The sequence below is a fragment of the Streptomyces sp. NPDC032472 genome (assembly GCF_040636955.1).
Taxonomy (GTDB): Bacteria; Actinomycetota; Actinomycetes; order Streptomycetales; family Streptomycetaceae; genus Streptomyces.
Window position 1 is genome coordinate 1 of sequence record NZ_JBEZVK010000048.1, and the last position, 51703, is coordinate 51703.

The following is a 51703-nucleotide window of genomic DNA, read 5'->3' on the forward strand; positions in this document are numbered from 1 at the left end:
CGGGCGACCTTGTCCGGATCCGCCTTCACAGACCCCGGCTCCCAGGTCTCGGGCAGGAACAGCCGCCAGTTGACCGCCGCCGAGGCGTGATCCGAGGCCAGGTGCAGCGACACGCCCACCTGGCAGTTGGTGACCTTGCCCGCGGTGCCGGTGTACTGCCGCGACACACACGCCGAGGCATTGCCGTCCTTGAGGAACCCGGTGTCATCGAAGACCAGCACGGTGGGCCGGACCGCCCCTTCCATCCTCCAGGCCAGCCGGGCCCGCACATGCGCCGGATCCCACGGGCTGGTGGTGATGAAATGGGCCAGCGCCTGCCTGTTCCCCTCCTCACCCAGCCGGGCAGCCATCGGCTCGACCGACTTACGCTGCCCGTCGGTCAGCAGCCCCCGCAGATAGACCTGCCCCCACCGACGCTGATCCCTCCGCGCGAACGGCTCGAAAACCTCCGCCGCGAACGCCTCCAACTCGGCCCGCACACATGCAATTTCCTCCGGCGTCACACGTCTTCAACGACACACCGAACCCACAGGACACGCACCAACAACACCAACCTGACCAAGCCCTACTAGCCTCCGCGCCGACCCGGCTCAGCGCAGTACGGCGCGCTCGTCGACCCGCCGGGTGGGGGCGCCCAGGAAGAGCCCGGCGCCGACCGGCCCGTAGGCGACGTTGAACGTGTCGAGGCGGTACGTCCACAGGTCGCCGTGCGTGCCGGCAAAGCGGTGGTTGATCTGCCAGCGCAGCCACTCGCCCCGGGCGAGCCGGACCGCCGGCGGCCGCCGCCACCGCTTCGGCATACCGAAGGGCGTGACGGCCGGAAGGACGCGCAGGAACCCGTCCGACTCGTCCAGCAGCACGGCCGCGTCGAAACCGCCCGCAGCCTCGGGCAGTCCGCGGCGCGTCGCGGACCGCGGCCGGAAGCCGTCCCGCTCGTCCATCAGGACTTCGTGGACGAACGGGGGCGGGACGTCCGGGAGGGGAAAGGACACGGGTGCGGCGTTCCGGCGGGCCGCCTCGCGGCCGCCGCGCGACTGTTTCGTCCACGACGTGCGGACCCTCTGCACCACTGCTTCCATGCCGCCGATCATGCCGCGCCTGGCGATCGGGCTCCACGGGATTGCGGTGCGGCGGCGCCGGGGCCCCGTCCGCCGCGGCGGCTGTTCGGTTCCGTTCGGGCAGGACGTAGGCTTTCGGACGCGATAGCCGCTGGTTGCAGCCTGCGCGGCCTGCCCTTTTCTGCCGAGGAGAGCCCGATGAGCCTGTACGACATCCCGCTGACCACCCTGTCCGACGAGCCCACGAGCCTCGCCGCCCACAAGGGCAAGGTGATCCTGCTGGTGAACACCGCCTCGCAGTGCGGGCTCACCCCGCAGTACTCCGGGCTGGCCCGGCTGCAGTTCGCGTACGAGGCGAAGGGCTTCACCGTCATCGGTGTGCCGTGCAACCAGTTCGGCGAGCAGGAGCCCGGCACCGCCGAGGACATCCAGACGTTCTGCGCGGCCGGCTTCGGCGTCACCTTCCCGATGCTGGAGAAGTCCGAGGTCAACGGCGAGAACCGACACCCGCTCTACGGCGAGCTGGTCAAGACCCCGGACGCGGACGGCGAGGCCGGCGACATCCAGTGGAACTTCGAGAAGTTCCTGATCTCCCCCGCCGGCGAGGTCGTCGCCCGCTTCCGTCCGCGCACCGAGCCCGAGTCCCCCGAGGTCATCGCCGCGATCGAGGCGCTCCTCCCCGCCTGACGGACACCCCGTACGCCGGGGCGGGCCGACCGTGTGGTCAGCCCGCCCCCGGCGGCCGTGGCCGGCGGCTCAGCCCAGATCGGCCTCGTCGTACTCCGCCCCCGAGCCCGCCGCGGTCAGCTCCCGCAGCTCCACCCGGCGGATCTTCCCGGACACCGTCTTCGGCAGGTCCGCGAACTCGATCCGCCGGATCCGCTTGTACGGCGACAGCACCGCCCGGGAGTGCGCGAACAGCGCCCGGGCCGTCTCCGGCCCTGGCTCCCAGCCCGCCGCGAGCGCCACGTACGCCTTCGGCACCGCCAGCCGCAGCGGATCCGGCGCGGGCACGACCGCGGCCTCGGCGACGGCCTCGTGCTCCAGCAGCGCGCTCTCCAGCTCGAACGGGCTGATCTTGTAGTCCGAGGCCTTGAACACGTCGTCGGCCCGCCCCACGTACGTGAGGTAGCCGTCGGCGTCGCGCGAGGCGATGTCCCCGGTGCGGTACAGCCCGTCGGCCATCGCCTCGGCGGTGCGCTCCTCGTCGTCCCGGTAGCCGGTCATCACTCCGGCGGGCCGCGGACCGAGGTCCACGCACACCTCGCCCTCGTCCGCGGAGACCTTGCCCGTGACCGGGTCGAGCAGCACGATCTCGTACCCGGGCGCGGGCCGCCCCATGGAGCCCGGCTTCACCACGGCCCCGGGGAAGTTCCCGACCTGCAGGGTGGTCTCGGTCTGGCCGAAGCCGTCGCGGATGGTGACCCCCCAGGCCTCGCGCACCTTCTCGATGACCTCCGGGTTGAGCGGCTCGCCGGCGGCGACGCACTCGCGCGGCGGGGCCTGGAGCTTGGCCAGGTCGGACTGGATCAGCATCCGCCACACGGTGGGCGGGGCACAGAACGTGGTCACGCCGTGCCGGTCCATCTCGGCCATCAGCCGCTCCGCGTCGAAGCGGGTGTAGTTGTACACGAAGACGGTGGCCCCGGCGTTCCACGGCGCGAAGAGGTTGGACCAGGCGTGCTTGGCCCAGCCGGGCGAGGCGATGTTGAGGTGGACGTCGCCGGGGCGCAGCCCGAGCCAGTACATGGTGGAGAGGTGCCCGATGGGGTACGAGGCGTGCGTGTGCTCGACGAGCTTGGGGCGGGCGGTGGTGCCGGAGGTGAAGTACAGCATCAGCGGGTCGGTGGCGAGGGTCTCGCCGTCCGGGGTGAAGGCCGGGTCGGCCTCGTACAGGTCGGCGAGCCGCCGCCAGCCGGTGGGTACGTCGGCCCCGGCGGCGATCCGCGTATAGGTGCCGGGCACCTCGGCGAACTTGGCGGTGTCCTCGGTCCGGGCGATGACGTGCCGGACCCGGCCCCGTTCGACGCGGTCGCGCAGGTCGGCGGGGCCGAGCAGCGGCGTGGCGGGGATGACCACGGCCCGCAGCTTGATCGCGGCGAGCATCACCTCCCACAGCTCGCGCTGGTTGCCGAGCATCACCAGGATCCGGTCGCCGGCCGCGACGCCCTGGGCGCGCAGCCAGTTGGCGGCCGACCCCGACCGGGCGGCGAGTTCGGCGAAGGAGACGCCCTCGCTGCTGCCGTCCTCCTCGACGATGCGCAGCGCCTCGGCGGTGTGGGAGGAGCGGTCGGCAAGGCGGTCGAACCAGTCGAGCGCCCAGTTGAAGCGCTCGGGGCGGGGCCAGGTGAAGCCGGCGCGGGCGGCGTCGTAGTCCCGGCCGTGCGCGAGCAGGAAGTCGCGGGCGTCCAGGAAGCTGTCGGTGGCGCTGTTCTCCGTCATGGGAGGCATCGTGCCGTGCGCCCCGTACGCCCCACCAGAGCGGCGTCAGCCGCGGATTGACCCGAAGCGCACGGAACCCCCGCCTTCGGCTGCCATCCCGGCGATCAACCGCTCCCCCTCCTCAACAACGAGCTCCTTCACGGCGTCCGCAGCGTGCCCGAACAGCTGAACGGTGAGCACCCCCTCCTCCCCCAACCGCCACAGCCCACCGAGGAACCCGTCCACGAGGAGGGTGCAGTACGCCTGGTTCCCGGCCCAGGCCCGCCCCTTGAGCGCGGCCGGGACGACGCGGGTCCGGTCGGCGTGGGACAGCAGGAGGTTGTCGAACTCGGGCAGAAAGCGGGGCGGTGCCGGCGTGTCCGCGTCGGGCCGGGGCGCGTCGGGCAGATCGAACAGCTCGACGCCGTTCTCGTCGCGGAAGACGGCCAGCTGCGGCCGCAGCCGCTCGAAGGCCTCCCGCAGCCTGGTGAGCCCGGCCCAGACCTGCATGTCCTTCACCGAGGCCGGCCCGAACGCCCCGAGATACCGCAGCACGAGCCCATCCAGCCGCGCCTCCGGCGACTGCTCATCCCCGACATGCCCCTCCACAACATCCGGAACCCACGCCTCCAGGGTGGTCAACCGCACCTGCCCGCTGCACCCCCACACCCCGCGCGGCGTCACCTGCACGAGCGGCAGCAGGCAGCGCGCGGCGACGGACAGGGCCTGCGGTTCGGCGCCCGGCCACTCCCGGTGCAGCTCCGCGCGGATCTCGGCCATGGTGCGCGGCTCCGCCTCGACGAACGCGCGGGCCCGCGCGGCGAGCCGCTCAAGCTCCACCCCCACGAGCCCCTTGCGGAAGTGCCCGATCTCCCGGTCCCGGGCCCCCTGGACGAGCGACCGGAGGATGAACGCGTCACGGGCGGTGTGGGTGTGCAGGGTGGAGCGCATGGTGACCATCCGGACCACCCGGCGCGACTCCATCAGCCCGGCCAGCTCGGCGGGCCGAAACCCGGCGAGCCGCGCGTGCAGCTGGAAGTACGGCGGCTTCACGTTCTGCGCCTGCAGCCCGAGCAACTGCTCAACGGCATCCGAGGCGGCCATCTCGGCCCGGCTCAGCAGCAGCTGCCGAGCAAGCGTGGCACGGTTCAGTGCACGAACGCCGAGCACGGGATGCGTCGCCGTCGAGATCCTGGAAGTCCTGGAAGCCATGAAAACAACGTAACCCCACTCAAGGACGCCAACCGGTCCGCAATTGCCGCTCATTCACAGGGAACCCTCACCAAGCTCCGCGAACGGTACGGCGACGCCTCCTACGCCCTGGCCCTCCTCTTCGGCAAGGGCTCCTTCCTGGCCCGCCGTGGCAACGATCTCCAGAACCCGCCGGCGAGCCACCGCATCGGCACCCGCTTCCGCTCCCTGGAGGCGTGGCTCGCGGACGCCGTACCCGGCGACTACTACGCGGACTTCCGCAGCGCGGTCTCGTCCGCCGACGGCGCGCCCCGGCTGCACACCCCGCACTCGTGGCACGCTCGACCTGCTCCCACCTGCTGCCCCTGGCGGAAGACTGGGGCCCTTTCACGGCCAAAGGTGGTCGAGCGCGGCGTTCAGAGCCCCCGCCTCGTGGTCGGGTTCGATCCGGACCGCGCCATCGAGCGAGGCCACACCCGACTGACCTACGCCTGCTCCTTGTACACGGCTTCGACGTTGTTGCCGTCCGGGTCGTCAACGAACGCGCAATAGGCGCGGTACTCGGGCCAGAGCCGGGGTTCGTGCCGGGACGTGCCACCAGCGGCCAGGGCGGCCTCATAGAAGGTGTCTACCGAGGCTCGGTCGCGTGCGGTGAACGCGATGTGTGCGCCCCGGGTCACCGTGGCGTCGCCCGCGGGGTACAGACCGAAGGAAGGAGTGTCCAGCTCCTCTTCCCAGAACTCCGCTCCGCCGTCAGCCGCTTCCCCAACGACACCGAGGGGCTTGAGCGCGGCAGTGTAGAAGCGGGTGCTGGCCTCCAGGTCAGAGGCGATGAAGGTGACGTGGTGGATGAAGGGCCATCGTTGTGTCATGACCGCGCAGTCTACGAGTGCCGACGCCGAAGCCTGGCACCGGGCTTGATGCAGCACCGCGTACGTCGACGCTGGCGGCGGCAAGGCTCATACGCTGCGTCCCGATGACTTCTCGGGCTGAGCAGCGCGCCGATGGCGACGGGGTCCGGCGGCCAGGCCGCGGCAGGCGGTGCCGAGGGGCGGTGCCGACCGGGCGTCGGCGTTCCGGGACCGGTGTGGGGTGACGAAACGGTCTCGGCTCGGGGAAAACCGGCCCCCGGCCGCGGCCGAGGGACTTCCCTGTTCCAGGCGGCCGGAACACGCCGCTCCGTGCGCTCGGCCTGGGCTGCGTCCCTTATCCGGCGCGTGGTCTCTCTCAGAAGGGTGTCCCATGGCCGAGCCGACCACAGTGAGCCTGACCAAAGCCTCGCCGACGGTCTCGCTGGACAAGCACGGAGTGACCTCAGGGCTGATCAGAGTCAATCTGAACTGGACGTCCCCGCGGGCCGCTGCCGAGCGGGCAGCCGACGAGGCCCGTGGCCTGTTCGGCCGGATACGCGCGTCACTGCGAGCGGCCACGGCCAGGACCGTGGATCTCGACCTGGGCTGCATGATCCGGTGCACCGACGGCACCAAGACCGTGGTCCAGGCCTTGGGGAACGCGTTCGGTGCGGTGAACCGCTTCCCCTACGTCGCCCTGGACTCGGACGACCGGACCGGGGCCCATGCAGCGGGCGAGAACCTCGTCATCAACCTGGACCACCAGGCCGAGTTCCAGAAGCTGCTGCTCTTCGTCTACATCTACGACGGTTCCGGCGACTTCCGCGGCCTCGACGCAGTGGTGACCCTGACCTCCGACCGCGGCGACCGCTTTCAGGTCGACCTCGACGGCTGCCCACCCCAGGCGCACGCCTGCGCCATAGCCCTGATCAAGCGGCAGAAGGGCGAACTCGTGATCGGACGCGAGGTGCGGTGGTTCACGCCGCAGGACGGCCCCGGCATCCAGGATGTGATCTCCCGAGCGTACCGACTCGGCATGAAATGGACCCCGGGCACGAAGTAGGCCCCTCCCTGAGGAAGGCCTGCACCCAGTTCCCCGCGCACGGGTGGCCGCTGGAGGGCTCCTGGTTCGTCGTGACCGACTGGGACCCCAGCGCCACCGAGGTCTTCGGCCCCGCCCGCCGTGTGGGGGCGGGCGGGGCCGGTGGGGTTAGGGCTTCGGGAGGGTGCAGCCGGGGAGGGTCAGGTCGATCTTGTTGCCTGTCGTGATGCAGGGGACGATCGTGTAGGTCTCCTGGGCGTAGTTGATGCCCTGGCGGACCGTCACCGTGCCGTTCTCGTCGACCTCGCACGGGTTGTTGTCCGTGCAGCGGCCGCCGTCCTCGTTGCCCGTGTTGTTGACCGCGACGACCTTGCCGGTCGTCGTGTCGATCACCGGGGAGCCGGAGGTTCCGCCGATGGTGTTGCAGGACGAGGTGTAGCGGACCGAGTCCTTCCAGGTCCAGGCGCCCTCCTTGAGGCGGTACGCGAACCCGTCGATGTTGCAGCTGTAGGTCCGCTTCCAGTACCCGGAGACCACCTTGATCGCGGTGCCCTGCACCGGGTGGGCGTCGTTCAGGGTGAGGGCGCCGATGCCGTACTGGCTCTGGATCTGGGCGTACGTCTTGGTGAGCTGGTAGATCGAGATGTCCGTGTCGGTCATCGTTGCGTACGCCACCTTGCTCGCCCGCAGCGTGCCCGCCCGCGAGCCCGAGGCGGTGAGCAGCGTGAAGGAGCGGCTGGACGGCTGGTCCTTGATGACCTCGCCCGCGGCCGGGAAGCCCGTCTCCAGGCAGTGCCCGTTGGACAGGACGAGGGCGGGGTCGTTGGGTTGGGAGTTCGGCGTGCGCACGACGGAGCCGGAGCAGTTGCTGAGCGCGACCGTCCCCGCGAAGTTCACGGCGACGGGCGCGGCTGCGCGGTCCTGGGTGGTCGAGGCCGCGGCCGGGGCTGCCGCTGCTCCTAAGAGGAGCAGCGAGAGCATCGCGCCGACGAGAGGCTTGTTCATTGTGGGGGTTCCCCTCTGATGACGAGACGACGAGACGACCGAAGATCCTCCGGTTGTCATGTGCATTGTTGGTAGTCGGTTCGTCAACCCGCAAGGGGTGGAGGGGATTTGGTAACAGCGATCAGGTGAGCAGGCGCTGTCGGAGGCGGGCCGTGGTCTGTGCGGTGATGCCTACGGTCTCGGTGAGGTACGCGGACACCGAGCCGTGGCGTGCGGCCAGGTCGGCGAGGGTGAGGGCCAGGACCGTGGCCGGGGCGCGGCCGTACGAGGGCCAGCGCATGGTGCGTCCCGGGTTGGCGGCGTGCCAGTCGGCCAGCAGGCGCTGCGTGGCCAGCTCCGTGAGCGCGAAGTCGGCCAGGATCTGCTCCTCCGACACCTCCAGGAGGGACAGGACCAGGGCGGCGATGAGGCCGGTGCGGTCCTTGCCCGAGGTGCAGTGGAAGACCGCGGGCCCCGGACCGGCGGCGATGAGCTCGATGACCTGCCGGATCTCCTCGACCCCGTCCTCGGCCACCTCCGCGAAGCGGTCGGCGAGGTAGCGCCAGGGGTCGATCTCGGGGTCGATGGCGGCCTGGTCGTACGGGCGGTGCTCGATGCTCAGGTTGGCGTACGTGAACCGGCCGGGCTCGGGGACCCGGCCCCTGGCCTCGATCTCCCAGGGGTAGCGCAGGTCGATGACGGTGCGTATGCCGAGGCCGAGGAAGCGCTCCCAGTCCCCGCCCCCATCCCCGCCCCCACCCTGACCCTGGAGCTTGCCCAGGGAGTCGGCCCGGTAGAGCCGGCCCCAGGCGACCGTGCGCCCGTCGGCCGTGCGGTAGCCGCCCAGGTCACGGAAGTTGTGCAGGCGTTGGAAGGGTATGTGGCGCTCAGGGGACAACGGGGGCTCCTTTGTGGGATCTTGAGGTCCCAGGATGCCCGTTGCCGTCCCGCGGGTGTTCAGAGTTTTCTGGCGAGGGTCAGGCCGTCCGCGAACGGGAGCAGCACCGACTCGACCCGGGAGTCGGCGCGGACGTGGGCGTTGAACTCCCGGACGGCCAGGGCGTTGCCCTGCGCGTCGGGCCGGGCCGCCGCGCCGCCGTACAGGACGTTGTCGGCGAGAAGCAGCCCGCCGGGCCGCAGGCGCGGGACCAGCTCGTCCCAGTAGGTGCGGTAGCCGCCCTTGTCGGCGTCGAGGAAGGCCAGGTCGATCTCCGGCTCCGGCGGGAGCGCGCGCAGCGTCTGCGCCGCCGGGCCGATCCGCAGGTCGATGCGGTCGGCGACCCCGGCGGCCTGCCACGCCTCCCGGGCGATGGCGGTCCACTCCTCGGAGACGTCGCAGGTCAGCACCTGCCCGCCCGCCGCGAGCCCTTCGGCGAGGGCGAGCGTGGAGTAGCCGGTGAAGGTGCCGACCTCCACGATCCGGCGGGCGCCGGCGATCCTGGCGAGCAGGGTGAGGAAGCGGCCCTGCTCGTGCGGGACCTGCATCACCGCGGGTGAGCCGAGCGCGCGGGTGCGGGCGATCAGCTGCTCCTGGACGGGCGTCGGCGGCGCGGTCTGGGCGAGGACGTACGCGTACACCTCGGGGGTGATCTCCACCGTCTTCATGCCCGGTCAACGACCCGGCCCGCGCGCGGAAACGGTACGGCGGCAGCCGCCCTGAACCCGGTGTCAGGCCGCCACCGGGTTCAGGGCGGCGTACGCGAGCGGCGCCGACGGGTCGACCGTCACCTCGATCGGGGCGGGCTCGGCGCCCGAGCGGACCAGCAGGTCGCCGATGGCGGCGATCATCGCCCCGTTGTCGGTGCACAGCGTCATCGGCGGCACCCGCAGCGCGATCCCCGCCGAGGCGCAGCGCCGCTGCGCGAGGTCGCGCACCCGGGAGTTGGCGGCGACGCCGCCGACCACCACGAGCGTCCTCGCCCCGTACTCCCGGCAGGCGGCGACCGCCTTGCGGGTCAGCACGTCGGCGACGGCCTCCTGGAGCGAGGCGGCGCCGTCGGCGACGGGCAGCGCCTCGCCGCGCCGCCGGTGCTCCTCCGCCCAGCGGGCGGCCGCCGTCTTCAGCCCCGAGAAGGAGAAGGCGTACGCATCCTGGCCGCCTGCGGCCCGCAGCGGGCGCGGGAAGGCGACCGCCGCCGGGTCGCCCCCGCGGGCGGCCCGGTCGATGGCGGGGCCGCCCGGGTACGGCAGGCCGAAGACCCGGGCCACCTTGTCGAAGCACTCCCCCGCCGCGTCGTCCAGGGTGTCCCCGAGGTGCAGGATCGGCTCGCGCACGAGGTCCCGTACGAGCAGCAGGGAGGTGTGCCCGCCGGAGACGATCAGCACCACGCACGGGTCGGGCAGCGGCCCGTGCTCCAGGGTGTCGGCCGCGACGTGGCCGGCCAGGTGGTGCACCCCGTACAGCGGCACGCCCAGGGCGTACGCGAGGGTCTTGGCCCCGGCCAGTCCGACCTGGAGTGCGCCGGAGAGGCCGGGGCCGGTGGTGACGGCGACCGCGTCGAGGTCGCCGGGGCGCAGGCCGGCCTCGTCCAGGGCCTGGCGGACGACGGGGTTGAAGGCGTGCAGGTGGGCGCGGGCCGCGATCTCCGGGACGACGCCGCCGAAGCGGGCGTGCTCGTCCATGCTCGACGCGACGACGTGCGCGAGGAGGCGTCCGCCCTGCACAATGCCGGCTCCGGTCTCGTCACAGGACGACTCGATTCCGAGGACCACCGGAAGCCGACGCCGTGTCACACCGCACCACACCCAAACCCTTATTGCGAACTGTTCGCAATAAGGTTACTGACCCCGGGGCACCACCGTCGCCAGCACCGAGGGCAGCGGGTACCAGTCCGCGGAGGCGATGGAGGCGTGGTTGCGGGCCATCAACCGGAGGCGGTCCAGGGCCTGGACCTCGGTCGGGTGGACGCCGTCGATGGCCGGCGCCACGTTGTGGGCGTCGGTGGCGAGCAGCAGGTAGTGGTTGCGGTCGTACCAGGAGGTGTCGATCGCGCCGGACGCGTACGCGCTCGCGTCGCCGTCGAAGACCACGAACCAGGGGCGCAGCGAGGCGTCGGCGTAGCGGGCGCGCGGGTCGCCGGCCTCGGCGCGGTGCACGGCCGGGAAGGCGGCCGCCTGGGAGAGCCGGCCCGCGGCCGCGAGGGAGCGCAGGTGGGTGGCGTACTCCCGGTCGGTCCACAGGGTGTCGTTGCTGTTGCCCTCCTCCAGCGTGCCGGGGATCAGCTCGACGAGGAACTTCCCGGCCATGGCGGCCCGGCTCGGCCAGGCGCCGGCGCGGGCGGCGGTGTCCAGGTCGGGGTGGCCGGAGGCGAGCTGGCCGGGGCGGTAGAGGGCGTCGCCGAGCTTGGCGGCCAGGAGGGAGTCGAGTTCGGCGGGGCCGCGCCCGAGGTTGGCGGCGAAGCCGTCCTTGAGCTCGAGCTTCAGGACGATCGGCCGGTGGCCGGGGTGGGCGTCGTGCCAGCTGCGGATGTCGGAGAGGCAGCCGGCCAGGTTCTGGTTGCGGGACTTGGTGCGCAGCTGGGCGGGGCTGGTGGCGTTCTCGCAGTTGCTGTCGTTGCCGAAGGGGTTGTCGTGGGAGACCCGCCAGGAGCTGCCGAAGAAGTTGGTCCAGACGTCGAGCTCCAGCATCGCCGCGCCCGAGTCGAGGGCGTCCGCGAAGTAGGTGTACTTGGCCTTGTCGTACGCGTTGTGCACGCCGACGCCGGTCGATCCCGCGTACGGGAGGTCCCCCTGCGCCGCCGCGGCCGCAGCGCCCGCCGGGGCGGCCGCGCCCAGCAGGAGCGCCAGGGCGGAGCACCCGGCCGCCGCCGCACTCGCCATCCGAACCCGCATCCGCATCCGCATTTCCATGCTCCGGCTCCTTCGTCCCGCTGGGCCTACTGGTCGGTCACTCGCCAAACCCGGTGGAGACTAGGGCAGTTGGGTGGCGCAGGGAAGGAGTGCGGATGACGGTCCGGAGGCTGTGAGGACGGCCACATTCCGTGGCGGAACTCCCGGCCCGGGGACCCCGTAGAACAGGGCGTCGAGCAAGTCAGCGGGCGGGAGTGCCACATGTCGAGCAAGGGCCCCAGGGGCCACGGGCGGTCCATCGGGGTCCGGGTGGCCCTCGGCCTGTGCTGCGCGGCGCTCGCCGGCGGCGCCGTCCTGCTCTGGGAGTTCGGCGGCATCCTGGAGAACCACGCGGACGGCGATCCCGGCGCCGGCAGCTACGTCCAGGACCCGCAGGCCGCCGACCGCGCCGCCGAGGCCCTGCTCGACGGGGTCGTCCGAGAGGTCCCGGCCGCGCCGGGGCAGCGGGCGCAAGGCGGGCAAGACGGACAGACCGCGCAGGCCGGGCAGGCCGGGAACGCCGCCGCCGACTGGCGGTCCGGCGGTTGGCGGCCCTCGGAGCCGCTGGCGGCGGAGACCATCGCCGCGGAACCGGCCGTCGGGGCGCTGTTCTCGCCCGGCGAGGACGGGGACGGCGACCACCACTGCTCGGGCGTGGTCGTGCACTCACCCGGCGGGGATCTCGTCGCCACCGCCGCGCACTGCGTCTACCGGGGCGCCCTGGGCTTCCGCACCAACCTGGTCTTCGTCCCCGGCTACCGCGACGGCGAGGCACCGTACGGGGTCTGGGTGCCCACCCGGATCGACGTGGACCCGAGCTGGAGCGAGGACCAGGACCCCGACCACGACGTGGCGTTCCTGCGGCTGCGCCGCCCCGGCCGGCCCGGCGAGCGGCTGGAGGTCACCACGGGCGCCGAGACGATCCGGTTCCGGCCGCAGCTGCCGGCCCCCGCCCGGGTCGTGGGCTACCCGGGCGGGGCGGAGGAGCCGGTGGACTGCTACAACACCGCCCGCGCCGACGGGCCCACGCAATTGCGGCTGGATTGCGCGGACGTTCCCGACGGCACGAGCGGCGGTCCGGTGCTGACCGACGCCCACACCCTGATCGGCGTGGTCGGCGGCCGGGACGGGGGCGGCGACGAGACCACCTCGTTCAGCAGCTGGTTCGACGACGACATCCGGAAGCTGTACCAGCGTGCCGTCACCGGGCGTACCTCTGCGGATCCGGGCCGCCGCTAGCCCCCGGGCGGGCCGTGGTGGGCGGGGTACGCGGCGGCCGAAGGGTTCGACGGCAGCCGCCACTTCGACAGCACCCGGATCACCGTGCCCGGGCTGAGCAGGATGTTCGGCGAGGCCGACAGCGACAGCACGCCGAAGAACGGGCGGGAGATCGCCGGATCGGCGTTGGCCCCGACGATCACCCGCTCCATGTACCGCTGGAGGACCTTCGTCGCCCGGTCCGGCGGCGGCCCCTCGGTCTCGGAGTAGCGCATGTCCTCGCTGGTGGCGATCTGCCAGGCAGCGTCGGCCGAGGCGGCGGTGCGGCGTTGGATCCGCCGCGCGGCGCCCGCGATCTCCCGTGGGGCGAGCCCGCGGATCGACTCGGCCAGGGCCTCGGCGGCGAGGGCCGCGACGCTCATCCCGTGCCCGTACACGGGGTTGAACCGGCACGCGGCGTCGCCGAGGACCACGAACCCGGCCGGCCAGCGGTCGAGCCGCTCGTAGTGGCGCCGCTCGTTGGAGGTGGCGCGGAAGCCGGTCGGCGAGGACAGCGGTTTGGCGTCGCGCAGGGCGTCGTACAGCGCCGGACTGCGCAGGCTGCGCGCGAAGTCGAGGAACTCCTCCTCCCCGGTCGGCGGGGCGTGCTCGCCGTTGCCGATCAAGGTCGCGAGCCAGCGGCCGTCGCCCAGCGGCACCAGCACCCCGCCGCGGGGGCTGTCGGGGCGGCCCTGTACGTACATGCCGTGCCAGCGGCGCCCGGGGTCCGGCGGGAGGTCGTAGTAGCGGCTGGAGTAGCCGAGGTGGGAGTCGTAGCGGGTGGTCGCCGGTGCCGGGAGGCCGAGCGCCGTCAGCCAGGCGGGGGCCCGGGAGCCGCGGCCGGTGGCGTCGACCACGAACCGGGCGGACAGCGGGCCGCCTTCGCGCAGGGCGACCCCGGTCACGGTGCGGCTCTCCCCGGTGGCGACGAGCCCGGTCGCCGGGGAGCCCGAGCGGATCCGGATGCGGTCGTCGCGCAGCACCTCCCGGCGCAGCGTCCAGTCGAGGAGCTCCCGGTGCGCCACCAGGATCCGGGCCCCGGGCACCTGGTGGAACCAGTCGGCGGAGCTGAGCCACAGGAAGTCCCGCGGGGACTCCATCAGGGCGGCTCCGGCGGCGAGCAGTTCGCGGGTGATGCCGGGCAGCAGCGCCTCCATCACCTCCAGGCCCCGCGACCACAGCACGTGCACGTGCCGGGACTGCAGGACGCCGCGCCGGAAGGCCGGCCCGGTGTCGGGGAGTTCGTCCCGCTCCACCACGGTCACCCGGGCGAAGCGCTGGGCGAGGACCCGCGCCGCGAGCAGCCCGGCGAGGCCGGCGCCGAGCACCACGGCGTGGTCGTCGGCGTCTGGGTGGTTGTCCGTCTCGTCGTCCATGGCAGCGAGTGTCCCGTGCCAGTGGTCCTGGGTTCAGGTCCCACCCGGGGCGCCCCGGCGCACCACGGGGGCGGACGGGCTCACGGCACAGGCGCCCGTGGTTCCGGCGGCGGTTTTCGGCCACTTACCCCTGGCCGGGCGGCTTCGGCTCCGCCAGGCTGGCTTTGCCCGGCCCTGGCGTCTGGTTTTGCCGGCTCCGGCGTCCAACCTGGCCTCGGCGGGCCCACACCTCGCTTTTGCGGCCGAGGGTCGGCAGAATCCAGCCTCGCCGGCGTTTGAGGCGCGGGGGTCGGGGCGGAGCCCAAAGAAACCCGGCTCCGCCGGGCACCGGGCTCTGCCCCGACCCTCCCCCAGACTTCGTCCGGGGGGACCCCCACTCAAACGCCGGCGGGGCTGAAATTTGCCCGACCCCGCCTGCGTAAGGCGCCTGCGAGGCTGGAATTGCCGGTCAGGGGGTCAGCGGTGCGTATGCGACGCCCGTCAGTTTTTCGGAGGTGGTCCACAGGCGGCGGGCAGAGGTGTCGTTCAGGGTCCACTTCGCCCGCCAGGAGCGGACGGGGGCCCCGCGCCAGCCCAGCCGCGGCCCGTAGAAGGCGTCGGGCCGCACCCCGGGCGCGGTCGCCGCGTACAGGACCGGCAGCGCGCCCGCGGCGGCGGACTGGGCGACGAGCGCGTTGCCGAGCTCCAGCAGCCGGACCGCGGGCCGGCGTCGGCCCTCCTGTCGCGCGGCCCCGGCGTGCAGGTTGGTGGCGGCGTAGCCGGGGTGCGCGCTCGCCGCGACCACGGTGGAGCCGGCGGCGCCGAGCCGCCGGGCCAGCTCGTGCGTGAACAGGAGGTTGGCGGTCTTGGAGCGCCCGTACGCGATCCACCGCCGGTACTCCCGCTCGCTGCCGAGGTCGTCGTGGTCGACGTCGCCGAGGGCGTGGAAGCCGCTGGAGACGGTCACGATCCGGGCCCCGGGCGCGGCGGCCAGCAGCTGCGGCAGGAGCAGACCGGTCAGCGCGAAGTGGCCGAGGTGGTTGACGCCGAACTGGGTCTCGAACCCGTCCGCGGTGCGCCCGTACGGCAGGGCCATCACGCCCGCGTTGTTGACCAGCAGGTCCAGCGCGGGGCGGCGCCGGGCGAAGCCCTGCGCGAACTCCCCTACGGAGCCCAGGTCGGCCAGGTCCAGCGGGGCGAACTCCACCTCGGCGGCGGGGACCTCGGCCCGCAGCCGGATCGCGGCGGCGTGGCCGCGCGCCGCGCTGCGGCAGGCCAGGACCACCTCCGCACCGCGGCGGGCGAGCTCCCGGGCGGTCGCGTAGCCGATCCCGCTGTTGGCGCCGGTCACGACGGCGGTGCGGCCGCTCTGGTCGGGGATGTCCTGGGCACTCCAGCCGGGCATATCAGCTCCCTCACAACCTCAACAACAGTGGGTTACCGAGGGTAGCCCCCGGCTGGGCGGGGGCGGAACCGGGACCGGTCCGACCGACCAGTAGGCTGCGGGTCCACCCGCTTCCGGCGGCCCCACCGCCGTCCGCCCCGCTCCCCCGTCCCGAAGTACCGAGGTATTCGCGCCGTGAGCTCCGCACCGCCGCCCCCCATCCCCGTGACGGTCGTCGGCCTCGGCGCCGACGGCTGGGCCGGGCTCACCTCGGCCGCGCGCGCCGCCCTGGCCTCGGCCGAGGTGCTGATCGGCGGACCGCGCCAGTTGGACCTGCTGCCCGCCGCGGAGTGCGGCGGACTGCGCGTGCCGTGGCCGAGCCCGCTGCGCCCGGCGGTGCCGCGGCTGACGGCCGAGCACGCCGGCCGCCGGATCGCCGTGCTGGCCAGCGGGGACCCCATGTTCTACGGGATCGGCCGCGCCCTGTCCGAGGAACTCGGCCCGCAGGCCCTGCTGGTCCACCCGCACCCCTCGTCGGTGTCGTACGCCTGCGCCCGCCTGGGCTGGCCGGTGGAGGACACCGAGGTGGTCACGGTGGTCGGCCGCCCCGTGGCCCGGGTCGCGGCGGCCCTGCACGAGGGGCGCCGGGTGCTGGTGCTCAGCGCGGGCGCGGCCTCCCCCGGCGAGATCGCCGCCCTGCTGCGCGAGCGCGGCTTCGGCCCGAGCCGGATGCGGGTGCTGGAGCAGCTCGGCTCCGAGCGCGAGGACGCGTACGAGGGCACCGCCGACACCTGGGAACACCCGCCCGGCGACCCGCTGAACGTGGTGGCCGTCGACTGCCGCCGCGACCCGGCCGCCGCCGTCCCGCGGCTCGGCGCCACCCCGGGACTGCCGGACGCCGCGTACGAGCACAACGGCCAGCTGACGAAGCGCCACGTACGGGCCGCGACCCTGTGCGCCCTCGCCCCGGCCCCCGGCGAGCTGCTGTGGGACATCGGCGGCGGCTCCGGCTCCATCGGCATCGAGTGGATGCGGACCCACCCCTCCTGCAGGGCCGTCTCCGTCGAGCGCGTACCGGACCGGGCCGAGCGCATCACCCGCAACGCGGCCGCGCTCGGCGTGCCCGGGCTGCGCGTGGTGACCGGCGCGGCCCCCGCGGCGCTGGCCGGACTCCCGGCCCCCGACGCGGTGTTCATCGGCGGCGGGCTGACCGTGCCGGGCGTGCTGGAGGCGGCCTGGGAGGCGCTGGCCCCCGGCGGCCGGCTGGTCGTCAACGCGGTGACGCTGGAGTCGGAGGCGGTCCTCACCGAGCACTACCGGCGCCACGGCGGCGAACTGGTCAAGCTGGCCGTCGCGCACGCCGTGCCCGTCGGCGGTTTCACGGGCTGGCGGCAGGCGATGCCGGTGACCCAGTGGTCCGTCACCAAGCCCCGGCCGCCGCAGCCGGACACCCCCGCGGCCACGGACCACCACGCCACCGCCACCGCGGGCACCACCGCCACCGCCGGAACCACCGCCGCCGTCGACATCGACATCGACACCGCGAACGAGAAGGATCAGTAGACATGACCGTGTACTTCATCGGTGCGGGCCCCGGCGCCGCCGACCTGATCACGGTGCGCGGGGCCCGGACGCTGGCCGCCGCCCCCGTCTGCCTGTACGCGGGCAGCCTCGTGCCGCGCGAGCTGCTCGCGGAGTGCCCGCCGGACGCCCGCCTGGTCGACACCTCGCAGCTGAACCTCGACGAGATCATCGCCGAGTGCGTACGGGCCCACGAGGCGGGCCAGGACGTGGCGCGGCTGCATTCGGGCGACCCGTCCATCTTCAGCGCGGTGGCCGAGCAGATGCGGCGCCTGGATGCGGCCGGCATCCCGTACGAGGTGGTCCCGGGCGTGCCGGCGTTCGCCGCGGCGGCGGCCTCGCTGAAGCGGGAGCTGACCGTCCCCACCGTCGGCCAGACCGTGATCCTGACCCGGATCGCCCAGCAGGCCACGCCGATGCCGCCCGGCGAGGACCTGGCCACGCTCGGCCGCAGCGGCGCGCTGCTGGTGCTGCACCTGGCCACGCGCTACGTGGACCGGGTCGTCGACGAACTGCTGCCGCACTACGGGGCCGACTGCCCGGTGGCGGTGGTGGCGATGGCCAGCCGCCCCGACGAGCTGATCCTGCGCGGCACGCTGGCCGACATCGCCGGCCAGGTGAAGGGGGCGGGGCTGGTCCGCACGGCGGTCATCGTGGTGGGCCGCACGCTCGGCGCGGAGCAGTTCCGCGACAGCCACCTGTACTCGCCGGAACGCGACCGGCATGTCTGCTGAGCCGGCTTCCGGAGCGCGGCCGGCCGGTGGGCCGCTGCCGCACGTCCTGATCCTGGGCGGCACCACGGAGGCCCGCCGCCTCGCGGAGGCCCTGGCCGCGGGTCCCGACGGCGGCGCTCCGGGCCCCGGCTGCGGCCCGTACCGGGTGACCACCTCGCTCGCCGGGCGCGTGGCCTCCCCGGTGCTGCCGCCGGGCGAGACCCGGATCGGCGGCTTCGGCGGGCCGGAGGGGCTCGCGGCCTGGATCTCCGCCCACGGGGCCACCCACCTGGTCGACGCCACGCACCCCTTCGCGGAGCGGATGAGCTTCAACGCCGCCCGGGCGGCCGCGCTGTCGGGGGTGCCGCTGCTGGCGCTGCGCCGGCCCGGCTGGGCACCCGGCCCCGGGGACGACTGGACCTTCGCGGCCGACCTCGAAGGGGCGGCGGCGCGGCTGCCCGGGCTCGGCCGCCGGGTCTTCCTGACCACCGGGCGCATGGGACTGCACGCCTTCGCGCACCTGGCCGAGCCCTGGTTCCTGGTCCGCTCCGTGGACCCGCCGGCCGTTCCCGTGCCGCCGCGCCTGGAAGTCCTGCTGGCCCGCGGCCCGTTCACCCTCGACGACGAGCGGGAGCTGCTGGCCCGGCACCGGATCGACCTGCTGGTCACCAAGGACAGCGGCGGCTCGGCCACCGCCCCGAAGCTGACCGCGGCCCGCGAGGCCGGCATCCCGGTCCTGGTCGTGAGCCGCCCGCCGGTCCCGGCCGGGATCCCGCTGGCAGAGTCCGTCCCGGCCGCCCTGGACTGGCTCGCCCAGGAGTCCGTCCGGAGCGGCCCGGGACCGCAGGCGCCGAGGGGCTGAAGGACCGGCCCCTCGGCGCCGCTTGCCGCCCGTACTACCCGTAACGCCGCGGCGTCCAGGTGATGCGGGTGCCGTCGCCGCGTTCGGTGATCTGCGTCTGCGAGGAGCCGATCAGCAGGATCGTGCGCATGTCCACCTCGGACGGCTCCAGCGTGGCCAGCGTCAGCACGCGCACCGACTGCTCCGGGCCGCCGACGTCGCGGGCCACCACCACCGGGGTGTCCGCGCCGCGCAGTTCCAGCAGCAGGTCGCGGGCCTGCGCCACCTGCCAGGTCCGGCTGCGGGAGCCGGGGTTGTACAGGGCGAGCACCAGGTCCGCGGCGGAGGCCGCGCGCAGGCGGTCGGCTATGACCTCCCACGGCTTGAGGCGGTCCGACAGCGAGATCGTCGCGTAGTCGTGGCCCAGCGGGGCGCCGGCCGCGGCGGCCGCCGCGTTCGCCGCCGTCACGCCCGGCAGGACCCGTACCGGGACGTCCTTGTACGCGTCCTGCCCGGCCACCTCCAGCACGGCCGTCGCCATGGCGAAGACGCCCGGGTCGCCGCCGGAGACGACCGCGACGCGCTTGCCGCGCCGGGCGAGGTCGAGGGCGAACTCGGCCCGCTCCGACTCGACCTTGTTGTCCGAGCCGTGCCGGACCTGGCCCGGCCGGACCGGGACCCGGTCCAGGTAGGTGGTGTAGCCGACGAGGACCTCGGCGTCGGCCAGCGCCCGCTTGGTCTCCGGGGTCAGCCACAACGGGCCGGCCGGGCCGGTGCCGACGACCGCCACCTCGCCGGGCCCGGCCGGCTTGGCGCCCGGGTTGCCGATGCGGCTCGGGACGACCGCCACCGAGAAGTACGGCACCGATTCGGGGTCGACGTCGGCCAGCCGGCCGGTGCGCTCGCCGGCCATGGTCGCGCGTTCGACGTAACGGGCCTCCGCCAGCCGCCCGGAGGACTCCATGGCCCGCCGTACGGCCGGGAAGGTGCGGCCGAGCTTCATCACGACCGCCGAGTCGGTGGCGGCGAGACGGGCGGTGAGCTCCTCCTCGGGCAGGGTGCCCGGCAGGATGGTCAGCACCTCCTCGCCCTCCACCAGCGGGGTGCCCAGGCGCGCGGCGGCCGCGCTGACCGAGGTGACGCCGGGGACGACCTCGGCCTCGTAGCGGTCGGCGAGCCGCTTGTGCATGTGCATGTACGAGCCGTAGAAGAGCGGGTCGCCCTCGGCGAGCACGGCGACGGTGCGGCCGGCGTCCAGGTGGGCGGCCAGGCGGGCGGCCGAGGCCTCGTAGAACTCCTCCATCGCACCCTGGTAGCCGCCGGGGTGGTCGGTGGTCTCGGTGGTGACCGGGTAGACCAGCGGCTCCTCGATGTGGTCGGCGCGCAGGTGCTTCGCGGCGATCGAGCGGGCGATGGAACGGCCGTGGCGGGCGCTGTGGTACGCGACGACATCGGCCTCGGCGATCACCTCGACGGCCCGCAGGGTCATCAGGGACGGGTCGCCCGGGCCGAGTCCGACCCCGTAGAGGCGGCCCTTGGCCGGTGCAGAAACGTCAGTGAGGCCGGTAGTGGTGCTGGTGCTCATTCTTCCTCGCTCGCGATCGCGTTGAGGGCGGCGGCAGCGATGGCGCTGCCGCCGCGGCGGCCGCGCACGATCAGGTGGTCGAGGCCGGAGGGGTGGGCGGCGAGCGCGTCCTTGGACTCGGCGGCGCCGATGAAGCCGACGGGGACGCCGATGACGGCGGCCGGGCGCGGAGCGCCCTCCTCGATCATCTCCAGCAGCCGGAACAGCGCCGTCGGCGCATTGCCGACGGCGATGACGGAGCCCTCCAGCAGGCCGCGGTCGCGCCAGACCTCGAGGGCGGCGGCGCTGCGGGTGGTGCCCATGCGCTGCGCGAGCGCGGGGACGGCCGGGTCGGAGAGGGTGCAGACCACCTCGTTGTCGGCGGGCAGCCGCTTGCGGGTGACGCCGCTGGCGACCATCTGCACGTCGCAGAGGATGGGTGCGCCGGCGTGCAGGGCGGCGCGGGCGTTCAGGACGACGTCCGGGGTGTAGCCCAGGTCCTGGGGCAGGTCGGTCATTCCGCAGGCGTGAATCATGCGCACCGCGACCTGTGCGACGGAGGCGGGCAGCCCGGAGAGGTCCGCCTCGGCGCGGATCGTGGCAAAGGACTGGCGGTAGATCGCGGCGCCGTCCTTCTCGTACTCGAACACGGTGTACTCGCTCATTTCTTCACTGCGTCGGGGGTGGTGTGGTGGTGCGTGGACGTCGTGCGGCCGTGAGGGCGGCCGCCAGGTCGGCGTGCGGGACGGGCTGCGCGTCGAGCTCGTACCCGTCGGGGGTGGCGACGATGTCCACCCAGGCGGTGCCGCGGGGATGCCCGCAGCGGCGCGCGCAGCCGGACCAGTGCACGGGCAGGGCGTCGGCCGCATGCCCGGCCTGCCCGGCCTGCCCGGCCTGCTGCACGACGGCACGCGCGTCGGCTCGTACGTCGGCCAGGGCCTTGGCGCAACCGGGTCGGCCCGTACAGGCGGTGACGGACCGCCAGGGGCTGTCAGGGCCGACGACCAGGCCCGCGGCCTCGATGCGCGCGTAGCCGTTGACGGGCCTACGGGTGCTCGCGCGCGGCAGGATGATGCTGCGCCACGGGGTGACGCGCAGCTCGCCGTTGCCGCGGTCGGCGACCTGGACCAGGACCCGCCACTGGTCGGTGCTCAGCCGGCCGAGCGGGGGCAGGACGCACAGGGGGGTCTGGTTGCCGACGCCGCCGGGCCCCCAGGGCTCGGGCGGCGGCGCGTACGGCCACTCCACCGCGGGCACACGGGTCGCGTCGATCCCGGCGGCGGCCAGCCGCTGCACGAACTCGGCGGAGTCGGTGGCGTGTCCGGCGGGCAGCTCGGCGACCCGCCAGGCCCGGGTCCCGGCGGCGTCGGCGGCGTCGAGGAAGTACTCGGCGGCCAGCAGCGCCGCCTGCGGCACGTCGGAGTCGCCGAGTTCGACGGCATCGCCGGCCGCGCCGAGGCGCACCAGCGCGCGGCCGTCGGTGCGGGCGAGGACGGTCACGTCGGGGTCGAGGGCGGCGACGTCGCCGCACCCCTCGTCGAGGGCGAACAGGAACCGCCCGGACAGGGCCGTCGCGCGGGTACTGGCGCAGAGCAGCCGGTCCAGTTCGCGGACCCAGTGCACGACGCGGTCCGTGCCCATGGGGCTGGCCACGATGTTGCGCACGCGCTCGTGGCTCGGCGCGGGCAGCAGTCCGGCGCCGTCCAGCAGCCGTGCGAGCCCGGCGCCGCAGTCGTCGGCGAGGCCGCGCAGCTGGACGTTGCCGCGCGAGGTGAGTTCCAGGTGGCCGTCGCCGAACCGGTCGGCGGCGAGGCCGAGGGTTGAGGCCTGGCGGGTGGTCAGCAGCCCGCCGGGGATCCGGACGCGCGCCAGGTGGCCGTCGTCGGCGGCGTGCAGCCGTAGCGCGCCGGGGCAGGCGTCGCCGCGGTCGCGTATGACGGGTTCGTCCCGCGATGCGGCGGAAGGTGGCTGGGGCGGCATGGCCGCGAGCATACCCACGATTGACCGCCCCCGACCTGTGTCCGTCGCCACCCCGACCAGCCAATCCCCACCTCCGCCTTCGAAGCCGGGGTCGGCCATTTCAGCCCCGCCGACTGTCGAAGCGGGCGTGAGCCACTTCAGCCCCGCTGCTGTCGAAGCGGGGGGTGGGCCATTCCAGCCCCGCTGCTGTCGAAGCGGGAGGTGGGCCATTCCAGCCCCGCTGCTGTCGAAGCCGGGGGCGGGCCATTCCAGCCCCGCTGCTGTCGAAGCCGGGGGCGGGCCATTCCAGCCCCCATCCGGGGTGGGCCATCTCAGCCTTGCTGGCTTTCGAAGCCGGGGGTCGGCAATTGCAGCCCCCGCCGGCGATTGAGGCGCGGGGTTTGGGGCAGCGCCCCAAGAAACCCGGCTCCGCCGGGCACCGGGCTCCGCCCAAACCCCGCGCCTCAACGCCGTCGGGGCTGAATGTGCCGGACCCCCGTCCAAAGCCCGGGGGGAGCGAAGTAGCGCCCGCCCGAACACGTTCGCAGCCGAGCACCGGTCGCTTCCGGCCCCGCCTCCCCCTTCGAAGCCAGGGTCGGCCGATTCAGCCCCGCCGGCGAGGGTGGCGCGGGGTCTGGGGCGGGGTCTCAGGGAACACGGCCCGCGCCCGCGGAGCATCCGCGCGCCCCCACCCCACCTCCCGGCCAGGGAAAAGGCCACCTAAGATGACCCCCGGCGTGCCACTCGGCCCGCTCATCGCCGAGGACGGCGACATGGGAGGAAGCCCGGTGCGAATCCGGCGCGGTCCCGCCACTGTGAGCCCGGCAGAGCGATCCGCCGGGTGAGTCAGGAACTCCCGCCGTCCTCACTGCCCGGGGCGCGGAAACCCCGAGGAAGGCCTGCCGCCGCATGATCCTGCTGCTGTCGACGTCCGACACCGATCTGCTCAGCGCCCGCGCCGCCGCAAACGGCCCCGTACCGTACCGGTTCGCGAACCCCTCCCGCCTTCCCCTCGACGACCTCCCGGCCCTCCTCGACGGCGTCGACCTCGTCGTCGTCCGCCTCCTCGGCGGCCTGCGCGCCTGGCAGGACGGCCTGGACCTCCTCCTGGCGCCCGAGCAGACCCGCCCGGTGGTCGTACTGACCGGCGAACAGGCCCCCGACGCCCAGCTGATGGAGGCCTCCACCGTCCCGATCGGCATCGCGGCCGAGGCGCACGCCTACCTCGCGCACGGCGGCCCGGCCAACCTGGACCACCTGGCCCGGTTCCTGTCCGACACGGTGCTGCTCACCGGCCACGGCTTCGAGCCGCCCGCCGCCGCGCCGACCTGGGGCACCCTGGAGCGCCCGGCCGCGGACGCACCCGCCGGCGCCCCCCGCCCCCGCATCGCGGTGCTCTACTACCGCGCCCACCAGATGAGCGGCAACACCGCCTTCGTACACGCCCTGTGCGATGCGATCGAGACGGCCGGCGCCGTGCCCATGCCGCTGTACGTGTCCTCGCTGCGCACCCCGGAGCCGGAGCTGCTGCGCGAACTGGAGGCGGCGGACGCGGTGGTGACCACCGTGCTCGCGGCGGGCGGCACCCGCCCCGCGACCGCCTCCGCGGGCGGCGACGACGAGTCCTGGGACGCGGGCGCGCTCGCCGCGCTCGGCGTGCCGGTGCTGCAGGCCCTGTGCCTGACCGGCTCGCGCAGCGCGTGGGAGGAGAACGACGAGGGCCTGTCCCCGCTGGACGCGGCCACGCAGGTCGCCGTGCCCGAGTTCGACGGCCGCCTGATCACCGTCCCGTTCTCCTTCAAGGAGTTCGACGAGGACGGCCTGCCCGCGTACGTGGCCGACCCCGAGCGGGCCGCCCGCGTCGCCGGGATCGCCGTCCGCCACGCCCGGCTGCGGCACATCGCCCGCGGCGACAAGAAGCTCGCCCTGGTGCTCTCCGCGTACCCGACCAAGCACTCCCGCATCGGCAACGCGGTCGGCCTGGACACCCCGGCCAGCGCCGTCGAGCTGCTGCGCACCCTCATCGACGCCGGCTACGACTTCGGGCCCGCCGAGGAGATCCCGGGCCTGGTCTCGGGCGACGGCGACGAGCTGATCCGCGCCCTGATCGAGGCCGGCGGCCACGACCAGGACTGGCTGACCGAGGAGCAGCTCGCCCGCAACCCGGTCCGCATCCCCGCCGCCGACTACAAGCGCTGGTACGCCGAACTCCCGGCAGAGCTGCGCGAGCAGGTCGAGGAGCACTGGGGCGAGGCCCCCGGCAACATGTTCGTGGACCGCTCGGCCAACCCCGAGGGCGACATCGTGCTGGCGGCCCTGCGCCGCGGGAACCTGCTCATCCTCATCCAGCCGCCGCGCGGCTTCGGCGAGAACCCGATCGCGATCTACCACGACCCGGACCTGCCGCCGTCGCACCACTACCTGGCCGCGTACCGGTGGATCCAGGCGGCGTCCGAGGACGGCGGCTTCGGCGCCGACGCGATGATCCACCTGGGCAAGCACGGCAACCTGGAGTGGCTGCCCGGCAAGAACGCGGGCCTGTCCGCGGCCTGCGCGCCCGATGCCGCGCTCGGCGACCTGCCCCTGGTCTACCCGTTCCTGGTCAACGACCCGGGCGAGGGCACCCAGGCCAAGCGCCGCGTCCACGCCACGCTGGTCGACCACCTGGTGCCGCCGATGGCGCGCGCGGAGTCGTACGGCGACATCGCGCGCCTGGAGCAGCACCTCGACGAGTACGCGCAGATCTCCGCGATGGACCCGGCGAAGCTGCCGGCGATCCGCGCGCAGATCTGGACCCTGATCCAGGCCGCGAAGCTCGACCACGACCTGGGTCTGGAGGAGCGCCCGGACGACGACGGCTTCGACGACTTCCTGCTGCACGTCGACGGCTGGCTGTGCGAGGTCAAGGACGCCCAGATCCGCGACGGCCTGCACGTGCTGGGCGGCGCCCCGACCGGCGAGGCCCGCGTCAACCTGGTGCTGGCGATCCTGCGCGCCCGCCAGATCTGGGGCGGTACGACGGCGCTGCCCGGCCTGCGCGAGGCGCTCGGCCTGGACGAGTCCGCGGCCACCCGTACCTCCGCCGACGAGGCGGAGGACACGGCGCGGGCACTGGTGCAGGCGATGGAGGACGCCGGCTGGGACCCGGCCGCGGTGGCGTCCGTCGCCGCCGGACACCCGGCGGACGTGGCGGCCGTACTGGACTTCGCGGCCCGTGAGGTCGTGCCGCGCCTGGCGGGCACGACGGACGAGATCGCGCACGTCGTGGACGCCCTGGACGGGAAGTTCGTCCCGGCGGGCCCCTCCGGCTCCCCGCTGCGCGGGCTGGTCAACGTGCTGCCGACGGGCCGCAACTTCTACTCGGTGGACCCCAAGGCCGTTCCCTCGCGCCTGGCGTGGGAGACCGGGCAGGCGCTGGCGGACTCGCTGCTGACCCGCTACCGCACCGACAACGGCGAGTGGCCGGCGTCGGTGGGCCTGTCGCTGTGGGGCACGAGCGCGATGCGCACCGCGGGCGACGACGTCGCCGAAGCCCTGGCCCTGCTGGGCGTCCGCCCGGTGTGGGACGAGGCCTCGCGCCGCGTCACGGGCCTGGAGCCGATCCCGCTGGACGAGCTGGGCCGCCCGCGCATCGACGTCACCCTGCGCATCTCGGGCTTCTTCCGGGACGCCTTCCCGCACGTGATCGGCCTGCTGGACGACGCGGTGCGGCTGGTGGCCGGGCTGGACGAGCCGGCGGAGCAGAACTTCGTCCGGGCCCACGCCCAGGCGGACCTGGCCGAGCACGGCGACGAGCGGCGCGCGACGACCCGTATCTTCGGCTCGCGCCCGGGCACGTACGGTGCCGGCATCCTGCAGCTGATCGACTCCCGCGACTGGCGCACCGACGCCGACCTCGCGGAGGTCTACACGGTGTGGGGCGGGTACGCGTACGGCCGCGGGCTGGAGGGCCGTCCGGCCCGGGCCGAGATGGAGTCGGCGTACAAGCGGATCACGGTCGCGGCGAAGAACACCGACACCCGCGAGCACGACATCGCCGACTCGGACGACTACTTCCAGTACCACGGCGGCATGGTGGCGACGGTGCGCGCACTGCGGGGCACGGCCCCGGAGGCGTACATCGGCGACTCCACCCGCCCGGAGACGGTCAAGACCCGCACGCTGGTGGAGGAGACCAGCCGCGTCTTCCGCGCGCGCGTGGTCAACCCGAAGTGGATCGAGGCGATGCGCCGCCACGGTTACAAGGGCGCCTTCGAGCTGGCGGCGACCGTGGACTACCTGTTCGGCTACGACGCCACGACGGGCGTGGTGGCGGACTGGATGTACGACAAGCTGACCGAGACGTACGTCCTGGACCCGGAGAACCGCGCCTTCCTGGAGGAGGCCAACCCCTGGGCCCTGCACGGCATCGCCGAGCGGCTGCTGGAGGCGGAGTCCCGCGGCATGTGGGAGAAGCCGGACCCGCAGGTCCTGGAAGCCCTGCGCCAGGTCTACCTGGACACCGAGGGCAACCTGGAGGCCGACGGGGACTGACCCGTCCGTCACCTGATGCGGTGAACTCTCCTCCGTAGCGGGAGGTCCGGGGGCAGGGCCGTGCTGATCTCGTGCGGGAGGCTTGCAGAAACGAGCCTCCCGCACCTTCGGACGGAAAGGCCCGACCCGCCGTGACCCAGCCGTTTCACCTGCCGGACTTCTACGTGCCCCATCCGGCACGACGGAACCCCCACCTGGAGGCCGCCCGGGTGCACACCCGGCAGTGGGCGCGGTCCTTCGGGATGCTGGAGGGTTCCGGCGTCTGGGAGCAGGAGGACCTGGACGGGCACGACTACGCGCTGCTGTGCTCGTACACGCACCCCGACTGCGACGCCGACGCGCTGGAGCTGATCACCGACTGGTACGTGTGGGTCTTCTTCTTCGACGACCACTTCCTGGAGGTCTACAAGCGGACCCAGGACCGCGAGGGCGCGCGCAGGTACCTCGACGGGCTGGCCGCGTTCATGCCGATGGACCTCGCCGACGGCTTCCCCGAGCCCGCCAACCCGGTCGAGGCCGGGCTGAAGGACCTGTGGTCGCGTACCGTGCCGGCGATGTCGATGGACTGGCGGGAACGATTCTCCGAGTCGACGCGCAACCTCCTCGACGAGTCCATGTGGGAGCTCCACAACATCAACATCGGCCGGGTGGCCAACCCGCTGGAGTACATCGAGATGCGCCGCAAGGTCGGCGGCGCCCCCTGGTCCGCCGGGCTGGTCGAGTACGTGTCCGCCGAGGTCCCGGCCCGGGTCGCGCACGCGCGTCCGCTGCAGGTGCTGCGCGACTCCTTCGCGGACGCGGTGCACATCCGCAACGACCTCTTCTCGTACCAGCGGGAGGTGGAGCAGGAGGGCGAACTGTCGAACGCCGTCCTGGTGTTGGAGACCTTCCTCGGCTGCACCACCCAGGAGGCCGCCGACCTGTCGAACGACCTGCTGACCTCGCGGCTCCAGCAGTTCGAGCACACGGCCCTCGCCGAGGTGCCCGCGATGGCCGCGCAGCAGGGCCTGCGCCCCGCCGAGGTGGCCGCCGTGCTCGCGTACGCCAAGGGGCTGCAGGACTGGCAGTCCGGCGGCCACGAGTGGCACCTGGTCTCCAGCCGCTACATGAACCGGGGCGCGCGGGGCACGGCCGGGGGTGCCGCTGCCCCGCTCACGCTGCCGTTCATGCCGAGCGGGCCGGGCACCGCCGCCGTCAACTGGCGTTCGGCGCTCACCCCGCGCTCCGTGGAGCTGCGCCGGCGCTCGTTCTCGCACGTGCCGTTCGAGAAGACGGGCCCCTCGCTGCTGCCCGACTTCCACATGCCGTTCGCGCTCACGCTCAGCCCGCACCTGGAACGGGCCCGCCGCGAACTGGTCCGCTGGTGCCGTGACATGGGGCTGCTGCGGCCGCAGATCGGTGATCCCGGCTCGGACATCTGGACCGAGGCCAAGCTGATCGGGTACGACTTCGCGCTGTGCTCGGCGGGCATCGATCCCGGCGCCACGGCGGAGCGGCTGGCCCTCAGCGCGCAGTGGCTGGCGTGGGGGACGTACGCCGACGACTACTACCCACGCGCCTTCGGCACCGTGAAGTCCCCGGCCGCCGCCCGGGCCGCGACCGACCGGCTGATCGGCATGCTGCCGGTCGGGCCGCAGGAGGCCGGCGGCGGCGAGCCGGTGACCGCCCTGGAGCGCGGCCTGAAGGACCTGTGGTCCAGGACGGTGGCGGGCATGCCGGTGCCCTCCCGCAGGGAGTTCCGGGCCCACATCACCCACATGCTGGAGAGCTGGCTCTGGGAGATCGACAACACCACGGTGAACCGGATCCCCGACCCGGTGGACTACGCGGAGATGCGGCGCCACACCTTCGGCAGCCATATGACGATGTACCTGGCCCGGCTCGGCCACGAGGACGACGGCGTCCCGCCGGAGATCCACCAGGACGGGGTGATGCGCTCGCTGGAGAGCTCGGCCGCCGACGTCGGGGCCCTCACGAACGACCTCTTCTCGTACCAGAAGGAGATCGAGGTCGAGGGCGAGGTGCACAACTACCTGCTGGTGACGCGGAACTTCCTCGGCATCACGTACGCCCAGGCGTTCGGGATCGTCTCGGACCTCCTGGAGCGGCGCACACGGGAGTTCGAGCACATCAGGGACCACCAGCTGCCGGTGCTGTGCGAGGACCGGGGGCTGGACGCTCGTGCCCGGGCCGGGCTGGACGCGTACGTACGCGATCTGGAGCGCTGGATGGCGGCCATCCTCCACTGGCACCGCAACACCCGCCGCTACCGCGACGAATCAGGTCATCCGGCACCCTGAGGGGAAGTTTCGCCCTCCGGGCGAGCCGCGCGCCGGAGAGCCATGTGCCGATCGGGACGCGCGACCCCGAGCACCTCCCTCTGCTCGTCGACGGTGCAGAGGAGAACCTGCGGCCGTCCAAGGGATTCCTGACCCGGCGCTCGTACCGGGTCGAGGTCGTCTCAGCGGCGCGGGAGTGCCGCTATCTGCTGGTTCCGGACTCCCTCGGCACCAGCCGGCTGCTGCGGGACGGGCGGCTGCTCGGCGTCTTCACATCGAGCGGCGACGGGCGCGTGTCGGCCGACTGGGAGGCGGAGGGCGCGTCCGAGCGTGCCAGGGACCCGTACGACGCGTCCGTGGGGTACGGGCTCGCTGCGGCATTCGGCACAGGTGCCGAACCGATGTGGCAGCTCACTCTGAACGCCGCGCTCAACCTGTGGCCGTGACAGAACCTCAGTCCTCCGCCGACGGCAGCAGGTGGGAGCAGGTCGAGCGTGCCACGAACGCGATGCCGTCGTAGTCCTCGGCCGGGACGAGCGGGGCGGTGTTCAAGCGGTAGAGGAACCGTTGGACGTTGGCGCCGAAGCTGCGCTGCGCGTGCGGGGCGTGCAGCCAGGGTGCGGGGTCGCCGGGGGAACCCGCGGCGCGCAGGTCCACGTAGTAGTCGCCGGGTACGGCGTGCGTGAGTCTGGCCTCCAGGGAGCGGAGGCCGGTGCCGATGCGGTGGCGGACCGGCGGGCGCTGAAGGTCGTTGCCGCGACGGGCCAGGAAGGAGCCCTTGCCGAAGAGCAGGGCCAGCGCGTAGTAGGCGTCGCCGTACCGTTCGCGGAGTCTGCTGCCGAGGGCCGGCACCTGGTCCCCGTACGTGCCCTTCGCGATGTGCCCGTTGTGTGCCCAGACCATGACGCGCGCCTCGGGGTCGTCGTCCACGAGCCGTGCGACGGCCCCGGCCATGTAGCGGTCACGCGCGGCGAGCACGCCGTCCTCGCCGGCCGGGGCTTCGAAGGGCCTGGTCACCAGGTCGGCGGCGCGGACCAGGATCCGCGCGTGTTCCAACGCCTCGTCGGCGTCGCCGCCACCGGGACCCGACCGCTCGACGTGGTCCGCGATGAGGCGGGCGATCTCCTCGGCGCGCCGCAACAGGGCCTTGTCCGGGTCTGGGAGCGAGCCCGGGCGGGCCCGCGCCAGCACGTCCAAGGCGCTCACGCGCCCGGCCTGATCGGGCGCCGTCCGGCGCAGAAAGGCGGCGACGGCCTCGACCGAGTCGGCGCAGAGCTGGGGGTCGGTTCCCACGAAGCGGATCCGGCGCCCTTCGGGCAGGTCGCGGTTGTGGGCGCGCAGCCACTCGACGAGGTCGACCATCTCGCGGGTGCGCCAGGTCCAGAAGCCGAGCCTGGCGACGAGCCGTTCGGGGGAGCCCGTGCCGTACCGGACGTACGCGTCGAGCGCGCGGGCGGCGGACTGGCTGGCCTCCATGGCGAGGGTGGTGAACCCCTCCTCACGGACCAGGAACTCCACGATGCGGTGCTTCAGCCGGAAGAACTCGCCCGTGCCGTGGGTGGATTCCCCCAGACCGACGATCCGCGTCCCCCGCAGTGCCTCGCCCAGGGGTTTCAGGTCCTCCACCGGTGCGCCGGGGGTCAGGGTACTCAACGGGTTCGCGTGCTCGTTCAGCCATCGGGCGATGTCGTCGGGCACCGTCTTGCCTCTCCTTACCGCGTGCGGGAGGGCGGCACGCGGTATTGCCCCGGCCTCTCTCACCCGTTCATGGGTCAGTTCGTCGCTTCCCGGCAGGCCGCGAGATCTCCTGGAGGTCCTGTACGGCGTCCGGTCGGCCATGCTCGGAATACACTCCCGCGACGTTGACGACAACTTCGTCCACCCCCGCCCGATCGAATTCGGCCAGCTGTGCGGCGATGTTCCCGGGCGTGCCGTAGAGGAAGACTCCGGAGTCGACGAGGGTACGGGCGCCGAGGCCCGGCGGCTGTGGGGGACGCGCAGTCCGGCGCGGCGCAGCATGTCGCAGTAGTGCGGCCCGGCGAGGTGGACGTGGGCCGCTGCGAAGGCAGCGCGGACCTCCCGGTCGTCGAGGGTGATCCCCTGAGCGATCTCCAGGCGCTGCGCCGCGTTCGGCTGGTGATGGCGGATGGCCTCGTGCATGCCTGACGCGCTACCGCTGCCGGTGCCCCCCCGTTGGTGCGTGAGGGGTCAGCTGACTCCTACAGCCAGTCGCCTTCTTGAAGATGACGTACAGGCTCGTGCAGACCACCGCCATCAGCAGGAATGCGAAGGGGTAGCCCGCCGCCCAGTGGAGTTCCGGCATGGTCTCGAAGTTCATGCCGTAGATGGTTCCCACCAACGTGGGTGCAAACAGGATGGCGGCCCAGGAGGAGATCTTCTTGAAGTCCTCGCCCTCACAGCGCTGACCTGCGGAAATCGACTGGAGAGGCGCTCTGACCTGCGGCGATCCGCCTTTCAGGCCCTTTCGCCGTGCTTCCCGTTGATGCGGCGGTCGATTCTCCCCCGCCGCTCCCCAACGGGGCTTCATTCTCCCCAGATTCTCCCCATGGCTACCGGGGGCTTCTTCGTGGGGGAGGTGGCTGACCCTGCCAGGAAATTTCCACGGGGAACTACGGCGTCCTGGTCGCCGCCTCAGTGCAGACCGGACAGTACTGTCCCCTCTCACCGAAGGTTGGTCAGTCTCACCGAACCTTGACCACTCGGCTGTTGTCTCATCGAACTTTGACCGCCGCAGGTCAAGGGCAGATCGCCCCCCGGGCCAGGCCGGCGCTACGTGGCCGGCTGACGCGCTGTCGCCTACGGCTCCCGTCCTCGAGATGGTACGGCTCGCTGTGGCCTTACGAACTCCTCTGCAAGGTCCTACCTTTGAGACATGGCAACTCGGCAGCCCGGCCCGCTGGCGGAAGTTGTGGCACCCGTGACAGCGGGGTGGCGGCTGCTGTTCGTGCCCAGCCGGGCCCGCGAGCTGGCTGTCGCGCTCGGCGCGAGCGTCATGGTCCCGCCGGTGGTCGCAGCCCCACTTCTGCTGGCCGCTCTGGTGGTCGCCGTGATCTCGGGGAGCTCACTCGTCTGGGGCGGTTTCTGGGTCCTACTGGCGCTCACGGTCGTCGCAGTGATCGTGCTCACCGTGGCCATGATGTACGTCACGGCCACCATGACGGTGCGGTGGGTCGAGCTCCGCCCCCTGGGATCTCCGGCCCAGGTCGTGATCGCCCGCTTTCTGCGTTCGTCGACCATGGCGATGGCCGATCTGCAGCGAGTCGTCGTCATCGAGCGACTCAGTCTGGGGCAGCGACAGTCGATCAAGGTGGTGCTGCATACCCGCAGCCAGACGGTGGAGTGCGAACCGGCGACGTCCGCACCGCTCTCTCGGGTCGACGCACAGGCGCTGACCAGCTGGTTGACCGAGCAACTCGGCCGGGTCCACGTGGCGGTGGAGCGCCAGACGGAGGTCAAGCGCGACTTCCTGCGTCCGGACGAGTGGTGGACCCCGTCCCACACCGCCGAGCTGTGGGGGGTATCCGTCGGCGAGGTCGACGGCATAGCCGCCCAGCGCGGCGTCGAAACCTACGGGTACACGCCCCGGGCCGCCGCGATGTACAGCCCTGGCACTTCGGTCACCGTCTACGACCCGGGCCGGGCCTACGAGGTCGCCGAAGAACTCCGCGCGGAACGAGCCGCCGGCCAGGCCGCTGACAGCACGGCAGCCCCCGGCCCGTCCGAGGACGACGCAACGGATTCCCGCTGACTCGGTCGGGCCGGTCCTGACGTGGCTCGGAGACTGCACTCCATGAGCCTGGGCAATCGCTGCCTGGCGGTCAAAGTTCGTGGCGGCGTCGAGCTGCGCCGCGCCGCCCGCACCACGACGCTGACGGAACGGGAGGCAGCATGAGTGAGCAGTCCCATCATCACCATGCCCCGCCCGCAGGCCATACCCGTCACCTGGGCGCCCAGCCAGACCGGACCCTGCGCAGGGTGCCACCAGCCGACATGCCGCTACGGCCACGGTGGGAACCCCCTGTGCAAGTCGTGCCAGCAGGCCCGGCAGGCGCAGCTCGCCCGCTCCCGACCGCGACCGATCAACCGCCACTGCCCCCCCCGATCACGCTTCTCCTCACCGACGGCCAGGAGATAGCGCGCGTACGGCTCTACGAACGCCAGCAACTCGACTCGGGGTTGTGGATGTACCGCATCGGCGTGCCGCTGTGGCAGACGAAGACCTCCACCCCCGCCCGACGCCCCTGACCCAGGGCATGTCCCCGGCCCGCCTCACCCGCCTCACCCTCTTCCCCTGACGCAGCCGCTCCCTCCTGAAGTCGAGCCCTTTCAGCCACGCCCGCCTTCGAAGCCGGGGTCTGGCACATCCAGCCTCGAAGGCCCGGCAAAGCCGGCCGGGCATCTGGGGCAGCGCCCAAGGAAACCCGGCTTCGAAAGCGTCAGCGGGCCGGGGGCGTCCACGGCTGGGGGACGTGGCCCAGGCGGACGCGTTGGGGGTGGTCGCCCACCGGGACGGAGACCCGCTTCGTGCCCGTGGCGAAGTCGATCGCGGTGACCCGGTCCGAGCCGCTCTCCGAGATCACGCACGCGGTGCCGTCCCCGTTGACGGTGGCCCAGTACGGCTTGTCCGCCGGGACGAGGGGGCCTTCGGTGAGGGTGGCCCGGTCCACGACCACCGCGTAGCCGTCCATCGTGCCGGCCACGCACAGCCGCGAGCCGTCCGGGCTCATGGACATCCCGTGGTGGCGCGAGTCGTTGACCCAGGTGGTCCGGTCCGTACTGGTGGCCGGGTTCTGCGGCAGCGTCTTGACCCGGGTGACCCGGTCCGCAGCCACGTCGTACTCCACGAAGCCGTTGAAGAACGACACCTGGAAGTACAGCTTCGACTCGTCCGGGCCGAACGCCATCGGCCGCACCGCATCCGAGAGGTCCGAGCGCCCGGCCGCGTCCAGCCGCTCCCGCATGTCGATCACCCGGACCGTCCGGAAGGTCTGCGCATCCACGACCGTGATCTTGCGGTCGCCCTTCGTCCAGTCCAGCCAGGGCGCGTCCAACGCGGAGGTCACGTCCCCGATGGAGCTGTTCCACAGGTAGCGCCCGTCCCGGCTGAAGGTGTTCTCGTGCGGCTTGTCCCCCGTCGGGAAGGAGCCGACCTGCCGGCCGGTCGCGATGTCGAGGACGTGCACCGTGTTGGCGGTGGACGCGGAGACCGCGACGCGGGTGCCGTCCGGGGAGACCGCCATGTGGTCGGAGCGGTAGCCGGCGACCGGGAAGCGCCAGTTGATCCGCCCGGTCCGGACGTCGATGGAGACCACGTCGGCGAAGCTGGGCCGGGAGGCGACCACGGCGGAACCGTCCGGGGTGGTGTACATGTCGTCGACGAACTGGTCGTGGCCCTCGCCGGCGGTGGCCCGGATCCCGAGGAAGTAGCCCAGTCTGACGGGGTTGAGGTAGATCTCCCGCAGCCGCTCCTCCTTGTCGGGGATCACGTCGATCCGGCCGAGCCGCTCCATGTTCCCCGTGGAGGCCAGCACGTCGGCGGTGCCCTCCCAGTTGTTGCCGACGAACAGCACCTCCTGCAAGGCAGCGGCAGGGGAAGCGGCAGCGGCCGGCTCCGCCGGCCCCGGTGCCGGGCCCGCCGCGAGCGTGGCCGCGGCCAGCGCGCACACGGCGAGCAGCGTGCGGACGGGGGTGCGTACGGTCGCGGTCCGGGACATCCGCTCAACTCCACTACGGGCAGGCGCTGTTACCGGCCGGTAAAATAGGGGGAACAGCGAAAGGGCGCAAGCCTCACGGCTGCGCCCTTTTCCACGACGTACCTTGCGACGCCGGGTGCGGCGTCAGTGGCTACGCCCTTCCCGCTGCCCTCTTCAAGCCACCGAGCCGATCCTGCCGATCACCGTGTTCGAGGTGTCGGGGTGGATCGGGATGTGCGCACCGGTCAGGGCCGCGCCCGAGCCGCCGCGACGGTTGGCGACGATCTCGGCGGCGATGGACAGCGCGGTCTCCTCCGGGGAGCGGGCGCCGAGGTCCAGGCCGATCGGGGAGCGCAGGCGGGCGAGTTCGAGCTCGCTCACGCCGACCTCGCGCAGCCGCCGGTTGCGGTCCTCGTGGGTGCGGCGCGAGCCCATCGCGCCGACGTACGCGACGGGGAGCCTCAGGGCCAGTTCGAGGAGCGGGACGTCGAACTTGGCGTCGTGGGTGAGCACGCACAGGACGGTCCGGCCGTCGACCTCAGTGCTCTCCAGGTAGCGGTGCGGCCAGTCGACGACGATCTCGTCCGCCTCGGGGAAACGGTTCTTCGTCGCGAACACGGGCCGCGCGTCGCACAGCGTCACGTGGTACCCGAGGAACTTGCCGATCCGCACCAGGGCGGAGGCGAAGTCGATCGCCCCGAAGACGATCATCCGCGGCGGCGGAACGCTGGACTCGACCAGCACCTTCAGCGGCTCTCCGCAGAGCCGGCCGTCCGCGCCGATCTCCAGGACACCGGTCTTGCCGGCGTCGAGCATGGCGCGGGCCTCCTCGGCGATGGTCCGGTCGAGCTCGGGGTGGCCGCCGAAGCCGCCCTCGAAGCCGCCTTCGCCGCGGACGAGCACGACGCGGCCCTTGAGCTCGGCCGGGCCCTCCGCGATCCGGGCCACGGCGGCCGCCTCACCGCGGGCGGCCGCGGCCAGCGCGGCCTCGAACACCTCCCGGGCCGGGGAGCCGGCGTGGACCGGGGTGACGAGGATGTCGATGATGCCGCCGCAGGTCAGACCCACGGCGAAGGCGTCGTCGTCGCTGTAGCCGAAGCGCTCCTGGACGGTCTCGCCGTCCTCCAGCGCCTGCCGGCACAGCTCGTACACCGCGCCCTCCACGCATCCGCCGGAAACCGAACCGATGGCCGTGCCCTCGCCGTCGACGGCGAGCGCGGCTCCGGGCTGCCGGGGTGCGCTCCCGCCGACCGCCACGACGGTGGCGACTGCGAAATCACGTCCCTGCTCGACCCACCGGTTCAGTTCTTCGGCGATGTCCAGCATTGCGGCCTCCTCGGAGAGGTTCGGATTCCAGTATCGGATGCGTGGAGGGTCAGGTCCCGGTACGGGTGTCGATCACACCCGTACCGGCCACACCTGCCCGGCTTACTTCACCCCGAGCCACGCCTCGATCGGGTGGAGGGCGAAGAAGATCAGGAAGACCCCGGTCAGCACCCACATGAAGGCGCCGATCTCGCGGGCCTTGCCCTGAGCGATCTTGATGGCCACGTACGAGAGGACACCGGCGGCGACGCCCGGCGTGATCGAGTACGTGAAGGGCATGATCACCACGGTCAGGAAGACCGGGATGGCGGTGGCGCTGTCGGCCCAGTCCACGTGGCGGGCGTTCTGCATCATCATCGCGCCGATGACCACCAGTGCCGCGGAGGCGACCTCACCCGGGACGATCTGCGTGATCGGGGTGAAGAAGAGGCAGGCGGCGAAGAGCAGGCCGCTGACGACGGAGGCGAGGCCCGTGCGGGCGCCCTCGCCGACGCCGGTGGCGGACTCGACGAAGACCGTCTGGCCGGAGCCGCCGGTCAGGCCGCCGATGGCACCGCCGGCACCGTCGATGAACAGGGCCTTGGACAGGCCCGGCATGCGGCCCTTGTCGTCGGCGAGCTTGGCCTCGGTGCCGACGCCGATGATGGTGGCCATCGCGTCGAAGAAGCCGGCCAGCACCAGGGTGAAGACGATCATGCCGACGGTCATGACGCCGACGTCGCCCCAGCCGCCGAACTCGACCTTGCCGAAGAGCGAGAAGTCGGGCATCGAGACGGCCGAGCCCTCCAGGACCGGGGCGCCGTTGCGCCAGGCCTTGGGGTCGATGTCCGCGACGGCGTTCAGGATGGCGGCGAGGACGGTACCGCCGACGATGCCGATCAGGATGGCGCCGGGGATCTTGCGGGCCTGCAGCATGAAGATGGTGAGCAGGGTGACGCAGAAGATCAGGACGGGCCAGCCGGCGAGCTCGCCGATGGAGCCCAGCTGGACCGGGGGACCGAACTCGGAGCCCTTGCCGACGAAGCCGGCCTTCACGAGACCGATCAGGGCGACGAACATGCCGATGCCCATGGTGATCGCGTGCTTGAGCGCGAGTGGGATCGCGTTCATGATCATCTCACGGAGGCCGGTGACGACCAGGAGACAGATCACGACGCCGTACATGACGCACATGCCCATGGCCTGCGGCCAGGTCATCTGCGGGGCGACCTGCGAGGAGATCACGCCGGAGACGGAGAGTCCGGCGGCGAGCACGAGCGGGACCTTGCCGATGAAGCCCATGAGCAGCGTGGTCAGGGCGGCGGCGAAGGCGGTGGCCGTGATCAGAGCCTTCTGGCTCATGGTGTCCCCGGCGACGTCCTTGCCGGAGAGGATCAGGGGGTTGAGCAGGAGGATGTACGCCATCGCCATGAAGGTCGTGACGCCGCCACGAATCTCATTGCCGATGTTCGACCCTCTATGGGTGATGTGAAAGTACCGGTCGAGCCAAGAACGCCCGGCGGGGGTACGAGAGCCGTCCCCGGCCTCTTCCGCGCTGGTCTTGGGCTCCACAGACGACTGGGTCATGGTGCCTAACTCCCAAGGTTCAAAGGGGCACCCGCATGAAGATTGGGGATCGCGGGATTTGGGAAATGCCGTTCGGCTGCACGACCCGGGGTGACGGCCCGAGGCGACGCGAATTGCTTACTGCGTGTACTGCGGGTACTGCGGGGGTTCTGCGGTACTGATCTGCGGTACATGGCGGCGCCGGGGTGCCGGTGCCGCCGGTCCTGCTTTTTCGGGGGTACTGCCCGGGGGGACGGACCGCGAGCGGTGCGGTGGCCGTGGCCCCGGACTTCGAGCTCCGGGCGGTGTGGCTGAAAGTGTGACGTTCCGCTGTCACACCGCCCGGAGAGTCCGGTGTCCGGAGGCCGCCGTGCGGCCCCCGGAGGACGCCGTCCTAGAGGGTGCCGGTGAGGGCTTCCGGACGGATCGGCGTCTTGTTGAGCTCCAGACCGGTCGCCTGCCGGATCGCCGCGAGGACGGCCGGGGTGGACGACAGGGTCGGGGCCTCGCCGAGACCGCGCAGACCGTACGGCGCGTTCGGGTCGGCGAGCTCCAGGACGTCGACCGGGATGGTCGGGGTGTCGAGGATGGTCGGGATCAGGTAGTCCGTGAAGGAGGGGTTGCGCACCTTCGCGGTCTTCGGGTCCACGATGATCTCCTCCATGACGGCCACGCCGAGGCCCTGGGTGGTACCACCCTGGATCTGGCCGACCACGGAGAGCATGTTGAGCGCCTTGCCCACGTCCTGGGCGGTCGCCAGCTCGATGACCTTGACGAGGCCGAGCTCGGTGTCCACCTCGACGACCGCGCGGTGCGCGGCGAAGGTGTACTGGACGTGGCCGTCGCCCTGGCCGGTGACCAGGTCGAACGCGACGGTCGGGCGGTGGCGGAACTCGAGTTCGAGGTCGATGGCCTCGTCCTCGAGGATGTCGGCGATGTCCGCGAGGACCTCGCCTCCGTCGGTGACGACCTTGCCGGCCTCCAGGAGGAGCTCCGCGTGGGCCCACGCCGGGTGGTAGGAGCCGTTCTTGCGGCGGCCCATCTCCAGCAGCGCCTCGCGCACGGCCTCACAGGTGTTCTTCACCGCACCACCGGTCATGTACGTCTGCCGCGAGGCGGACGTCGAACCGGCGGAGCCGACCTGGGTGTCGGCCGGGTGGATGGTCACCTGGGTGACGCCGAGCTCCGTACGGGCGATCTGGGCGTGCACGGTGACACCGCCCTGGCCGACCTCCGCCATGGCCGTGTGGACCATCGCGACGGGCTCGCCGTTGATGACCTCCAGGCGCACGCGGGCGGTGGAGTAGTCGTCGAAGCCCTCGGAGAAGCCGACGTTCTTGATGCCGACCGCGTAGCCGACGCCGCGGACGACGCCCTCGCCGTGCGTGGTGTTGGACAGGCCGCCCGGCAGGGCGCGCAGGTCCGCGGCCTCGCCGGCGGTCTCCCACTGGCGCTCCGGCGGGAGCGGGCGCTCCTTGACCCGGCGCAGCAGCTCGGCGACGGGCGCCGGGGAGTCCACGACCTGGCCGGTGGGCATGATCGTGCCCTGCTCCATGGCGTTGAGCTGACGGAACTCGACCGGGTCCATGCCCAGCTTCGCCGCGAGCTTGTCCATCTGGGCCTCGTACGCGAAGCAGGCCTGGACGGCGCCGAAGCCGCGCATGGCGCCGCAGGGCGGGTTGTTCGTGTAGAGGGCGATGGCCTCGATGTTCACGTCGTCGATGACGTACGGGCCCACCGAGAGGGAGGACGCGTTGCCGACGACGGCCGGGGAGGCGGAGGCGTAGGCGCCGCCGTCGAGCACGATCCGGCACTTCATGTGCGTGATCTTGCCGTCCTTGGTGGCACCGTGCTCGTACCAGAGCTTCGCCGGGTGGCGGTGCACGTGGCCGAAGAAGGACTCGAACCGGTTGTAGACCATCTTGACCGGCTTGTTGGTCGCCAGGGCCAGGAGGCACGCGTGGATCTGCATCGAGATGTCCTCGCGGCCGCCGAAGGCGCCGCCGACGCCGGAGAGCGTCATGCGGACCTTCTCCTCGGGCAGGCCGAGGACGGGGGCGATCTGCTTGAGGTCCGAGTGCAGCCACTGGGTGGCGACGTAGAGGTCGACGCCGCCGTCCTCGCCGGGTACGGCCAGGCCGGACTCGGGGCCGAGGAAGGCCTGGTCCTGCATGCCGAAGGTGTACTCGCCGGTGACGATCACGTCGGCGCGCTTGGCGGCCTCGTCCGCGTCGCCGCGGATGATCGGCTGGCGGTGCACGATGTTCGGGTGCGGGACGTGGCCGGAGTGGTGGTCGTCGCGGCCCGGGTGGATCAGGATCGCGTCCTCGGCGAGGGCGGAGGCCTCGTCGGTGACGAGCGGGAGCTCCTTGAAGTCGATCTTGATCTTGGCGGCGGCGCGGCGGGCGGTCTCCGGGTGGTCGGCCGCCACGAGGGCGATCGGCTCACCGTGGTGGCGTACGCGGCCGTTGGCCAGGACGGGGGTGTCCTGGATCTCCAGACCGTAGTTCTTCATCTCCGCGGGCAGGTCCGCGTAGGTGAGGACGGAGTAGACGCCGGGCATGGCCAGCGCCTCGGAGATGTCGATGCTCTCGATCTCGGCGTGGGCGATCGGGCTGCGCAGGGTCTGGCCCCACAGCATGTCCTCGTGCCACATGTCCGAGGAGTACGCGAACTCGCCGGTGACCTTCAGGGTGCCGTCCGGGCGGAGCGTGGACTCGCCGATGCCGCCCTTGGTGTGCTTCTGGGTGACGTTGGTCGGCGTACCGGAGGGCGCGGTGCGGGTGTTGGCCATGGTCAGACCGCCTCTCCCTGGCGGGCGGCCGCCAGGCGGACCGCGTCGAGGATCTTCTCGTAGCCCGTGCAGCGGCAGAGGTTGCCGGACAGGGCCTCACGGATGTCCTGGTCGGACGGGGACGGGTTGCTCTCCAGCAGCGCGTCGGCCTGGACCAGCAGACCCGGGGTGCAGAAACCGCACTGGACCGCGCCGGCGTCGATGAACGCCTGCTGGATGTTGGAGAGCTCCACGCCCTCGCCGGTCTGGGAGTCGGTGCCCTTGGCGGACCACTGCTTGGCCTCGTCGGTGGAGACGCCCTTGGCGCCGCCGCACGCGCCGGTGCCGCAGGAGTGGCCGTGCTCCTCGCGCTGCTTGGCGAAGTCGGCCAGGCCCTCGACGGTCACGACGTCGCGGCCCTCGACCTGGCCGGCGGCGACCAGACAGGAGCAGACCGGCACGCCGTCGAGGCGGACGGTGCAGGAACCGCACTCGCCCTGCTCGCAGGCGTTCTTCGAGCCGGGCAGGCCCAGGCGCTCACGCAGGACGTAGAGGAGGGACTCGCCCTCCCAGACGTCGTCGGCTTCCTGCGGACGACCGTTGACAGTGAAATTGACGCGCATGGTTACGCAGCCCCTTCAAGCGAGCGGCCGTTCGTGCCGCGGTACTGCTCCCACGTCCAGACGAGCTGGCGGCGAGCCAGGATGCCGACCGCGTGACGGCGGTACTTCGCCGTGCCACGGACGTCGTCGATCGGGTTGCACGCGCCGGAGGCGAGCTCACCGAACTGCTTGGCGATCGACGGGGTGATGACCTTGCCGCTGTCCCAGAAGCCGCCCTCTTCGAGCGCGGCGTTCAGGAACTCCTCGGCGGCCTTCGCCCGGACCGGGGTCGGGGCGGCGGAACCGATGCCCGTACGCACGGTGCGGGTGTCGGGGTGCAGGGCGAGGCCGAAGCCGCAGACCGCGATGACCATCGCGTTGCGCGTGCCGACCTTCGAGTACTGCTGGGGGCCCGTGGCGTTCTTGATGTGGACCGACTTGATGAGCTCGTCGGCGGCGAGCGCGTTGCGCTTGACGCCGGTGTAGAACTCGTCGATCGGGATCAGGCGGGAGCCGCGGACGGACTCGACCTCGACCTCGCAGCCGGCGGCGAGGAGGGCGGGGTGGGAGTCACCGGCGGGCGAGGCGCAACCGAGGTTGCCGCCGACGCCGCCGCGGTTGCGGATCTGCGGGGACGCGACCGTGTGCGAGGCGAGCGCGAGACCCGGCAGCGTGCCGCGCAGGTTCTCCATGATCTGGGTGTACGGAACGGAGGCGCCGAGCTTGGTGACCTCCTCGCCTACCTCCCACTCCCGCAGCAGTTCGATGCGGTTGAGGTCGAGGAGGTACTCCGGACGGCGGTGGTCGAAATTGATCTCGACCATGATGTCGGTGCCACCCGCAATCGGCACAGCTGTGGGGTACTCGGCCTTGGCGGCGAGTGCCTCCTCCCAGCTGGCGGGGCGAAGGAAGTCCATGTGCGGCTCTCTTCTTGTAATCGGGTCGTTCACTTCAAGCCAGGAGGCCGAAGGGCCCTCGACTGGTCGTTCACGTGCTGTTAACGCGGTGTGGAGCCAGTACACAAGCCCTCCCGCCCCCGGGTGCAGTCACCGAAACCATGAAGGAGTTGGCTGGCGCCCTCCCTCGTCTTGTAGATTCGTATGAAAGGCAGGATGCAACGACCTGCCCGATTTCCAACGGCAACATTCGAGACAGATCGGCGGCGACACCATGCGGCTGCGCGCACTGCTGGAAACCGAGGCGCTGGGGCTGCGGCTGCTGGGCGGCGAGGAAGAACTCGACCGGACGGTCCGCGGCGTCATGACGACCGACCTGAGGGATCCCAGCCGATACCTCACCGGGGGCGAACTCGTCCTCACTGGCCTGGCGTGGCGAAGAAATTCAGCCGACTCCGAGCCGTTCGTACGAATCCTTGCGAGCGCGGGCGTGGCCGGCCTCGCGGCGGGCGAGGCGGAGCTGGGAGACATCCCCGACGATCTCGTTTCGGCCTGCCGGCGCAACCGGCTCCCGCTATTCGCCGTGAACGAAGACGTTGCATTCGCCACGATCACCGAGTACGTGGTGAGGCAGGTCTCCGGGGAGCGTGCGGGCGACCTCGCGGCCGTCGTCGACCGCCACCGCCGCCTGATGACCTCGGGCCCCGCGGGCGGTGGGCCGGACGTGGTGCTCGATCTGCTCACCACCGACCTCGATCTGCGTGCCTGGGTGCTGTCCCCCACAGGCCGGCAGATCGCCGGAGCGGGCGAACCCCTGGCGCCGGGCATCTGTGCGGCACTGGCCGGCGAGCACCTCGCGGCGGTCCGCACCGGGCGCAGGGGCCCGCACCGGATCTCCATCCAGGGTATTACCTACTCCCTCTTCCCGATCAGGGGAGCCGGGCGCGGCCCGGGCGCTCCGGGCGGCCGTGACGTGCGCGAAAGCGTCCTGTCGGACTGGCTGCTGGCCGTCGAGGCCGACGCGAGCGACTGGCCCGCGGAGCGGCTGGACCTGCTCCAGGGCGTGACCCAGCTGATCGCCGTCGAGCGGGACCGGCGCGACGCCGCCCGCACGGTGCGCCGCCGCCTGGCGCAGGAGGTGCTGGAGCTGGTCCAGACGGGTGCCCCGCCCGCCGAGATCGCCGCCCGCCTGCGGGTCGCGGCCCCGGTGCTGCTGCCCGGGCTGGGCACCGCCCCGCACTGGCAGGTCGTCGTGGCCCGGGTGGACTGGGAGGGCGGGGACATCCCCGGCGGCCCGGTGGCCCAGTCGCTGCTGGAGGAGATCCTGGTCGACCCGTCCGTCTCGGGGCCGGAGCCCTCGGACCGGATCGCGGTCGCCCACGCCGGCGACGAGGCCATCGCCCTCGTGCCGCTGCCGGCGGCGCCCGGCGAGGCCGGGGAGGAGCGGGGCCCGGAGTCCGCGCTGCACGCCGACGAGCTGCTCGCCACCGTACGGGAGCCGCTGCAGGCGGGCCTGGCCGACGACGGGCGGCTCACCCTGGGCGTCAGCGCCGCCGTGCACTCCGCCGAGGGGCTGCGCGGTGCGCTGGAGGAGGCCCGGCACGCCCGCCGGGTCGCCGCGGCGCGCCCGGGCCGGGTGTGCGCGGCCGGCCACCACGAGCTGGCCTCGCACGTGCTGCTGCTGCCGTTCGTCCCGGACGACGTGCGCCGGGCCTTCACGGCCCGCCTGCTGGACCCGCTGCGGGACTACGACCGGCGCCACCGCGCCGAGCTGATCCCGACGCTGGAGGCGTTCCTCGACTGCGACGGCTCCTGGACGCGGTGCGCGACCCGGCTGCACCTGCACGTCAACACGCTGCGTTACCGTGTCGGGCGAATCGAGCAGTTGACGGCGCGGGACCTGTCCCGCCTGGAGGACAAGCTCGACTTCTTCCTGGCACTGCGCATGAGCTGAGGAGTTCCGGCCAAGGGGGCCGAAGCGGGCCCTGACGAGGTGTCCGGACTTTGTGAAAGAGTTCACCCGACCCCTTGGCCGAAGCAGCCGATCCGTGCTCTCATTTCGCCCCAGGGCTCAACGACGTGCTGCTTGGTTGCTTTGGGGAGGGCAATGTGGCGGAGACCGCCATGTCCGGCACCGGAACCACCGGGGGAGACGACCCCCTCCAGCGGGCGATATGGCGGCTGCGGTCGCGCGGTTGTTGGACCGACGCGGCAGCCCTGCTGACGCCCCACCAGGACGACGCCGGCGCTGCCGTGCAGCGGACCGCGCTGCTGGTCGAGCGGTGCCTGTTCACGGGTCAGGGCTGGGCGGAGGCGGAGGACGCGCTGCGGGTCGCGGAGGCGGTGGCCGGCGACGACGACGAGCGGGGCGCGGCCGCCTGCGAGCGGGGGCAGCTGGCGTACGCCGCCACGGTGCTCGGGGTGCGGGACCGGGCCGACGAGGCCCGCTCCGCCCTCGGCCGGGCCGCGGCCCTGCTGTCCCCCGGGTCGCGGACCCGGCCGCTGCTGGACTTCCGCCGGGGCCTGGTCGCCGAGCACCTCGGCGATGCCCCGCAGTCCGCGCGGCCCGCGTACCGGCGCGCCCACGCGGGGGCCGCGGCGCACGGGGACACGCTGCTGCTGTCCTTCACCTGGCGGCACCTGGCCGCGCTCGCGCTGCGGGACGGGGAGGTCGCCGAGGCCCGCAAGGGCTTCGCCGAGTCCCTGCGGATCCGGGAGGAGCTGGGGTTCCTGATCGGCACGGCGCCGGCGCTGGCCGCCTTGGCCGAGGTGGAGCCGGAACCGGAGGCGGGCCGCCTCCGCGCCGAGGCCCGCCGCCTGTTCCACCTCCTGGGCGGCATCCCCACGTGGCTGGAAGACCGCCTCCACCCCACCCCGGCCACCTGACGACCCCGCCTCCGCCCATCCCGGCCCCGCCACCCTTCGAAGCCGGGCCGGCAAATCCAGCCAGCCCTGCTGTCGGAGCCGGGGTCCGGTAAATCCCGCCTCGCCCTCGCCGTCGAAGCGGGGGTCGGGAAAATCAGCCCCGCCGGCGGGGCTGGATGTGCCGGCCCCGTCACAGACGTCGGCGGAAGCCGGGATGGCAGAGCCCCGGGCGTACGGGTCGGCGAAGCCGGTCGGGCTTCTGGGGATCCGCCCCAGACCCCGCGCCTCAAACGCCGGTGGGGCTGGAGTTGCCGGACCCCCGTCACAGACATCGGCGGAAGGTGGCAAAGCCCCGGGCGCCACGCGTCGGCGGAGTGGGGTGGGCTGCCGGGGTCAGGCCGGGGCGGTGGTGAAGTGGGTGTGGAGTAGGGACTCCGCGGTCGGGAGGTCGGCCGTGATCAGGGCCTCCAGCAGGGCCACGTGCTCCGCCGCATCCGCGACCAGCGCCGCCCGCCCGGGCCGCGGCAGACCGGGGAGCGGCCACTGGGAGCGCCGGTGGAGCTCCCCGGCCACCTCGACCAGCTGGTCGTTCCCCCCGAGGGCGAGCACCTCGCGGTGGAACGCCCGGTCGGCATCCGCGTACCCCGCAAGGTCACCGGCGGCCGCGGCCTCGGCGGTGGCGGCCGCCGCCGGCCGCAGGGCCGCCCAGGCCTCGGCCGGGACCGTACGGGCCAGCCGCAGCATGACCGGGACCTCCAGCAGCGCGCGGACCTCGACCAGCTCGGCGTAGGCGCGCGGCGTACGGACCAGGACGCGGAAGCCCCGGTTCGGCAGGCACTCCACGGCCCCCTCGATCGCCAGCTGCTGCATCGCCTCGCGCACGGGCGTGGCGGAGACGCCGAAGCGCTCGCCCAGGGCCGGGCCGGAGTAGATCTCCCCCGGCACCAGCTCGCCGTCGACGAGCGCGGCGCGCAGCGCGTCGAGCACCTGGCGGCGCACGGAATGGCGCAGCACCTTCTGCGTCGGGATCAGCGCCGACACCCCGGTGGGGGCCGCTTCGCGCACTCGGTCCTCCTGAGGGGTTCGGGCCTGTCGGGAGGATAGTTGAATCGGCCGCCGAAGTGGGGACAAGGCGGTACAGGTCACGCACCCCGGCCGCATCAGCGGGCGCAGGCCGCGGTACGCGCTGCGGTGGCGCAGCGCCGCGAAGCCGTACGGGCCAGCCCTGGGCCGTGACCGGGCGAGAGGGAGCGGACCGCCGCCGAGCCGGAGGCTCCCGCGCCGCCACCCCGCCCCGACCCGCCGCCGCCGCCGCCGGAACGACACGGTACGGCTCCATCGGCACATCCACTCCTTCGCCGAGCGAACCCACCCGTCCTGATGACCGTAATCGAACACAACTCCCGCCACCCGAGCGGCAGTTCGACACACAACACCCTATCCGGCGGGCCCCGCCCCCCGATGGCGTCCACTTGCCCCGAAACCCGCGTGCCGAGGCGATCTCCTGCGCCACCATGGCCCCGGTAGGCCGCATACGCGAGGCAAAGGCAAGGGACATCCGCATGAGACTGACCGACATATCGCTGGACTGGCTGCTGCCCGGCAGCCTGTTGATCCTGGGCGTGCTTGCGGCAGTTGCGGTACTGGCCCGGGGCAAGCGCGAGGGCGACAAGGCCGCGGCCGACGACTCCTGGGAGCGCAGCGAGGAGCGCAGGCGGCGCAAGGAGGCCGTCTACGGAACCGCCTCCTACGTGCTGCTCTTCTGCTGCGCGGCCGTGGCCGCCGCGCTCTCCTTCCACGGGCTGGTCGGCTTCGGCCGGCAGAACCTCAACCTCTCCGGCGGCTGGGAGTACCTGGTCCCGTTCGGCCTCGACGGCGCCGCCATGTTCTGCTCGGTGCTCGCCGTCCGCGAGGCCAGCCACGGCGACGCGGCCCTCGGCTCCCGCATGCTGGTCTGGCTGTTCGCGGGGGCCGCGGCCTGGTTCAACTGGGTCCACGCCCCGAGGGGCATGGGCCACGACGGCGCCCCGCAGTTCTTCGCCGGCATGTCGCTGTCGGCGGCCGTCCTCTTCGACCGGGCCCTGAAGCAGACCCGCCGGGCGGCACTGCGCGAGCAGGGCCTGATCCCGCGCCCGCTCCCGCAGATCCGCATGGTCCGCTGGCTGAGGGCGCCCCGGGAGACCTTCGGCGCATGGTCGCTCATGCTGCTGGAGGGCGTCCGCACCCTCGACGAGGCCGTCGAGGAGGTACGGGAGGACAAGCGGGAGAAGGAGCAGGACCGCCACCGCCGGCGCGACCAGAACCGGCTGAACCGGGCCCGCCTCAAGGCGCTGGGCCGGCAGAACCGGGCCTTCGGCCGCTCCCGAGGCCGCCAGGTCGACCTGCCGGGACTGACCTCAGCAGCGGGCTCCGCGCCGGCCGGCGCGGAGCCGGCCATAGTCGAACAGGTACAGCTGCCCACCCCGCGCCCCCGCCGCTCCCTGCAGGCCGTGAGCGGACCGGACACCGCTGAGGTGACCGGTCCGCGTACCGTCGACCTCACGGCCGAGGACGACACCCAGACCATCCCCCGACTCGACTCACTGGAACGCAAACTCAAGGACCTGGAGCAGCAGTTCGGCTGAGCAGCACCCCTGTCCTGCCCCGGAGGGCCCGCGCGTCAGGCGGGCCCTCCGTCGTGGCCGGGCCCTGCGTCGCCCGCCCCCTCCAAGGCTCCGAAGGCTCCGTCCAGTTCGAACCACACCACCTTCCCCCCGCCCGGCGCGACCGCGTCCACGCCCCACGCGTCGGCGAGCCCCTGCACCAGCAGCAGCCCCCGGCCGTGCGTACCGTCGTCGGCGGTCGGTACGTACGGCCGGATCCGGCCCGCGGCGTAGTCCCGGACCTCCACCCGCAGCCTCGTCGGGGTGAGGGTCGCGGCCACCTCCGCCCCCTGGTCGGTGTGGACGAGGGCGTTGGTGACGAGCTCCGTGATCAGGAGCTCGGCCACCTCGGCGGTATCGGCCCGGCACCGGTGGCGCATCAGCTCCCGCAGTGCCTTGCGGACCTCGCCCACGGCCTTGAGGTCCGCCCGGCGCACGCTGCGGGTGACCGCCCGCACGGCCTGCCCCGCCGCTCCCGGCGCCCCCGTCGCCGCTGCCGCTGCCGCTGCCGACCCCGACGGCTCCCGCGCCACGGGCCGGCCTCTCCTCGACGGCTTCCCGGTCTTCGCCCCCACCCGCACGGCGATGTACCTCCCCCGTGTCCCACAGCTCTCGAACAGGTCTACGGGATGCATGCCCGCCGGGGCATTCCGCACTCCTGCGGGGTTACGGGCGCGGCACGTTGCGCAGGTTGGATCTGGCCATCTGGATCATCCGGCCCACTCCCCCGTCCAGCACGATCTTGCTGGCCGATAGTGCGAAACCGGTCACCATCTCGGCGCTGATCTTCGGCGGAATGGACAGTGCGTTGGGGTCGGTCACCACGTCCACGAGAGCGGGCCCCTTGTGCTTCAACGCGTCCTTCAAAGCGCCGCTGAGCTGCTTGGGTTTCTCCACGCGCACCCCGTATGCGCCCGCCGCGCGGGCGATGGCCGCGAAATCCGGGTTGTGGTACGTGGTTCCGTACGAAGGAAGGCCGGAAACCAGCATCTCCAACTCGACCATTCCGAGTGAGGAGTTGTTGAACAGGACTACTTTGACGGGCAGGTCGTACTGCACCAGGGTGAGGAAATCTCCCATCAGCATCGAGAAACCACCGTCGCCGGACATCGACACCACTTGACGGCCCCGGTCGGTGAACTGCGCCCCGATGGCCTGCGGGAGGGCATTGGCCATGGAGCCGTGGCTGAAGGACCCGATGATGCGCCGCCGGCCGTTCGGGGAAAGATAACGCGCCGCCCATACATTGCACATGCCGGTGTCGACGGTGAACACCGCGTCGTCGTCCGCCAGTTCGTCGAGGACGGCGGCGACGTACTCCGGGTGGATCGGGGTGTGCTTCTCCACCTTCCGCGTGTACGCCCTGACGACGCCCTCCAGGGCGTCCGCGTGCTTCTTCAGCATGCGGTCCAGGAATCGGCGGTCCGTCTTGGGCCGTACGCGGGAGTTCAGGGCGCGCAGGGTGGCCCGTACGTCGCCCCAGACGGCGAGGTCGAGCTGCGAGCGGCGGCCGAGGTGCTCGGGGCGGATGTCCACCTGGACGATCTTCACGTCGTCCGGCAGGAACGCGTGGTACGGGAAGTCGGTGCCGAGGAGGATCAGCAGGTCGCACTCGTGCGTGGCCTCGTAGGCGGCGCCGTAGCCGAGCAGCCCGCTCATGCCCACGTCGTACGGATTGTCGTACTGGATCCATTCCTTGCCGCGCAGGGCGTGCCCGACGGGGGCCTTGACCAGGCCCGCGAACTCCATGACCTCGGCGTGCGCGCCGGCGGTGCCGCTGCCGCAGAAGAGCGTGACCCGGTCGGCGTCGTCCACCAGCCGGACCAGCCGGTCGATCTCCTCGTCGCCGGGCCGGACCGTCGGCCGGGAGGTGACCAGGGCGTGCTCGACCGGCTTGTCGGGGGCGGGCAGGGCGGCGATGTCGCCGGGCAGGGACACCACGCTCACCCCGCTGCGGCCGACGGCGTGCTGGACGGCGGTCTGCAGCAGCCGGGGCATCTGGCGGGGGTTGGAGATCAACTCGCTGTAGTGGCTGCACTCGCGGAACAGCTGGTCGGGGTGGGTCTCCTGGAAGTAGCCGAGGCCGATCTCGCCGGAGGGGATGTGGGAGGCGAGGGCGAGGACGGGGGCCATGGAGCGGTGGGCGTCGTACAGGCCGTTGATCAGGTGCAGGTTGCCGGGGCCGCAGGAGCCGGCGCAGGCGGCCAGCGTGCCGGTGATCTGGGCCTCGGCGCCGGCCGCGAACGCGGCGGTCTCCTCGTGGCGGACCTGGATCCAGTCGATGCCGCCGGTGCGGCGGATCGCGTCGACGACGGGGTTCAGGCTGTCGCCGACGACCCCGTACACGCGGCGGACGCCCGCGCGGACGAGGATGTCGACGAACTGCTCCGCCACGTTCTGCTTGGCCATGGGTCCATCCACGCACGGCCGGGGGGATCGCGCCTGTCGGTTACGCCTTCACGCCTCCCAGACGGCGGCGGCCGTGCGGTCGTCGGCGTAGCCCTTGACGCGGAGCTGGGTGTCGGCGAGGAAGGCGGCGAGGCCGGGCGGCTCGGCGCCGGACCAGCGGGCGGCGAGCTCGGCCGGGAGCAGTTCCTCCTCCCGCATCGGGTCGGCCAGCCCGCCGGAGCAGAGCAGCAGGGTGTCACCGGGCCGGGCGACGGCCGCCCGGAAGCGGAAGCCCGGGCCGGGGGCGGGGTCGAGGTCGGGGTCGGGGTCGGGGTCGGGGTCGGCCGTCGCCTCCGTCGGCTCGAGGTCCTGCCACTGGCCGGCCCGCAGCCGGAACAGCCCGCCCGGGCCCGCGCCGAAGCAGACCCTGGTCCGGCACTCGGGGTCGATCGGCAGCAGCAGGACGCGCAGGCCGGCGGTGTACTCGTCCTCCCCGTGGCCGAGCTCGGCGGCGCGGACCCGCAGCCGGCCGTAGGCGCGGTCGGTGAGCCGCTGGAGCCCGGAGTGCAGGGCGTCGCGGCGGCCGGCCCGGATGTCGTCGGCGAGCCGCTGCCGGCTGCGGCCGACGGCGGCGGCGACCCCCCGGCACACCTCGGCGGCGGCCTCGGCGGCCGCGGCGGCGGCGCGGTCACCGCCGGCCAGGGCCACGAGGACGAGGGCGTCGTCACCGCTGCCGAAGCGGGCGGTGAGCAGGAAGTCCCGGCGGGCCTCGGCGCGGTAGCGGGCGGAGTCGCCGCGCACCGAGGCGGCGCGCAGGGTGAACGCCCCGTGGCGGGCGCCGTCCAGGACGGTGTCCGGGACCAGCTCGTCCAGCGCGCCCGGCTCGGCCGCCGGCAGTCCCCCGGGCTCGGCGGCGTAGGTGGGCGCCCGGTCCCCGACGTACCCCACGACGGGCCGCTCCGGGGGGACGGGCGGAGCCGGCGGGGCCGTCGGTACGGCGTGCGCCGGTGGCGCGGGCGGCGCGCCGGGCACGGCCACGGCTCCCGGCCGTTCCGGCCGTTCCGGCCCGGCCGGCGGCCGCGGTCCGTCGGCCACCACGGGCGGCACGGTCACGTGCCCCAGCCCGTACCCGGTCGCCCCGGCCTCCCGCGGATCCCGGGGCACGCCGCGGCCCCCGGGCGGTACGGAGCCGGCTCCGGCCGGGGCGGACGGTGGAGGTTCGACGTCGGCGCCGCCGGCCCCCGGCACCCCCGGGGCCGCAGGCCCCGCCGGCGCCTGCGGCCATGCGGGGGCGGCATCCGGCGTCCCGGGCGGTTCCGCGGAGCCACCCCGGGGCCCGGCCCCCGGAGCGGACACCGCCGGGTCGGCCGACGGCTTCGACCACCAGGGCAGGTCGCCCGGCTCGGGCCCCCGGTCCGGCTGCGGGGGGATCAGCGGCCGCCGGGTCGCTTCCGGCTCCGGCCCCGGGGCAGTCGGCCTCGCCCCTCGCGGCGGGTGCGGCTCGCGCCCCGGAGGGGTCGTCAGGGAGGCCGCCGAGTGGTAGCGGCTGTCCAGCGTGTCCCCCGGGTCGAGCGGCGGGACCGCTTCCGGTTCCTCGTACAGCTTCTGCCACCAGTCGTCCGCGCCCTGCTGACTCATGCGGCTATTCTCCGCACGCGGTCGGGGCGGAAAACGCGGAATACACGAAAAGGGGTCCCCCGCCCGCATCTCTCGCATACATTGCCGACCCCCGGAAGCCCGTACGGATTCCCAGCCCCGCCGGGAAGCACGGGAAGCAGGGGCGGGCCGCCCCAGCCTCGCCGCGCCGACCGAGCCGCGATGTCCGGGCCCGAGCCCCAGGCAACCCCGACCCCGCCGACCTTCAAAGCCGGGGCCCGGTCATCCCAGCCCCGCCGGCGTTTGAGGCGCGGAGTCTGGGGCGGCGCCCCAGGCAGCCCCGGCCCCGCCGACCTTCGAATCCGGGGCCCGGCAAGTCCAGCCTCGCCGGCGTTTGAGGCGCGGGGTTTGGGGCGGCGCCCCAAGGAACCCGGCTCCGCCGGGCAGCCGGCGCCGCCCCGCCCCCCCCCCCCCGCCGGCGGGGGGGGGATCGGCGGGGGCGGGGGGGGGGGGCC

The 51703-nt window shown here is 72.9% G+C and carries 40 protein-coding genes, 1 pseudogene and 1 riboswitch; of the genes and pseudogenes, 14 read left to right on the plus strand and 27 right to left on the minus strand.

The features are described from left to right. A partial coding sequence (locus AB0F11_RS27190; protein ID WP_362178866.1) for a transposase occupies positions 1–503 on the minus strand: 503 nt, incomplete at its 3' end. Between the two features lie 87 nt (positions 504–590). Then, on the minus strand, positions 591–1079 hold the full coding sequence (locus AB0F11_RS27195; RefSeq protein WP_362178869.1) for a hypothetical protein: 489 nt from the start codon (positions 1077–1079) through the stop codon (positions 591–593). A gap of 177 nt (positions 1080–1256) precedes the next feature. Between AB0F11_RS27195 and AB0F11_RS27200 the strand changes: the two genes are divergently transcribed. Continuing rightward, positions 1257–1745, plus strand: coding sequence for a glutathione peroxidase (locus tag AB0F11_RS27200; protein ID WP_362178871.1), 489 nt, complete (start codon positions 1257–1259; stop codon positions 1743–1745). A 69-nt stretch (positions 1746–1814) separates the two neighbouring features. On the opposite strand, the gene AB0F11_RS27205 is transcribed toward AB0F11_RS27200, so the two are convergent. From AB0F11_RS27205 to AB0F11_RS27215, 3 genes are all read right to left on the minus strand, one after another. After that, entirely contained in the window at positions 1815–3500 is a 1686-nt protein-coding gene (locus AB0F11_RS27205; protein WP_362178874.1) for an AMP-binding protein, read from the minus strand. Positions 3501–3545: 45 nt separating this feature from the next. Continuing rightward, positions 3546–4691 (minus strand): winged helix DNA-binding domain-containing protein, encoded by a 1146-nt coding sequence (locus AB0F11_RS27210; RefSeq protein WP_362178877.1) that lies wholly within the window; start codon positions 4689–4691, stop codon positions 3546–3548. A gap of 464 nt (positions 4692–5155) precedes the next feature. Continuing rightward, positions 5156–5542, minus strand: a complete 387-nt coding sequence (locus AB0F11_RS27215; protein WP_362178879.1) for a VOC family protein — start codon at positions 5540–5542, stop codon at positions 5156–5158. 370 nt (positions 5543–5912) lie between these two features. On the opposite strand from AB0F11_RS27215, the gene AB0F11_RS27220 reads away from it, so the two are divergent. Beyond that, entirely contained in the window at positions 5913–6584 is a 672-nt protein-coding gene (locus AB0F11_RS27220; protein WP_362178882.1) for a hypothetical protein, read from the plus strand. A 147-nt stretch (positions 6585–6731) separates the two neighbouring features. Here the strand turns inward: AB0F11_RS27220 and AB0F11_RS27225 are convergent, their stop codons facing one another. From AB0F11_RS27225 to AB0F11_RS27245, 5 genes are all read right to left on the minus strand, one after another. Next, positions 6732–7568, minus strand: a complete 837-nt coding sequence (locus tag AB0F11_RS27225; protein ID WP_362178884.1) for a serine protease — start codon at positions 7566–7568, stop codon at positions 6732–6734. Between the two features lie 121 nt (positions 7569–7689). Continuing rightward, positions 7690–8445: a tyrosine-protein phosphatase gene (locus tag AB0F11_RS27230; protein WP_362178886.1), complete on the minus strand. Its 756-nt coding sequence runs from the start codon at positions 8443–8445 to the stop codon at positions 7690–7692. Between the two features lie 59 nt (positions 8446–8504). Then, positions 8505–9152: an O-methyltransferase gene (locus AB0F11_RS27235; protein ID WP_362178889.1), complete on the minus strand. Its 648-nt coding sequence runs from the start codon at positions 9150–9152 to the stop codon at positions 8505–8507. Positions 9153–9215: 63 nt separating this feature from the next. Continuing rightward, complete coding sequence (gene tsaD, locus AB0F11_RS27240; protein WP_362178892.1) at positions 9216–10259, minus strand: tRNA (adenosine(37)-N6)-threonylcarbamoyltransferase complex transferase subunit TsaD; 1044 nt, start codon at positions 10257–10259, stop codon at positions 9216–9218. A 66-nt stretch (positions 10260–10325) separates the two neighbouring features. Continuing rightward, positions 10326–11396, minus strand: a complete 1071-nt coding sequence (locus tag AB0F11_RS27245) for a phosphatidylinositol-specific phospholipase C domain-containing protein (RefSeq protein ID WP_362178895.1) — start codon at positions 11394–11396, stop codon at positions 10326–10328. A 201-nt stretch (positions 11397–11597) separates the two neighbouring features. Here AB0F11_RS27245 and AB0F11_RS27250 point away from each other — a divergent pair, with 201 nt between their 5' ends. Beyond that, the gene (locus AB0F11_RS27250; protein ID WP_362178898.1) at positions 11598–12614 is read left to right on the plus strand and encodes a serine protease; all 1017 of its coding nucleotides are present in this window, start codon (positions 11598–11600) and stop codon (positions 12612–12614) included. Here AB0F11_RS27250 and AB0F11_RS27255 read toward each other — a convergent pair. Both AB0F11_RS27255 and AB0F11_RS27260 read right to left on the minus strand, forming a co-directional pair. Further along, entirely contained in the window at positions 12611–14008 is a 1398-nt protein-coding gene (locus tag AB0F11_RS27255) for an FAD-dependent monooxygenase (RefSeq protein WP_362178901.1), read from the minus strand. The two genes, AB0F11_RS27250 and AB0F11_RS27255, sit on opposite strands and share 4 nt — an antisense overlap. Positions 14009–14456: 448 nt before the next feature. Next, positions 14457–15392 (minus strand): oxidoreductase, encoded by a 936-nt coding sequence (locus AB0F11_RS27260; RefSeq protein ID WP_362178904.1) that lies wholly within the window; start codon positions 15390–15392, stop codon positions 14457–14459. A 174-nt stretch (positions 15393–15566) separates the two neighbouring features. Between AB0F11_RS27260 and cbiE the strand changes: the two genes are divergently transcribed. From cbiE to AB0F11_RS27275, 3 genes are read left to right on the plus strand one after another with little or no spacing between them, the layout of a single operon-like run. Beyond that, the gene (gene cbiE / locus AB0F11_RS27265) at positions 15567–16934 is read left to right on the plus strand and encodes a precorrin-6y C5,15-methyltransferase (decarboxylating) subunit CbiE (RefSeq protein ID WP_362178906.1); all 1368 of its coding nucleotides are present in this window, start codon (positions 15567–15569) and stop codon (positions 16932–16934) included. 2 nt (positions 16935–16936) lie between these two features. Next, a complete protein-coding gene (gene cobM, locus AB0F11_RS27270) occupies positions 16937–17686 on the plus strand; it encodes a precorrin-4 C(11)-methyltransferase (RefSeq protein ID WP_362178908.1) in 750 nt (249 codons plus the stop codon). After that, positions 17676–18527, plus strand: coding sequence for a cobalt-precorrin-6A reductase (locus AB0F11_RS27275; RefSeq protein ID WP_362178910.1), 852 nt, complete (start codon positions 17676–17678; stop codon positions 18525–18527). Before cobM ends, AB0F11_RS27275 begins: the two co-directional genes overlap by 11 nt. Positions 18528–18561: 34 nt before the next feature. On the opposite strand, the gene AB0F11_RS27280 is transcribed toward AB0F11_RS27275, so the two are convergent. From AB0F11_RS27280 to AB0F11_RS27290, 3 genes are read right to left on the minus strand one after another with little or no spacing between them, the layout of a single operon-like run. Further along, complete coding sequence (locus AB0F11_RS27280) at positions 18562–20091, minus strand: precorrin-2 C(20)-methyltransferase (protein WP_362178912.1); 1530 nt, start codon at positions 20089–20091, stop codon at positions 18562–18564. Beyond that, positions 20088–20720 (minus strand): precorrin-8X methylmutase, encoded by a 633-nt coding sequence (locus AB0F11_RS27285; protein ID WP_362178965.1) that lies wholly within the window; start codon positions 20718–20720, stop codon positions 20088–20090. The genes AB0F11_RS27280 and AB0F11_RS27285 overlap by 4 nt, the downstream gene beginning before the upstream one ends. A 19-nt stretch (positions 20721–20739) precedes the next feature. Further along, on the minus strand, positions 20740–22050 hold the full coding sequence (locus AB0F11_RS27290; protein WP_362178915.1) for a cobalamin biosynthesis protein CobG: 1311 nt from the start codon (positions 22048–22050) through the stop codon (positions 20740–20742). Positions 22051–22806: 756 nt separating this feature from the next. Beyond that, positions 22807–22885, plus strand: a riboswitch (cobalamin riboswitch). Positions 22886–22938: 53 nt separating this feature from the next. Between AB0F11_RS27290 and cobN the strand changes: the two genes are divergently transcribed. From cobN to AB0F11_RS27305, 3 genes are all read left to right on the plus strand, one after another. Continuing rightward, positions 22939–26562: a cobaltochelatase subunit CobN gene (gene cobN / locus AB0F11_RS27295; protein ID WP_362178918.1), complete on the plus strand. Its 3624-nt coding sequence runs from the start codon at positions 22939–22941 to the stop codon at positions 26560–26562. Positions 26563–26693: 131 nt separating this feature from the next. After that, positions 26694–28862, plus strand: a complete 2169-nt coding sequence (locus AB0F11_RS27300; RefSeq protein ID WP_362178921.1) for a germacradienol/geosmin synthase — start codon at positions 26694–26696, stop codon at positions 28860–28862. Between the two features lie 44 nt (positions 28863–28906). Continuing rightward, entirely contained in the window at positions 28907–29287 is a 381-nt protein-coding gene (locus AB0F11_RS27305) for a hypothetical protein (protein WP_362178924.1), read from the plus strand. A gap of 7 nt (positions 29288–29294) precedes the next feature. Here AB0F11_RS27305 and AB0F11_RS27310 read toward each other — a convergent pair whose 3' ends face one another. Beyond that, positions 29295–30539: an erythromycin esterase family protein gene (locus tag AB0F11_RS27310; RefSeq protein WP_362178926.1), complete on the minus strand. Its 1245-nt coding sequence runs from the start codon at positions 30537–30539 to the stop codon at positions 29295–29297. 288 nt (positions 30540–30827) lie between these two features. Here AB0F11_RS27310 and AB0F11_RS27315 point away from each other — a divergent pair, with 288 nt between their 5' ends. After that, a complete protein-coding gene (locus tag AB0F11_RS27315; protein WP_362178929.1) occupies positions 30828–31007 on the plus strand; it encodes a hypothetical protein in 180 nt (59 codons plus the stop codon). Between the two features lie 4 nt (positions 31008–31011). Here AB0F11_RS27315 and AB0F11_RS27320 read toward each other — a convergent pair. Next, positions 31012–31251: pseudogene (locus AB0F11_RS27320) on the minus strand (CorA family divalent cation transporter); the annotation flags it as partial. Positions 31252–31734: 483 nt separating this feature from the next. Between AB0F11_RS27320 and AB0F11_RS27325 the strand changes: the two are divergent. Further along, a complete protein-coding gene (locus AB0F11_RS27325) occupies positions 31735–32610 on the plus strand; it encodes a hypothetical protein (protein ID WP_362178931.1) in 876 nt (291 codons plus the stop codon). 688 nt (positions 32611–33298) lie between these two features. Here AB0F11_RS27325 and AB0F11_RS27330 read toward each other — a convergent pair. The 6 genes from AB0F11_RS27330 to AB0F11_RS27355 form a co-directional block, all read right to left on the minus strand. After that, the gene (locus tag AB0F11_RS27330; protein WP_362178934.1) at positions 33299–34576 is read right to left on the minus strand and encodes a YncE family protein; all 1278 of its coding nucleotides are present in this window, start codon (positions 34574–34576) and stop codon (positions 33299–33301) included. Between the two features lie 153 nt (positions 34577–34729). After that, on the minus strand, positions 34730–35881 hold the full coding sequence (locus AB0F11_RS27335) for an XdhC/CoxI family protein (protein ID WP_362178937.1): 1152 nt from the start codon (positions 35879–35881) through the stop codon (positions 34730–34732). Positions 35882–35983: 102 nt separating this feature from the next. Then, the gene (locus tag AB0F11_RS27340; protein ID WP_362178940.1) at positions 35984–37447 is read right to left on the minus strand and encodes an NCS2 family permease; all 1464 of its coding nucleotides are present in this window, start codon (positions 37445–37447) and stop codon (positions 35984–35986) included. Positions 37448–37820: 373 nt separating this feature from the next. Further along, entirely contained in the window at positions 37821–40220 is a 2400-nt protein-coding gene (gene pucD, locus AB0F11_RS27345) for a xanthine dehydrogenase subunit D (RefSeq protein WP_362178943.1), read from the minus strand. A 2-nt stretch (positions 40221–40222) separates the two neighbouring features. After that, complete coding sequence (locus tag AB0F11_RS27350; protein WP_361918958.1) at positions 40223–40822, minus strand: (2Fe-2S)-binding protein; 600 nt, start codon at positions 40820–40822, stop codon at positions 40223–40225. Between the two features lie 2 nt (positions 40823–40824). Beyond that, positions 40825–41718 (minus strand): FAD binding domain-containing protein, encoded by an 894-nt coding sequence (locus AB0F11_RS27355; protein ID WP_362178946.1) that lies wholly within the window; start codon positions 41716–41718, stop codon positions 40825–40827. A 253-nt stretch (positions 41719–41971) separates the two neighbouring features. On the opposite strand from AB0F11_RS27355, the gene AB0F11_RS27360 reads away from it, so the two are divergent. Continuing rightward, entirely contained in the window at positions 41972–43651 is a 1680-nt protein-coding gene (locus AB0F11_RS27360; RefSeq protein ID WP_362178949.1) for a PucR family transcriptional regulator ligand-binding domain-containing protein, read from the plus strand. A 170-nt stretch (positions 43652–43821) separates the two neighbouring features. Continuing rightward, positions 43822–44583: a hypothetical protein gene (locus AB0F11_RS27365; protein ID WP_362178952.1), complete on the plus strand. Its 762-nt coding sequence runs from the start codon at positions 43822–43824 to the stop codon at positions 44581–44583. A gap of 372 nt (positions 44584–44955) precedes the next feature. On the opposite strand, the gene AB0F11_RS27370 is transcribed toward AB0F11_RS27365, so the two are convergent. Next, the gene (locus AB0F11_RS27370) at positions 44956–45627 is read right to left on the minus strand and encodes a GntR family transcriptional regulator (protein WP_362178955.1); all 672 of its coding nucleotides are present in this window, start codon (positions 45625–45627) and stop codon (positions 44956–44958) included. A 497-nt stretch (positions 45628–46124) separates the two neighbouring features. On the opposite strand from AB0F11_RS27370, the gene AB0F11_RS27375 reads away from it, so the two are divergent. After that, positions 46125–47186: a DUF2637 domain-containing protein gene (locus tag AB0F11_RS27375; protein ID WP_362178957.1), complete on the plus strand. Its 1062-nt coding sequence runs from the start codon at positions 46125–46127 to the stop codon at positions 47184–47186. A gap of 35 nt (positions 47187–47221) precedes the next feature. On the opposite strand, the gene AB0F11_RS27380 is transcribed toward AB0F11_RS27375, so the two are convergent. The 3 genes from AB0F11_RS27380 to AB0F11_RS27390 form a co-directional block, all read right to left on the minus strand. Then, a complete protein-coding gene (locus tag AB0F11_RS27380) occupies positions 47222–47662 on the minus strand; it encodes an ATP-binding protein (protein WP_362178968.1) in 441 nt (146 codons plus the stop codon). A 208-nt stretch (positions 47663–47870) separates the two neighbouring features. After that, positions 47871–49613, minus strand: coding sequence for a pyruvate dehydrogenase (locus AB0F11_RS27385; RefSeq protein ID WP_362178960.1), 1743 nt, complete (start codon positions 49611–49613; stop codon positions 47871–47873). Positions 49614–49661: 48 nt separating this feature from the next. Next, the gene (locus AB0F11_RS27390; protein WP_362178962.1) at positions 49662–51230 is read right to left on the minus strand and encodes a protein phosphatase 2C domain-containing protein; all 1569 of its coding nucleotides are present in this window, start codon (positions 51228–51230) and stop codon (positions 49662–49664) included. Positions 51231–51703: the final 473 nt, after the last annotated feature.

Coding starts and splice junctions, on each gene's coding strand:
- AB0F11_RS27195 (WP_362178869.1), bottom strand. CDS start 1,079: ATGGAAGCAGTGGTGCAGAGGGTCCGCACGTCGTGGACGAAACAGTCG.
- AB0F11_RS27200 (WP_362178871.1), top strand. CDS start 1,257: ATGAGCCTGTACGACATCCCGCTGACCACCCTGTCCGACGAGCCCACG.
- AB0F11_RS27205 (WP_362178874.1), bottom strand. CDS start 3,500: ATGACGGAGAACAGCGCCACCGACAGCTTCCTGGACGCCCGCGACTTC.
- AB0F11_RS27210 (WP_362178877.1), bottom strand. CDS start 4,691: ATGGCTTCCAGGACTTCCAGGATCTCGACGGCGACGCATCCCGTGCTC.
- AB0F11_RS27215 (WP_362178879.1), bottom strand. CDS start 5,542: ATGACACAACGATGGCCCTTCATCCACCACGTCACCTTCATCGCCTCT.
- AB0F11_RS27220 (WP_362178882.1), top strand. CDS start 5,913: ATGGCCGAGCCGACCACAGTGAGCCTGACCAAAGCCTCGCCGACGGTC.
- AB0F11_RS27225 (WP_362178884.1), bottom strand. CDS start 7,568: ATGAACAAGCCTCTCGTCGGCGCGATGCTCTCGCTGCTCCTCTTAGGA.
- AB0F11_RS27235 (WP_362178889.1), bottom strand. CDS start 9,152: ATGAAGACGGTGGAGATCACCCCCGAGGTGTACGCGTACGTCCTCGCC.
- AB0F11_RS27245 (WP_362178895.1), bottom strand. CDS start 11,396: ATGGAAATGCGGATGCGGATGCGGGTTCGGATGGCGAGTGCGGCGGCG.
- AB0F11_RS27250 (WP_362178898.1), top strand. CDS start 11,598: ATGTCGAGCAAGGGCCCCAGGGGCCACGGGCGGTCCATCGGGGTCCGG.
- AB0F11_RS27255 (WP_362178901.1), bottom strand. CDS start 14,008: ATGGACGACGAGACGGACAACCACCCAGACGCCGACGACCACGCCGTG.
- AB0F11_RS27260 (WP_362178904.1), bottom strand. CDS start 15,392: ATGCCCGGCTGGAGTGCCCAGGACATCCCCGACCAGAGCGGCCGCACC.
- cobM (WP_362178908.1), top strand. CDS start 16,937: ATGACCGTGTACTTCATCGGTGCGGGCCCCGGCGCCGCCGACCTGATC.
- AB0F11_RS27275 (WP_362178910.1), top strand. CDS start 17,676: ATGTCTGCTGAGCCGGCTTCCGGAGCGCGGCCGGCCGGTGGGCCGCTG.
- AB0F11_RS27280 (WP_362178912.1), bottom strand. CDS start 20,091: ATGAGCACCAGCACCACTACCGGCCTCACTGACGTTTCTGCACCGGCC.
- AB0F11_RS27290 (WP_362178915.1), bottom strand. CDS start 22,050: ATGCCGCCCCAGCCACCTTCCGCCGCATCGCGGGACGAACCCGTCATA.
- cobN (WP_362178918.1), top strand. CDS start 22,939: ATGATCCTGCTGCTGTCGACGTCCGACACCGATCTGCTCAGCGCCCGC.
- AB0F11_RS27325 (WP_362178931.1), top strand. CDS start 31,735: ATGGCAACTCGGCAGCCCGGCCCGCTGGCGGAAGTTGTGGCACCCGTG.
- AB0F11_RS27330 (WP_362178934.1), bottom strand. CDS start 34,576: ATGTCCCGGACCGCGACCGTACGCACCCCCGTCCGCACGCTGCTCGCC.
- AB0F11_RS27335 (WP_362178937.1), bottom strand. CDS start 35,881: ATGCTGGACATCGCCGAAGAACTGAACCGGTGGGTCGAGCAGGGACGT.
- AB0F11_RS27340 (WP_362178940.1), bottom strand. CDS start 37,447: ATGACCCAGTCGTCTGTGGAGCCCAAGACCAGCGCGGAAGAGGCCGGG.
- pucD (WP_362178943.1), bottom strand. CDS start 40,220: ATGGCCAACACCCGCACCGCGCCCTCCGGTACGCCGACCAACGTCACC.
- AB0F11_RS27350 (WP_361918958.1), bottom strand. CDS start 40,822: ATGCGCGTCAATTTCACTGTCAACGGTCGTCCGCAGGAAGCCGACGAC.
- AB0F11_RS27355 (WP_362178946.1), bottom strand. CDS start 41,718: ATGGACTTCCTTCGCCCCGCCAGCTGGGAGGAGGCACTCGCCGCCAAG.
- AB0F11_RS27360 (WP_362178949.1), top strand. CDS start 41,972: ATGCGGCTGCGCGCACTGCTGGAAACCGAGGCGCTGGGGCTGCGGCTG.
- AB0F11_RS27365 (WP_362178952.1), top strand. CDS start 43,822: ATGTCCGGCACCGGAACCACCGGGGGAGACGACCCCCTCCAGCGGGCG.
- AB0F11_RS27375 (WP_362178957.1), top strand. CDS start 46,125: ATGAGACTGACCGACATATCGCTGGACTGGCTGCTGCCCGGCAGCCTG.
- AB0F11_RS27385 (WP_362178960.1), bottom strand. CDS start 49,613: ATGGCCAAGCAGAACGTGGCGGAGCAGTTCGTCGACATCCTCGTCCGC.
- AB0F11_RS27390 (WP_362178962.1), bottom strand. CDS start 51,230: ATGAGTCAGCAGGGCGCGGACGACTGGTGGCAGAAGCTGTACGAGGAA.